Below are 55,653 nucleotides of genomic sequence, written 5' to 3'. Positions count from 1 at the left end.
AGGACCAGCATCATGGGCGTCACGCTCGCCAAGGGAGGCAATGTCTCCCTCTCCAAGGCCGCACCCAACCTCACACATGTGATGATCGGGCTCGGCTGGGACGCGCGCTCCACCACCGGAGCCGACTTCGACCTCGACGCCAGCGCTCTGCTGTGCAATTCCGGCCGGGTGCTCGGCGACGAGTGGTTCATCTTCTACAACCAGCTCAAGAGCCCGGACGGCTCCGTGGAGCACACCGGTGACAACCTCACGGGTGAGGGCGAGGGCGACGACGAGTCGATCCTGATCGACCTCTCCAAGGTGCCGGCCAACGTCGACAAGATCGTGTTCCCTGTCTCCATCCACGACGCCGACAACCGCGGCCAGACCTTCGGCCAGGTCAGCAACGCGTTCATCCGTGTGGTCAACCAGGCCGACGGCCAGGAGCTCGCCCGCTACGACCTCTCCGAGGACGCCTCCACCGAAACGGCGATGATCTTCGGCGAGGTCTACCGCTACAACCAGGAATGGAAGTTCAGAGCGGTCGGACAGGGGTACGCGTCTGGTCTGCGGGGCATCGCGCTCGACTTCGGAGTCAATGTTTCCTAGGGCCGCCCGAGTCAGCCGAAGCGGCGGCCCTTTAGACTTCGTGGTCAACGGTAGGTAAAGCCGAGTACGGCGCGGGGGAGACCCGTACACACACGATGATTGGGTAGCCAGTGCTTCTGAAAACCTTCGGCTGGTCTTTTGCGGTCACCGCGATCGGCCTGGTCGCAGGCGTGATCTACGGGGGGTGGGAAGCCTTTGGCATCGTGGCGATCCTGGCCGTCCTGGAGATCTCGCTGTCCTTCGACAACGCGGTGGTCAACGCCGGAATCCTGAAGAAGATGAATGCCTTCTGGCAAAAGATCTTCCTCACGGTCGGCGTGCTGATCGCCGTCTTCGGCATGCGACTGGTCTTCCCCGTCGTGATCGTGGCAGTCACCGCCAAGAAGAGCCCCTGGGACGCGGTCAACCTCGCGCTGACCGACAAGGACCAGTACCAGCAGCTGGTGACCGACGCTCACCCGGCGATCGCCGCCTTCGGCGGCATGTTCCTGTTGATGATCTTCCTCGACTTCATCTTCGAGGAGCGCGACATCCAGTGGCTGCGCTGGATCGAGCGCCCGCTCGCCAAGCTCGGCAAGGTCGACATGCTGTCGGTCTGCATCGCCCTGGTCGCCCTGCTGATCACCTCCATGACCTTCGCGGTCCACGCCCACCAGCACGGCGGCGCGCACGTCGACAAGGCGCAGACGGTGCTGATCTCCGGCATCGCGGGCCTGATCACGTACATGGTCGTCGGCGGGCTCTCCGGCTACTTCGAGGACAGACTCGAGGAAGACGAGGAGCGGGAGCACGAGGAAGAGGAGGAGGCCGAGCGGTCCGGCAAGAAGAAGCCGGCCGTAGTCCTCGCCGGCCAGGCCGCGTTCTTCATGTTCCTCTACCTGGAAGTGCTGGACGCGTCCTTCTCCTTCGACGGTGTCATCGGCGCCTTCGCCATCACCAACGACATCGTGCTGATGGCGCTCGGCCTCGGCATCGGCGCCATGTACGTCCGCTCGCTCACCGTCTACCTGGTCCGACAGGGCACCCTCGACGACTACGTCTACCTCGAGCACGGCGCGCACTACGCCATCGGTGCCCTCGCCGTGCTCCTCCTGGTCACCATCCAGTACCAGATCAACGAGGTCATCACCGGCCTCGTCGGCGTCATCCTGATCGGCTGGTCCTTCTGGTCCTCGGTGCGCCGCAACAAGGCGCTCGCGCAGGCCGAGGGAAAAGCGGCGGCCTCGGACGAGAAAGCTGAAGTCTCGTCCGGGGTCTGACATCCACGGACTCAGGGGTTGACACCCCTCCGGCCGAGGAACGCTCTGAACGGGGCGGCCGTCGAGGACGAGTCCTCACGGCCGCCCCGCCGTATATCGAGGCAACGTGGGGGCGGGACAACGGAATGGGCTTCTGGGACGACCTGTGGCGCGGACGCTCGACGGACTTCGATTCCGGCAGCGCGGCCACCAACGCGATCGCACTGACCAGGCGGAGCCACACGGTCTCGCTCACCAAGCAGGGCGCGGCCACCGGCAACCTGCGCATCAACCTGTCCTGGCGGATGCGCACCTCCGACATCGGCGGCGGCCAGCAGCGCGGCAGCCTGCTGCGTCACCCCCTCAAGACCTTCAAACCGGACGTGGTCCAGGCGCACACCCAGAGCATGGTGAACGTCGACCTCGACCTCGGCGTCATGTACGAGCTCGCGGACGGCTCCAAGGGCGTGGTGCAGCCCCTGGGCAACTTCCTCGGCGACATCAACGACCCGCCGTACGTGAAGCTCAGCGGTGACGACCGGTTCGGCTCGGGGTCCGGCGAGACGGCCTATGTCAACCTCGACCACCGCGACGACATCAAACGGCTGCTGGTCTTCGTCTACATCTACGACCAGACCCCCGCCTTCGACCGTACGCACGCCATCATCACGCTCTACCCGAGCAACGGCCCCCGGATCGAGATCGGCCTCGACGAACGGCATCCGCAGGCCCGCTCCTGCGCGGTCGTGATGATCGAGAACAACAAGGGCGAGATCACCGTGCGCCGCGAGGTGAAGTTCGTGTACGGGTTCCAGGCGGAGCTGGACCGGCTGTACGGGTGGGGTTTGCAGTGGGGGCGGGGGTACAAGTCGAAGGCCGAGCGTTAACGCTGCCGCTGGGCTGGACCGGTTCGTCCAAGAGCTCGGGTTCGTCCGGTGGGGTGGCGGCCGCTGGTCCGTTGTGGCTGGGCGCGCCCACGCGGCGGAGCCGCATATGTCACAGCCCCGCGCCCCTTTCGGGGCGCTGCCCCCTAACGGCCGATGAATTGTGGGCCCTGCGGCGGCAGTCTGAAATCCGGGTCGGGGAGTGAGCCGACCGCCTGGGGGAAGCCGTAGGCCGGCTGGACCGCGGGGGCCGTCTGGGGCTGTGGATAGCCGTACGCGGGCCGGCTCGTCGGCTGGGGGTAGCCGTAGGCGGGCTGCACGGGGGCCGTCTGCGCGGGCTGTGGGTAGCCGTACGCGGGCTGCTGGGGCACCGGGGCGGCCTGCTCGGGCGGCAGCGGCACCGAGGTCTCCGGCGAGCCCACAGGGGCGGCCCAGCCGGCGGCGTCGGGTACCGGCTCGGGCACGGGCCCGGCGGACTCCGGCTCCGACTCGTCCACCGTGATCCCGAAGTCCGAGGCGAGCCCCTCCAGACCGTTCGGATAGCCCTCGCCGAGCGCCCGGAACTTCCAGCCCTGACCGCGCCGGTACAGCTCGCCGCAGATCAGCGCCGTCTCCATACCGGTCTCCGGCTTGATGTCGAAGTACGCCAGCGGTTCACCGTCCGCGCCCGACGCGTCGTACAGCAGGATGCGCAGGGAACGTACGTTGTCGAAGGTGACGCCGTCCGCCGATGCGACCAGCAGAATCTGTCCGACACCGGACTCGACACCCGCCAGATCCGTCTGGATCGTGTCGGTGAGGCCCTCGGTGACGCGCTTCTTGCCGAGTCGCCAGACCTTGCCCGAGGGATGGCGTGGCTGATTGTAGAAGACGAAGTCCTCGTCGGATCGCACACGACCGTCGGGGCCGAGGAGCAGCGCCGAGACATCGACATCGGGAACACCCTGCCCGGGCGTCCACCGCAGCACGGCACGTACCGCCGTGGCGTCCAGCGGGACGTTCGACCCCTTCAGCATCGCGTGCGTCATGCGATCATCCTGCCCTCTCGGTCCTGGTCACGACAACGCGGGGGTAAGGATTCCCGGTCGGGATGTGCGGGCAACCGACATGGCCGGGTTACCAGAACTTCACGCCCGGCGGGAACGACTGACATGGATTTGTACGTACTATTACCGGCCACATCATGTAGGGCCGCCTAGCCGTCACGGGGGAGTTTCATGCGTCATTTCGGGCACATCGCCCCTGAAGAGCGGCAGCGTCTCTTCTACCGGGAGCCGTGCGTCTTCACCGCCGAGTCGCCCGCCCGCGTGCTCGCGGCGGCCCTCGGAGCCACCCTGTACAGCCCCGCGACCAGACCCCAGCTCGCCGACGACGTCATCAAGCAGGCCGGGCGCGGCGTGGTCTCCATGGTGCTGTGCCTGGAGGACTCGATCGACGACGCCGAGGTGGTGGGCGCCGAGGAGAACCTGGTCCAGCAGTTCACCGACCTGGCCGGCCGGCCGGAAGGCGACGGGCTTCCGCTGCTCTTCGTACGGGTCCGCGAGCCCGAGCAGATCCCGGACCTCGTCCAGCGGCTCGGCGCGTCGGTGCGGCTGCTGTCCGGATTCGTACTGCCGAAGTTCACGGAGGAGCGGGGCGTTCCGTTCATGGAGGCGCTCACCGCGGCCGAGTCCGCGAGCGGGCGCCGGCTGTTCGCCATGCCGGTCCTGGAGTCGCCCGGGCTGCTGTACCTGGAGAGCCGCCGGGAGACCCTGGAGGGCATCTCCCGGGTCGTCGACAAGTACCGCGACCGCGTCCTCGCGCTGCGCCTGGGCGTCACCGACTTCTGCTCGGCGTACGGGCTGCGCAGGGCGCCCGACATGACCGCGTACGACGTCCAGATCGTCGCCTCCGTGATCGCCGACGTGGTGAACATGCTGGGACGCGTCGACGGCACCGGGTTCACGGTGACCGGGCCGGTGTGGGAGTACTTCCGGGTCCAGGAGCGCATGTTCAAGCCGCTGCTGCGCCGCAGCCCCTTCGAGGAGGGCGAGGTCGAGGAGCTGCGCGAGACGCTCATAGAGCACGACATGGACGGGCTGCTGCGCGAGATCGCCCTCGACCGGGCCAACGGTCTGCTCGGCAAGACCTGCATCCACCCCTCGCACGTGCCGGCGGTGCACGCGCTGTCGGTCGTCAGCCATGAGGAGTACAGCGACGCGCAGGACATCCTGAAGCCCGAGCGCGGCGGCGGGGGTGTGCTGCGGTCGGCGTACACGAACAAGATGAACGAGGTGAAGCCGCACCGCGCCTGGGCCGAGCGCACCCTCCAGCGCGCCGAGGTGTTCGGCGTGGCGAACGAGGACATCGGCTTCGTGGAGCTGCTCGCGGCCGGCCTGCCGACCTGAACCGGACCGGCCCGACCAACCGACCAACCGACCTACCGATCGACCAACAAGGAATCGATGAAGAACGTGGTGTGGACGGGGACCTGGGTCGCCGAGCGGCTGGGCGTCGAACTCGTCGGTGACGAGAAGCTGAGCGACCTGCTGGGGCTCGCGCTGCGGCGCAACCCCCGGCGGGCGCATCTGCTCGTCTCGAACGTGCTCGGCAAGCACGTCCCGCAGTCGCCGTCCGTGGTCTACGGATACGGGTTCGCGCTCGGCCGCCGGGTACGGGAGCTGCTCGGTACCGAGGACGCCCGCGCCGCCGTCGTCCTCGGCTACGCGGAGACGGCCACCGGGCTCGGCCACTCCGTCGCCGACGGCGTCGGCCTCGCGCCCTACCTCCACTCGACCCGCCGCCCCGTCCCGGGCGTCGACCCGGCGGGCGGCTTCGAGGAGTCCCACTCCCACGCCACGTCCCACCTCCTCCTCCCGGAGAACCCCGACCTGCTCGCGGGTTCGGGCCCCCTGGTCCTCGTCGACGACGAGTTCTCCACCGGCAACACGGTCCTCAACACCATCCGCGACCTCCACGCCCGCCATCCCCGCGAGCGGTATGTCGTCGTGGCGCTGGTCGACATGCGCTCGGCCGCGGACCTGGGCCGCCTGGAGGCGTTCGCGACGGAGATCGGCGCGCGGGTGGACCTGGTCGCCGCGGCAACCGGCACCGTGAAATTCCCGGAGGGCGTACTGGAGAAGGGCCAGGCGCTGGTCGCGGAGTACGAGACCCACGCCGCCACCGAGCCCGCTCACCCCCGTCGGGGACGCCCCGGCACCACCCGCGTCGAGCTCGGCTGGCCCCGGGGCGTTCCCGACGGGGGGCGGCACGGGTTCGCGCCCGAGCATCGAATACGGCTGCACGCGGCGCTGCCCGCCATGGCCGCGCGGATCGCCGACGCGTTGCCGGGCGGGGCGCGACGGGTGCTCGTGCTCGGCTTCGAGGAGTTGATGTACGCGCCATTGCGGCTGGCCAGGGAGCTGGAGCAGGTGGTGTCCGCCGAGGTGCGGTACTCCACGACCACCCGGTCCCCGGTGCTCGCCCTCGACGACCCCGGTTACGCCATCCGGACGCGCCTCGTCTTCCCGGCCCATGACGACCCTGCCGACGGCCCGGGCGAACGGTACGCCTACAACGTCGCGGGCGCCGGGTTCGACGCCGTCGTGGCCGTGGTCGACTCCGCCGCCGACACGCCCGAACTGCATGCCCCCGACGGTCTGCTGGCCCGGCTCGCGGAGCACACCCCGAGCGTCCTGCTCGCCGTCGTCCCGTCGTACGTCCCCGCACGGCCGTCCACCGAAAGGCCCTCCATGCTCCCCGAGCCCCTCCGCGGCCCCGCCTTCTCCTCGTACGCGCCCGACGAGGTCGGCTGGCTGCTGCAGGACCTGTCGGACGTGACGCTGGAGGCGCCGACCGAGGAGCGCGAGGAGGCGATCCAGAGCGGCGGCGCCCACTACGCGGAGTCGCTGCCGGTCGAGTACCAGCCGAGCCCCCAGTACCAGGAGCTGTTCCAGACGGCCCTGGGCACCTCGGCCGCCCGGATCGCCCAGGCCGTCGGCGCCGTCACCGAGCTGGTGCTCGCCACACGCTCCCCGCGCCCCGTACTCGTCTCGCTGGCCCGCGCCGGCACCCCCGTCGGCGTCCTGATGCGCCGCTGGGCCCAGCACCGGCACGGCCTCGACCTGCCGCACTACGCCGTCTCCATCGTCCGCGGCCGCGGCATCGACGACAACGCGCTGCGCTGGCTGGCCGCCCACCACGACCCCGCCGACGTCGTGTTCGTCGACGGCTGGACCGGCAAGGGCGCCATCACCCGCGAACTCACCGAGGCCATCCGGGAGTTCGAGTCCGCCGAGGGCATCACCGGCTTCGACCCGGAGATCGCGGTCCTCGCCGACCCGGGCTCGTGCGTACGGACGTACGGCACCCGCGAGGACTTCCTCATCCCCTCCGCCTGCCTCAATTCGACGGTCTCCGGCCTGATCTCGCGTACGGTGCTGCGCTCGGACCTGGTCGGCGAGTACGACTTCCACGGCGCGAAGTTCTACCGCGAGCTCGCCGGCTCCGACGTCTCCGTCGACTTCCTGGACGCCGTCGCCGCCCACTTCCCCGACGTTGCCGACGCGGCGTGCGCCGAGGCCAAGGAGCTGCTCGCCGCCGACCGCACCCCCACCTGGGAGGGCTGGGCGGCCGTCGAGCGGATCAGCGAGGAGTACGAGATCCACGACGTGAACCTCGTCAAGCCGGGCGTCGGCGAGACCACCCGCGTCCTGCTGCGCCGCGTCCCCTGGAAGATCCTCGCGCGCGCCGGAGCGGGCGCCGACCTCGACCACGTACGCCTGCTGGCCGAGCAGCGCGGGGTGCCCGTCGAGGAGGTCGACGAACTCCCCTACACCTGCGTGGGGTTGATCCACCCGAAGTACACGCGCGGCGCGACCGGTGCCGACGGCAAGGCGGTGACCGTCTGATGTCCACGCCCAAGGTGCTCGTCGCCAGCGATCTCGACCGTACGCTGATCTACTCCTCCGCCGCCCTCGCGCTGACCATGCCGGACGCGCGGGCGCCCCGGCTGCTCTGCGTCGAGGTGCACGAGGCCAAGCCGCTGTCGTACATGACCGAGACGGCCGCCGCGCTGCTCACCGAACTCGGCGACAGCGCGCATTTCGTGCCCACCACGACCCGCACCCGTAAGCAGTACCAGCGCATCAACCTGCCGGGCCCCGCCCCCACGTACGCGATCTGTGCCAACGGCGGGCACCTGCTCGTGGACGGCGTCTCCGACCCCGACTGGCACGCGGCCGTGACGGCGCGGCTCGCCACCGAGTGCGCGCCGCTGGCCGAGGTGCGGGACCACCTGGCGGCCACCGCAGACCCGGCCTGGGTCCGCAAGCACCGGGTCGCCGAGGACCTCTTCGCGTATCTGGTGGTGGAGCGCGAGCTGCTGCCCGAGGAGTGGGTGAAGGAACTCGCCGTCTGGGCGGAGAACCGCGGCTGGACGGTGTCGCTGCAGGGGCGCAAGATCTACGCCGTGCCGAAGCCGCTGACCAAGAGCGCGGCCATGCGTGAGGTGGCCCGCCGCACCGGCGCGCTCCTGACCCTGGCGGCCGGGGACTCCCTCCTCGACGCCGACCTGCTGCTGGCCGCCGACCGCGGCTGGCGCCCCGGCCACGGGGAACTGGCCGAAACCGACTGGACGGCACCCGCGATCACCGCCCTCCCGGAGCGGGGGGTGGCGGCGGGGGAGCGGATCCTGCGGGAGTTCGTACGCGCCTGCGGCCGCCCGGACCCGGCCTGAGCGAGGGCCGTGCTCGGTCCGGGCGGGGCCCCTGCGCGGCCTGTACGGGGGACTTGTCCCGTCTGAGTGGCGGATTTGTCCGGTCTGTGTGGGGCGTGGGCGACGGGAAGCTGAAGACCTGCTGAAAAATCCTGGCCGATCAGCCGCAGCAGCCCCCGCCGCAACACCCGCCTCCGCCCCCTCCGGCCGGGCGCGGCGCGGGCGCGGACGCCGAGCCGCCGGTGGCGACGGCGACCGTCGACAGGAGTTTCACCGTGTCGTCGTGCCCGGCGGGGCAGGCCGCGGGGGCGGCGGATTCCGCCATCGGGCGGCTCAGTTCGAATGTGTCGCCGCAGGTCCGGCAGCGGTACTCGTAGCGAGGCATACGCACAGGTTAGCGGGCGGGTGCCGACGACCGAAGTGTTCCGTGCCTCGCGACCCAGCACGCCAAGAAGGCCGGGCGCATCTCGGACCAGCGGTTCGACCTCGGCGGCTACCAGATCTACACGACTCGGCGTACTACGCGTACCGCACCTGATCACTGCTTAGGGGTCCTTCGCCCCGGGGTCCATGGCCTTGGGTGTCGGCGCGGCCTTGTGACTCTGCTGCAGGGCCGCTGCCGTGGCCGACTCCTGCAGCGCCCGGATCCGCTCCTCCCGTTCCACCTGCTCAGGATGACGGGCTCTGTAGTACGGGTTGTCGTGCGGCAGGGCCGAGCCGACCCTCCCGTACATCCCGAAGAACATCAGCAGGACGCCCACCACAAAGCTGAACAGCACGTTCTGGATGTGGAAGGCGAGGAAGTTGTAGCCGGTGTCCAGCAGCGACAGGTTCAGGAAGCCGCTGACGATGAACAGGACGCCGAAGACCATGTTGAGGGTCGAGGCGAAGTTCCCGCCGATCACCATGCCCACGAACAGCAGCAGCCCGACGCAGATCGACAGCACGCTGAGCGAGCCGTTGGTGTTCAGTCCTACGACCGTGTCTCCGTGGGTGGTGAAGAAGCCGACCTTGTTGGTCAGACCCAGGATGCCGAAGGCGAGCAGTGCGAGGCCCATCAGGCCCGCGCCGATCCGGTAGAACTTGCTCAGCCGGTGATCGACGGGCAGATGCTCATCGAGGTTGATGCGCCTTCTGGACCCCGGGTGAAGTACGTGCGTGGCCATATCCGCCTCCCTCTGCAGCTAGCGGAGGCCGTACGTACCTCCCAGCATCCGCCAGGGAGCTCAGGATCGCCAATACGGAAGGGGCGGACCCGGTCAGGCGGGGCCGCCGCGCTCCTCGCGGATCTGCGAGACCACCCGGGCCGCCGTCGCCCGTACCGCCTCCGTCTCGGTCAGGAAGTGCCAGTAGTCGGGGTGGCGCCCCTCCAGCGAGGCGACGGCACGCTCCAGACGGGCGACGGAGTCGTCCAGCGGGCGGGCGTGCCGCGGGTCGGGGGTGTTGCGGCCCGCCATGGCCAGGCGCTGGGCGTCACGGATGGCGAACCGGGTGCGGTCGATCTCCTGCTGTGGATCCTTGGCCACGGCGTTCAGCCGCCGCAGCCGGTCGCCGGCCGCCGACACGGCCTCGTCGGTCCTGTTCAGCAGCGCCCGCACGGTGGACAGCAGCGAGGTGGCGTCCGGCCAGCGCTGCGCGTCGCGCGCGGCCTGCGCTTCCTTCAGCTTCAGCTCGGCCTGCCGTACGTTCTCCGCGGCCTGCTCCGGTACGTGCTGCAGGTCCTGCCAGCACGCGGCCGCGAACCGGCGCCGCAGCTCGCTGAGCACCGGCTCCACCTGCCCGGCGCGGGTGGTCAGCGCCTCGGCGCGGGTACGCAGCGACACCAGCCGGTGGTCGATCTCGGCAGCCCGCTCGGGCAGCCGCTCGGCCTCCGCGCGCACCGCGCCGGCCTCCCGCGAGACCCGCTCGGCGCGCTCCAGCGTCTCCGGTACGCCATGCTGTCCGGCCCCTTGGTTGAGCTTGGTCAGCTCGGGCCCGAGCGCGGCCAGCCGGGCGGCGAGATCATCGGCCCTGAGCCCTGTCTCTCGTACGCCATCAAGGGCGTTCGAGGCGGCGAGCAGGGCCTGCCGGGCGCGCTCGACGGCGGGGGCGAGCCGGGCCAGCTGCGTCTCGGCCTTGCTGAGCAGCGGCGAGAGACCCTGCGTGAACCGGTCCAGATCCTGTTTGACCCGCCCCAGCTCGTCCTTGGCGGCGGTGAGCTCGGCGCGGGCGCGCGCGGCGACCGACGCCTCCAGCTCGTCCCGGTCGAGATCGTGGGCGTCGACGGCCTCGATGTACTTCTGACTGGCCTCGTCGATGCGCCGCCCCAGCGCCTCGAAGTCGGAGACGGCGCGGCGGGCGGCGGGGGAGTCGTCGACGGCGGTGATGGTCTCGATCGAGATCCGCAGATCGCGCTGGGCGGTGTCCAGCTCGTAGAAGGCGGCCGCGGCGGCGTCCTTCGCGGCCTGCGCCTCGGCCCGCTGACTCTCGGCCCGCCCGCCGAACCACCGCCGGGTGCCGCCGCCCGCGAAGGCGGCGGGCAGCGCGAGGGCGGCGACGAGGGGGAGGGCGAGGAGGACCAGGACGTCCCGGTACGGGCGGGGCCGACGAGGTGCCGACTGCCGAAGTCGCTGTTGCCGCAGTTGTTGTCGTACTGGCTGTTGCAGTCGCTGTCGCTGCGCCCAGGGCACAAATGACACATCTGGTGTGTGCGGCTCTGAAGGTGTCGCCGTCACATCCCTCTCCCGTGCTGTCATCCGTCTTGCCCGGTGTCATTCTCCCACCGGTTAAGGACGAACACACGGGTCGGTCAGTTCGCGCTTCGTACTGTGATGCTTCCGTCGTTTGCGCGGGCGGACACCATGTGGGGTTCGACGGGGGATCCGGGCGACTCCCGGACCGGAGGTGGAGTTGACCCCCGCCCCGTTCGCCGGATACGGGTTTGCGGGGCATCCCCCCGGGCAATGTAGGCTGTCGACTCGTCCTGGGCGCGTAGCTCAGCGGTAGAGCGCCGCCCTTACAAGGCGGATGTCGGCGGTTCGAAACCGTCCGCGCCCACCAGTCTCAGGACGCGAGAAAGGCCCAGGTCGGCCGGGGTGAACCCGGGACCTGGGCCTTGATCTTTCTCGGCCGCAGGGTGGCGCCGTTCCACTCACATGCCGACCCGCTTGCCGCGCAACCGGTCAGGTCGTTACTTGCCACCGTGGTCCTCACCCGTGGGGACGGTCGTTGATGCACGGTTCGCTGCGGGCTGCGACTCGGTGGCGTCCGTCGGAGGAACCCAGGCACAGGCGAGGGATCCGCCGATCAGGCCGGAAACCAACCCGATGAAGAGGCCCCCGAAATTGGCGACGGGAAACGAGATGAGGGCGAGCAGAATGACCGTGATCCCCGCGAACACGCGCGCCTGCTGGTGGAACAGGAGGGAGATGGCCAGGACCACGAGCAGAACCCCGATGATCAGCGACCCCGCGCCGGCCGAGGTCGACAGTGCCAGTGGGATGGCGCCGAACTTCAAGTGCACGTACGGGAAGTAAAGGATGGGCAAGCCCGCCGCGAAGGTGAACAGTCCTGCCCAGAAGGGGCGTTCATCCCGCCAGGTCCTGAATCTCCGTCTGGCGTCGGTGGCAGCGACGCGCAAGTTCCGGTGTCTGCCGAACAGTTCGAAGAACACGTGGGCTTTCCCTGATGTGTGGCGGGCGGGAGTGCGCGGCGAGCGGGCGCGGAAGGCGCGTGCTCCGTGCCGATGGGTCAGAAGCATTCGTGGTGGCCCTGCTTGAGCCGCACATCGAGGTCCGGAACGTTGAACGTGGCGGCCGAGACCGCGACCGTGGTGAAGTGCACGTCGCTCAGGGAGACCGAATCCGCCTGCTGAGCAAAGCCGTTGGGATCGAAGAACCGGGATTTCCTGTCCCCCGGACTGATCGGACCCTTGCTGACCGATCCCGCCGCCACACCGATGTCGAGGTCGTCGAAATTCGCCTGTGTGCTTGACAACGATGTCGCGTCGAGGAACAAGTTCTTCGCCTCGACCCGGCGCCGTTCGCCGCCGGTGACCTTCAGCGTGTACGGGCCCAGGACCGGGATCGAGACCACCACGGACTGGCACAGCCCGCTGATCTCCGCATGGCTGGCCCCGGTGACCACGACCGGCACGAGGTCGCCCTTCCTGGTCACGTCCACCATGCTGTATTGGCTCAGACCACGGACGTCCAGAGTGTCCAGGGCCACCTGGAACTTCTGGCCGGAGATGAAGAACGACGCGGCCAGTACTCCTTGCGCCATGCCGATACCGAGGGCCGCGGCGGCTGCGACACTCGGGACGAGAACGGCGGCGAAGCGCTTCCAGGAGGTCCTGCCGGCGCGGTGCAGCATCCCGTCTCCTCCGGTCATGAAGTGGGCCCGCCGATGCCGGGCAGGGGTGGGCGACGCCCCTCTCTCTAGTGGCGGATCCTAGGCTTCCCGGTGCGGCAGCCGACGGCACGCCAGGTCGGCCAGACGGGTGATGTGGTTTCCGTTGCGGCATCCGGATGACACGCGGTGCGGTGACGCGGTCGATGTCTGCGATCTGCCGACAATCGCCGGGTGGACGCACCTCGGGTTTCTGCGGCGGAGGACTCCACGGCGGGCGCCGACGAAGACGAGCCCGGTTCTGCCGGCCGCCGCGTACTCGGCCAGGTGGTGCGCCGGCTGCGGCATTAGGCGGGCGTACCGATCGGGATGATCTGGAAGCGCCCCTCGCAGGCCTGTAGGTCCGGGAGAGGAGCGAGCGTGAGCGGGTGGGAGTCCCCCGGGATCCAGATTCGGGCGCCGTAAGGGGGTTCCCAGTGTGTGGGCGCGTAGCAGTTGGGTCCGAGCTCCAGGGTCCACAGCAGGCCGTAGGAGGTCTTCCCTCCTGGCGTGAGCAGGACCAGTGTGGGTGCCGGTCCGGTGGTGCGGGTGACTGTCACGGGCCTGGGGTCTGTCGTGTTCACGGGCTTGCCGCAGTGCGGGGCAGAGTCTCCGGCGCCGCAGGCCAGAATCGCGTCGTCGCCGTAAACGGTCAGCCCGGCCCAGCCGCGAAGCGAGCAGGTGCTACGTGAGCTGTTGCGCAGCACGATCTGCGTGGCGAAATCGCCGACCCTGCCGCCGTCCGGCCGGTCGGACCGCCCCGCCGAGACCACCAGGTCCGCTGAGCGGCACCCTCGTACAGCGGTCGTCCGCGGTCGCGTCGGGGTCGACAGTTTCGGTGCGGGCTTCGCCCTGTTCGAGGGCGAGGTGGCCGCAGCGCTTACCGCCGCCTCCCGAATCGCCGGGGACGCAGTCGGCGTCGGCGCGGGCTCCGCGCTGTTCGAGGGCGAGGTGGCCGCACCACTCACTCCCGTCTCCGGCGCTCCTTGCTCGTACGCCGGATCCGCCGAACACCCCACCACGAGGCCCAGCAGCATCCCGGCCACCAGCGCCCGCCCCCACACGTTGCCCATCTGGGGAAACTAACGACGGGCCATTCGACGCCAGGCCGATGAGTATCTTGTTCACCGAATGTTTCATACGTCGGCCATGCAGGTTGTCTGACGGATCGGCGGTGGCCCTCGGGTGAGCCGGGTGGTGCGGCGGCTGTACGGCTGGCCGATGGTGGGAGTCTCGCCAGTGCCGGCCTGGACAACCTGCACGGTTCAGTTGCGCTGTGTCAGAAGACCGGGGCGTTCATCCAGGCCTATACGCAGGACCGCGCCGTCGTCGCCTCCGTCTGCGTCTGCGTCTGCCGGGATGTGGAGCGAGGCAGGATTCTGATCCTTCCTCCCTGCGGTGTCCGTCAGGAGCGGCTCGCGCTTCGGGGGCCGGCAGTGGAGGTCGCCGTCCCACAGGAAGGCGATCCGACCCGGTGGGAGGCGCGGACCCTGGCAGAGGTGAATCCCTACTACGGGGGGCGGCAATTCGCCGACGGGCAGTGGCCCTCCGCGGTGCAGCACGCCGAGCAGGACGAACCGAACTCCCCAGGAGCCATGTGCGGCCTGCCAGAGTGCCGGGGTGCCAGGGGTGTACGTCCGGATCGGGAGCTTTGCCGGGCCCGGCAAATTCGTTGGTCCCCCTTGCCGACGTTGGCCATACTGCCGCTATGGATCCCGTGACTCTGGAGACCGCGCGACTCCTGCTCAGGCCGTTCGCCCTCTCTGACGCGGACGCGGTGTACGCGGCCTGCCAGGATGCGGACATCCAGTACTACACGCCCGCGCCCACGCCGTTCCGGCGCGAGGACGCCGAGAAGTACGTCGCGGAGACCGCGCCCCGGGGCTGGGCCACGGACCACGACCACATTCTCGGTGCCTTCCGTTCGGACAATGGCGCCCTGGTCGGTTCATTCTGTTTGACCGAGCTCTCCCGGGGCGTCTACGAACTCGGCTACTGGGCAGCCAAGGAGCAGCGCAGCCGGGGGTACTCCGCGGAAGCCGCCCGGGCGCTGTGCGACTGGGGCTTCACCACACTCGAGGCACACCGGATCGAGTGGTGGGCGATGGCCGGGAACGTAGCCTCCGGTGCACTCGCCGAGAAGCTCGGCTTCACCGTCGAGGGAACCCTGCGCAACCGCACCATGGTCAACGGCGAACCGCACGACTGGTGGGTAGGCGGACTTCTGAAGCCCTGACACGGCCCCTGGGCCCCCGGCCGATCACGGACGCTGTGGGCGAATCCTGGTCGGCGTGGTGGGCGGTCTGGCCGGTGACCCCAGGGCCACGGTGTATGACCCGGAGAATGTGACACTTGCGCGGCGAGTGTCACATTCCCGCGGCCGACTACCCGGCCGCACCGGATTCGCCCACAGCGTCCGATCACGGTCGGGGGCCTTTGGCATGTGCGTCCGTGTCCGTGTCCGAGTCCGTGTCGGTGTTCGAGTCCGTGACCGCGTCGAAATGCGGCCAGCCGTCCACTTCGATCTCCTGCTCGGACGCGCGGAGGGCCAGGACGGGTTCGGCGGCGTCGAGGAGGCGGCGGACCGTTCCGGGCTCATAGAGGTTGAGGTAGCTGCGGTCCGGGAGACGCACCAAGGCCCCGGAGTCGACGTACGAGTTCGAGACGATCCGGAGTCGGCTCGGGCGGAAGACCAGGGCCAGTCGGCGCCGCGTGCCCTCGGGACAGAGGGAGAGAGTGAGGCGGCAGAGGGCGTAGTCGGGCTTCACCTGCTGCCGGAGGGCCCAGTACCAGGTGGTGTCGCCTGCGACGAGGCGTCGGAGACGTCGGTCGTTCTTCACCGCGGCACCGTAAGCGGTGGGCTTGGTGCGGCGCGTGCGCTTTTCCGCCGGGACCCGGTCATTCCTCGGCGAAGACGAGGTCTTCGATCGGGCGGGTCATGCGAACGGTTTTGCCGGTGACTTCGATGACGTGGTGCAGGCCGGTGATCGTCGCCCTGGTGGTCGTCCTGTCCTTGGCCCACACGCCGAGGCCGGCCGCCCTGGCCTGCTGCGCCACGGTGGTCAACTCGGTGCGCAGGTCGGGGAAGAGGTCCGAGTAGAAGGTCGGGAAGACCAGGCCGAACGAGAGCAGGTGGTGGTTGGCGGTGGTTTGGAGCAGCGGTACGTCTACGGTGATCCAGTCGCCGCTCTTCGTGCCTGCCGGTGGTGCGCCTCGGCCGGCCAGTGCCACGCAGCGGCTGTGTACGTCGATCGCGCCGGCCAGGATGAAACCCGGCACGCTCTCCGGAGTGCTGGCGGTGACCTTCTCGCCGGAGTGCTGGACGGTGGTGAAACCGAGCCGGCTCAGCAGCTCGTCCCTGGCGGCGTGGGCCCCGAGGTCCAGTGGCTGGTGCACCTCGTGCGGGCCCGCGCCCAGGTAGTGGGTCTCCAGCGCGTCGATCGCGTCCAGCCGCAGGTTGGCGCCGCCGCGGCTGTTCCGGTGCTGCTTGTCGATCTTGTGCGAGCCCGGAATCTCGTACCAGAAGGCCGCGTCGTGGGGTCGAAGCGGATGGTGTCGCCGTCCGGTTGCCCGTTCAGGATCCGGTAGTCACCCTCGATGAGCAGCATGGGCATGAGTACATCCGCGTGAACGCCGGTGACTCATTGTCGCCGCGCGGCCGGCCCCTGCGCACCCGAAACGACTCGGCTTTATGACGCGTATGACGAGTGTTCTGCGACGGATGTTCTATGGCGGGTCTTCGTGGGCGTGCTTCAGCCTTGCGCGGGCCTCGACCGTGTCCGGCGGCGCGACATCCGACCAGAAGCGGTGGCAGGTGACGAAGACGGCGAGTTCGCGCTCGCGTTGGCGGAGCTTCTCGACCTCGGCCTGTTCGTCGGGCGTCCAGCCGGGGGAGGCGGGGCGCTCCACCTTGCGCCAGCCCTTGTCGTCGCTGAAACCGTCCAGGGGCTCCACCGACCAGGGGAGCCGCTTGAGCAGGGCCAGGAGCTCCGCCCGGACCTGGTGCAGCTCCTCCTGGCCGGCCAGGAGGTCACTCGGGAAGTCATAGGTCGCAGCCACGCGGCAATGGTACGCCTGTTCGAATTTAGGGTGCGAGTTCCTTTGGGGACTTCACGCGAACGGGTGTGACTGAGCACGCAGCAGGTCAGATGCCACCTTTACGGGCTCTGTCGGCTCCCAATATTATTCAGTTCATACTGTGCAGTTTTGACTGGACAGTCTGAACTGAAGGTTCTAGCGTGAAGGCATGGACGACAACAGCGACGGCACCGGCGTCACCGAAGGCATCTCCGGATCCGCCGCCCGCGCCGCGCGGGATCTGCGGGTCGCGTTCAGCCGGCTGCGGCGGCGGATCAGGGAGGTCGCCGAGACGGAGGGCGAGGCGCAGGACCTCACGCCCTCCCAGGTGTCCGCGCTCACGCTGGTGAGCAAGAGCGGGGCCGCCACGGCCAGCGGGCTGGCGGCCTCCGAGGGGGTTCGCCCGCAGTCGATGGCGGCCACCCTCGCCGCGCTCGACCAGTACGGGCTGATCGAGCGCAACCCCGACCCCGGGGACGGCCGACGTCAGCTCGTCACGCTCACCGACGCCGGGCGCGAGCGCGTCGAGGGCACTCGGCAGGCGCGTGTGGAGTGGCTGGCCCGGGCTTTCCAGGACCGTTGCACCGAGGCCGAGCGGCAGACCGTCATCGAGGCGATGGCCGTACTGGAACGGCTCACCCGGCCGTGATATCCAAACTCGCCCGCTCCGACCGGCCGTCGCGCCCCCGTCCCACCGATTCCTTCGACCGGCGGCTGATCGCCCCCATGGTCCTGGGTTCCGTACTGAACCCGGTCAACTCCTCCATGATCGCGGTGGCGTTGGTGCCGATCGGGGCCGCGCTCGGGGCGCCGCCCTCGGAGACGGCCTGGCTGGTCACCGGGCTCTACCTGGCCACCGCCGTGGGCCAGCCCGTCATCGGGCGGCTCGTGGACACGTACGGACCCCGTCGGCTCTACCTCATCGGGACGGCGCTCGTGGGGATCGCCGGACTGCTCGGCGCCCTCGCTCCGAACCTCGGCGCGCTGGTCGCCGCCCGGGTGCTGCTCGGATTCGGCACCTCGGCCGCGTACCCGGCCTCGATGAGCCTCACCCGCAGCGAAGCCGAGCGCACCGGGCGGGACAGCCCGGCCGGAGTGCTGACCGCGCTGGCCGTCTCCGCCCAGACCGTCGCCGTCGTCGGCCCCACCCTGGGCGGACTGCTGATCGGCGTGGGCGGCTGGCGCACCATCTTCCTCGTCAACGTGCCGCTGTCGCTGGCCTGTCTGGTCCTCGGCGCGCTACGACTGCCGAAGGGTCCGGGCACGCCGAGGGAGGAGCGGAGCGTCGATCTCCTCGGCATGGCGCTGTTCACCGGCCTGCTCGTCGCCCTCATGCTCTTCCTGATGAAGCCGCGGGCCGACCACTGGTACCTGCCCGTACTCGCCGCCGTCGTCGCGACCGGCTTCGCCCTGCGGGAAGTGCGGGTCGCTGAGCCGTTCATCGATCTGCGGGTGCTCGGCGGCAACGTACCCATGCTGGCCACGTTCCTGCGCCAACTCCTCAGCTACACCACGGCGTACGCGTTCCTGTACGGCTTCACTCAGTGGCTGGAGGAGGGACGGGAGCTGTCCGCGGCGGCCGCCGGGCTCGTACTGCTGCCGCTGTCGCTCAGCGGGCTGGCCGTCTCCGCCCTCACCGGGCGCCACGAGGCGATCCGGGGCAAGCTCGTCGTGGGCGGTCTGGCCCAGATCGCCGGGTGTGCGGCGCTGTTGGGTGTGCACTCCGGCAGCGCGATCTGGCTGCTCGGTGCCGTCGGGATCGTCATGGGCGTCCCGCAGGGCCTCAACGGCCTCGCCAACCAGAACGCCCTCTACCGGCAGGCCGACCCCGCCCGCATGGGCTCCGCGGCCGGACTGCTGCGCACCTTCATGTACCTCGGCGCGATGGTCGCCTCCGCCGCCGACGCGGCCTTCTTCGCCCATGGCGCCGACACCGGGGGCCTGCACGACCTGGGCCTCTTCATGCTCGCCGGAGCCGTGCTGCTCCTGGCGGTGACCCTGCTCGACCGATCCCTGCGCGCCCCCGCGCCCCCAACCCCCCGAAAGGCCTGACCATGGCTGTCACCACGCTCGACCCGAACACCGCGCTCGTCCTCATCGACCTGCAGAACGGCATCGTCGGGAACCCGGGACTCGCCCCCTACCCCGGCGCCGAGGTCGTGGAGCGGGCGGGGCAACTCGCCGACGCCTTCCGCGGCCAGGGCCTCCCGGTCGTCCTCGTCCGGGTCACCGCCGCCGCCGACGGCGCGGACGGCGTGCGGGGCCGTATCGACGGCCCCGCTCGTGCCCCCCGCGTCTGGCCGGAGGGCTGGGACATTCTCGTCGACGCGCTCACCGGTCACCCGGAGGACATCGTCGTCACCAAGCGGAACTGGGGCGCGTTCTACGGCACCGACCTCGATCTGCACCTGCGCCGCCGCGGGATCACCCAGATCGTGCTGGCCGGCGTCGCCACCAGCATCGGCGTCGAGTCCAGCGCCCGCGCCGCCCACGAACACGGCTACCACGTCACCCTGGCCACCGACGCCATGTCCGACATCGACGACGAGACCCACCGCAACAGCGTCGAGCGGATCTTCCCCCGCCTCGGCGAGACCGGTACGACGGGGGAGATCCTGGAACTGCTGGCCAAGACCCACGGCTGAGCCATGCCCTGGTCAGTAGCCACGCCCCGGGGCACTGGCCACGCCCGGGTCAGTAGCCGTGCCTCGGGGCGGTGGCGGTACCCGGGCGGTGGCGGTGCCCGGGTCAGTGGCGGTGCTTGACCGCCAACTCCCGCACCAGCCCGCGCGCCACCGGCACGGCCACCCCGTGCCGGTCCGCGGCGCGCAGCAACGCGCCGCCGATCGCGTCGAGTTCGAGCGGCAGACCCGCCTCGGCGTCGCGCTGCATGGAGGACTTGGTGTCGGGCGGGAAGGCGTCGTATCGGGCGAGGGCCCGCGCCGGGTCCGCCGGGGCGCCGCACGCCCGGCTGACGGCGGCCGTCTCCGCCACCAGGGCCGTCAACTCCTCGCGGTGGCCCGTGCGGACCTCACCCAGGGGCACCCCGTAACGGGTCGTCAGCAACGCGAACGGAGCGAGGAACGACATCTTCGCCCACAGCGTCGCTGCCTCGTCGTCCAGGACGCGGACGGCAGGGCCGGCCGCCGTCAGCACCCCGGCGAGCGCGTCCAGCCGCCCGCGCGACACGCTCTCGCCGGTCAGGTCGATCTCGGCGAAGGGGCTGCCGTGTTCGATCACCCCGGGGGCGGTCCGGGTCGACTCGACGCGGATGACGGCGGGGGCCACGCGGGCCGTGCCGTAGTGGGCGCGCAGGGCCGCCGGGTGTTCGACGCCGTTCAGGAAGGGGACCAGCAGGCCCTCGCCGAGCGCTTCCGGCCGTACCCGCTCCAGGGCCGCGTCGAGCGCCGTGTGCTTCACCGCGATCAGACAGGCGTCGACCGGTTCGCGCAGCTCCGTGTCCGCCTCCACGGCCGCCGTGAAGTCCCCGAACCGGCCGCTGTGGACGCGCATGCCGTCCGTGCGCAGCGCCCGCGCCGTCTCGTCCCCGGCCAGGCATATCACGCGGTGTCCGGCCCGGGCCACCAGTGCCGCCAGCAGTCCGCCGACGCCGCCCGGGCCCAGTACCGCCACGGTCGACCGTTCCTTCAACTGGTCATTGGTCATGGGCTCATTGGTCGTGTGGTCATTGGTCATGACTGTTCGATCCTCTCGTCGGTCGGCCCCGGAAGGTGGCCGCCTCGACGTAGATCATCCCCGCTACGAGAGCCGTACCGACGCCCCGGGCTCCAACAGGTGCAGCCGGTCCGTGAGTCCGGCCTCCGCGAAGGCCTTCGTCAGCGTGGCGCCGTCCTGCGTGAAGTGGCCCCAGTGCTCGAAGTGCAGCGGTACGACGTGCCGGGCGCCGAGGATCTCGGCGGCCCGCGCGGCGGCCTCGCTGGTCAGGGTCAGCGGGGCGTCCGGCACGAGCGGGGTACGGGCCGCGCCCGCGAACAGTACGGCCACGTCGAAGGGCCCCTCCCGCTCGGCGATCTCACGGACCACGTCCAGTGAGGCGTTGTCCCCGCTGACGTACACCTTGGGCAGCCCCTCGCCGGACAGCACGAAACCGGTCACCTCGCCCACGATCGGCTCCGAGCCCTCGGGCCCGTGCAGCGCGGGCACGGCGCTCACGTGGAGCGCGCCGCCGCCGTCCGGGCGCGGCAGGTCGACGTGCTCCCAGGCGGGCAGGGCCCGAACCGGCGCGCCGATACGGTCGTACGCCGATGCCGTGGACAGCGTCAGGGGCGCACCGGCGAGGTAGGTCCGTCCGGCCGCGTCGAGGTTGTCCGGGTGCTGGTCGTGCGAGAGCAGTACGGCGTCGACCGCGCCGAGCTCCGCCGCCGTGAGCGCCGGTCCGGCGGTCTTCACCAGCTTCCGGGTGCCGATCGGGTACTCGCCGGGAGCGTCGAAGGTCGGGTCGGTGAGCAACCGGACGCCGCCGAGCTCGACGACGGCCGTGGGGCCGCCGACGTACGTGATCTCCACAGGGGTCATGCTCTGCACAAGAGGGGTGGGATCAGGGCTATTCCCTGTCCACCACCTCGACGTACGCGCGAGACTGGACCCATGTGCCGCAGCATCAAGACACTTCGCCCGCCCGCGCTCCCCGAAGAGGCCACCGAGGACGAGATCCGCGCCGCCGCCCTCCAGTACGTCCGCAAGGTCTCCGGCTTCCGCGCCCCGGCCGCCCACAACCGCGAGGTGTTCGACCACGCGGTCGAGGCGATCGCGGCGGCCACGGCCGAGTTGCTGGGCGGCCTGGAGGTACGCGGGGCCACTCAGCCCCAGCGCGCCGGATAACCCCGGAAAACCGTCGATCAGCCCGCGTGGGTCAGACGCCCGTGCCCGATTCCTGCGCAACCGGAACCGCAACCGCAGCTGGAACCGTAACTGGAACCGGCCGTCGCATCATGTACGCCGCCCCCGCGCCCGCGCCGAACAGCGCCAGGAACGAGACCCCGGTGGCGAGCCAGGTCGTGCCCAGCCACTGGCCGCCGAAGTAGCCGAGGGCGACGCTGTACGCGGCCCAGGCCAGGCCCGCCACGATGGACCACGGCAGGAACTCGCGGACCCGGCGGTGGGCGGCACCGGCGCCGAGCGAGACGACCGAGCGTCCGGCGGGCGCGAAGCGGGCGAGGACGACCAGGGCGCCGCCGGCACCGCCGCCGCGCGCGAGGACCGCGCCGAGACGTTCCTGCGCGCTGGACAGCCGGCGCGAGCGGGCTATGGCGCGGTCCAGACGTTCACCGCCGCGCCAGGCCAGCCGGTACGCCACCAGGTCGCCCAGGACCGAGGCGGCGGCCGCGGAGAGGATGAGCGCCATGATGTCGGGCACGGCGTGCGCGACGGCCCCCGCGGAACCGGCCGCCGCGGCCGTGGCCGCCGTGATGACCAGGACGCCGCTCGGCAGCACCGGCAGGAAGACGTCCAGCAGGACCGAGACGGACACCGCCGCGTAGATCCATGGGCCGCCCGTCAGCGACCCCACACTCTCCAACACCGAAAACTCCCCTGTACTCCCCCGTGGGCACGACCTCGCCGCTACTTGCGGGGGAGCGGCAGGCGGCCTGTGACAGCCATACAGCGTACGCGGCGGGTGTGACAGGAGGGTCACTGGGGGTTCATGGGGCGCCGCGATGGGGGGGCGGGTCAGGCCGTGAAGGGCTCCGAGGCCCGCTTGTCCTCGTCTGTTCTCGTTCGCCGCGGCCGTACGCCAGGCGAAGGACAGGCTAATCAATACTTGCAAGTTCAACATTTGGCCATGAGGCGGGTTCCGTTCGCCCTTCCGTTTCGGCCGTTGTCGCACGTAGCGCGGCTCGCGCCACCGCGTCGGCGTCCGAAAGCGTGACCGAATCCACGCCCGGTCGGGCCCCGGCCGCGGTCACCCAGTGCACGCCCTCCGTGGGGACTCCGAAGGCGAACCGCCGTACGTGTGGCCGACCTTGACGGTCCATCAGACGGTACGGGCGCGGTGTTACGTCCAGCCCTCCGGTTTCGTAACCGTCGCTCGTGTGCGGGCGGCAGTGGCCCGTCTTCAGCAGCCGGGCGAGGAGCTCGTCGGACGTCCGCCTGAGGTCCGTTTCCGGCAGCCGCGCCTCTATCAGCGTCGTCGCGCGTACGGTCGAGCCCGGCACGTCGGGGGAGTGCGCCACCCATGCCCCGTCCTCGGCCCGCACCTCCAGCCGGGGGCCCAGCACGTCCAGGACGCCCGCCTCGATCAGCGCGGTCATCTCCTCGACGCGGCGGCGGGGCGGCCCGATGGAGAGGAAGGCGTTGAGCGGCGTGTACCAGCGGTCCAGGTGCTCCCGGCGTGAGCCGCCCGGCAGACCGCCGTGGTCGACGATCCGCCGCACTTCGTTGCGCAGGTCGCGCAGCACGTCCAGGGCGGCCTTCAGGGGGCCCTCGACGTTACCGAGCGCGGCCTGCTCGGCGTCCTCGCGCAGATGCGCCAGCAGCCAGCCGCGCCAGGCGCCGGGCGTGGAGAAGGTGCGCCCGGCGTACGGGCGTGAAACGCGGTCCCAGCACCAGCGGTCGGCCTGCGGGATTCCGAACGCGTCGAGTATCTCCGCCTCTTGGGCGCTGCGGTGCGGGGCAGCGAGGAAACGATCCCTGAACTCCGGGAGGTTCGGGCGCTCCAGCAGCCCGGCGCGCACACCCTCGTAATAGACCGTCTCCACCTCCTTCGCGATCAGGGGCCATATCTCGCCCAGGAAGTCCGGCGCCTCCCCGGAGTCGGCGCGTTTGCGGAAACCCGCGATGACCTCGTCGGTGAGGACGAGGGGGGTGTGGCGGCCGTACGGACCCTTCGCGTTGTCGCCGCGGGCCTGGTACGGGACGCCGCGGCGGGAGCCGGCGTACAGGCGGGGCTCGCGGCCGGAGGGCAGGTAGCGCAGGCCCTCGGCGGTGCGGGTGAAACGGCCGCCGCGGCCGGTCGTCAGCAGGGCCATGTGGTCGAAGAAGTTGAGGCCGAGGCCGCGCAGCAGGACCGGTTCGCCGGGGGCCGGGACGGAGAGGTCGACGTCGGCCGGGTTGGCGGGCGGGATGTGGCGCAGGCCGTGCCGTTCGGCGTACGCCGTGAGGTCGCGTTGCGCGCGGTCCGCGGCCACCGGCAGATGGCCCTGTGCGAGAACGACCGCGGACAGTTCCGGCAGGGTGCGCCCGTCGTCGAGGGTGAGGGTCTGGCGGCCGTCGGGGGCGTCGTCGAGCCGTATCGCGCGCGCCGTGTGCACCTCGACGCGGACCCCGGGCGACGCCCCGCGCACCACCTCGGCGAACACCCACTCCAGGTAGCGGCCGTAGTGGGCACGGGTCGGATAGTCGTCCGGGCCCAGCTCGCCGCCCGCCCACGCGTGCAGGCTCGGCCCGGGGCGGATGGGGCCCGAGCAGTCCACGCTGTCGTCGGTGAAGAGGGTCACCTGCGAGGCCACGGTGTTCATCAGCAGGTGCGGCGACTGCGCGGTGCGCCACACGCGGCCGGGGCCGGGCGGCGACGGGTCGACCACGTGAACCGTCAGCCGCGCCCCGGGCGGGAGCAGTTCCGGCGCGGAGGCGCACAGGCGTTCAAGAACGCTGGTGCCCCGCGGTCCCGCGCCGACGACGGCGAGGGATACATCGACGGCATGGAGGGTCCCGGACGGCGCGGCGCTCACTGCAGACAAAGGTGTGACTCCCGGGCGTGGGGGGCGCATGACGGCGAACCGCCTGCTGGGCGGCCCACGGAGGGCCCCCGGGAAGCGGACGGTCCGCCTCATCATGCCGTCGGAGGGAACGGGAGCCGAGCCCCGGACGGCCGGATCGCCGCCCGTTGTGGGATGCGTCACGCGTATCTCGGGCGTATCTCACGCTGCTCTCGCGAGGCTCTCACACGGCTTTCACACCTGCTCCACACGCAGCCCGCGAGCACCGCGGGCGACGCGCGTGACAACCCTATCCACCGTATACAAGGGGTACTTGGGGACGGCCGCGGACGCTCATGAACCGAGCTCGGACTCCATGACCGTCCGCAGCCGGGCGGCGCCCCCGCCCTTCTCCTGCCGCGCCTGTTCCAGCCGCAGCCGGGCCGAACGCCCGTGCAGGGTCAGGGTCATGAGCTGGTTGCCGAACCAAGGCCCGCCCGTTCTGCGCCAGTCGACAGGTGGGCGGGCGAACTTGCCGTGCCGGGCGAAGCGGCGTCCGATCGCCCGGCCCACCCCGCTCCACCCGAAACGGAAGCCGAGCCGGATGGACAGCGGGATGGAGTTGTGGACGGGGGAGCAGGTCAGCTGCAGGACGCGGGCCTCGGGGGAGCCGGAAGGGGAGCCGGAAGGCCACTCCGGCTCGGCGACATAGGCGTGATGCACATCCCCGGACAGCACGAGCACGGTCGCCGGCGCGCCCGGTCCCGAACCGGCCTCGGCGATCAGCTCCGCCAGAGCCGTGAAGGAGGCGGGGAAGGCCGACCAGTGCTCCAGGTCGGCCCGGCGGCGCAGTTTCTCCCCGAACCGGGCCCAGCGCGCGCCCCGTTCACCCCGGCACAGCGCCGCGTTCCAGGCCTCGGCGTCGTGCACGAGGTGGGGGAGCAGCCAGGGCAGTGAGGTGCCGATCAGGAGATGGTCGCAGGAGCCCGGCGTGTCCAGCGCCTGATCGCGCAGCCACCGCGCCTCGCCCGGGTCCAGCATTGCCCGGTCGTCCTCGGCCAGCACGCGGGCCGCCCGGGTGTCCACCATCAGCAGCCGTACGCGGCCGAAGTCGCGGCGGTAGCTCCAGCGGACGGAGGCCGGGTCGGCGTCGGACTGGGCGGCGAAGGCGCGCAAGACGTCGGTGCCGTCGGGGGTTTCGCGGACGGCGGCGTAGAGGAGGTCGTCGGCGAGTTCGCGCGGTGAGAGGTTGCCGAGGTGCTGGTGGACCCAGTACGACATCAGGCCGCTCAGCAGCCGCTCGCGCCACCACACCGTGGCCCGCATGTCGGCGAGCCAGGCTGCGCTGGTGTTCCAGTCGTCGATGACGTCGTGGTCGTCGAAGATCATGCAGCTGGGGACGGTGGACAGCAGCCAGCGGACTTCCGGGTCGAGCCAGGATTCGCAGTAGAGGCGGGTGTACTCCTCGTAGTCCGCGACCTGGTCGCCCGGGGGGTCCGCGAGGTTGCGGCGGGCGGCGAGCCAGGTGCGCGTGGCTTTCGAGACCTCGTCCGCGTAGACCTGGTCGCCCAACAGGAGCAGGACATCCGGGCGTTCGCTCTCGGGGGCGGCCGCTGTCCGGGCGGCCAGGGTGTCCAGGGCGTCCGGCCCGGCCGGGTCCTTCTCGTCCGCGGGAGGCGCGGCCCAGCGGCAGGAGCCGAAGGTGACGCGGACGGCGCCCTGCCCGTCCGGGGTGCGCACGACCGAGGGCGGGAACGGGGAGTCGGGCAGCGGCCAGACGCCGACGCCGTCCAGGAACACCTCGTACGACGAGGCCGTGCCCGGCGTCAGACCGCTCACCGGCACCAACGCGTAGTGGTGTCCGGCGACTTGGAAGGTGCGGGCCGAGCCGTGGGCGCCGCCCGCGCAGCGCACCTCGGCCGTGCAGGGACGGCTCGCCTCGACCCAGAAGGTCGCGGACGAGCCGTCGACGTACCTCAGCAGCGGTCCCAGGCGCAGCTCCGCCATGGCGATCACCCTCCTCCGTCGCCCCGTACGGTACGGAACGACGGAGGAGAGCGGGGAGGTTCCTGCGGATCAGCAGCCGGCCAGGTAGTTCGTCAGCGCGGTGCGCTCGGCGGAGTCGACCGAGAGGTTGTAGTAGTACTTCACCTGGACCCAGGCGCGGACGTACGTGCACCGGTAGGAGGTGAGCGGCGGCATCCACTCGGCCGGGTCCTGGTCGCTCTTCTGCTGGTTCACGTTGTCCGTGACGGCGAGGAGCTGCGGGCGGGTCACGTCGTTGGCGAAGGCCTGGCGCTGGGCGGTGGTCCAGTTCCGGGCGCCGGAGTCCCAGGCCTCGGCCAGCGGGACGAGGTGTTATCCGTACCTTGTTTTTGGTGCCGCTGACGGCGCTGACATGAGCGGTGTGCCCCGTGTCTTCTCTGTGGGCGTTGCGTTATCCGGTACAGCGGTGAGGTGCCGCTGACGGTGATGACGGAGGGGCACGGTGGCCAGTACGCAGCGGGTGGCCATGGGCGAAGGCGTGACGTGGACGGTCCTTGGCGAGGACTTCCGAGTCGCGGAGCCGGTCGAGCAGTACCTGGAGTACCTGAGATCGAGGGACTGCTCGCCCAACACCCTCAAGAGCTACGCACGGGGGCTCGCCCTGTGGTGGACCTTCCTGGAGCGGAGGACGCAGGCGTGGGACGCGGTCGGTGTGACTGAACTCGGCACGTTCGTGGGCCAGTTGCGTCGAGGGAGCGTGGCTGAGGATGTCGTCTTGCTCCACGAGGAGGCGAGAGCGGCGGACGCGACTGTGGCGAGCCGGGCGCGTGCGGTCATGGGGTTCTACCGGTATCACGCCGCGCGCGGTGTCGAGGTCGCGGGCCAGCTGTACGAGACGGTGCGGGCCAGACCGGGCAGCTATCTGCCGTTCCTGGAGCACGTGGCGCGCAGGACCGGGCGGCGTTCGAGCGTGGTCAAGGTCCGGGTACGGGCGAAACCCGTGCCGGTGCTGCTGCCCGACCAGATGGCGTCGATTCGGGAAGCGGAGGCGTCCTGGGACGTGGCGGGCGCGGTTTGGTCGGGTGAGTTGCGGTATCGCCTGCTGTGGACCCTGCTGGAGGAGACCGGGTTGCGGCTCGGCGAGGCGCTCGGCCTGCGGCACCGGGACTGGAAGACCGGCACGGGCACGACTGCGCAGGTCGAGGTAGTGCACCGGGAGGACCACCCGCACGGTCTGCGGGCCAAGAGCGGCCACCGTCGCGTCTTCATCGGCTCCGAGCTGGACCGCCTGTACGGGGACTGGGTCTGGGCGCTGTGCGAGGCCGGCGCCGACGTCGAACTGGACGACTGGGACAACGCGTACATTTTCTGCAACCTGCACCGTGGACGCCGGTTCGCCCCGCTCCGGGCGGAGAGCGTCTACAAGCACCTGTCGGCGAGGAAGAGGGGCGTACCCGGCCTGCCGCCGGAGATGACCCCGCACTGGTACCGGCACACCCACGCCACCGCCCTGCTGCTGTCCGGCGTGCCGATGCACGTGGTCAGCCGGAGACTCGGCCACGCGGATATCCAGACCACGATCAACACGTACGCCCATGTGACCGAGGACGCCGAGCTGCGCGCGTGCGCGGACTGGCAGAAGATCACGCAAGCCTGGGGGAGCCGTCATGAAGGCTGAGCCGACCGTCCATGTCGTGGCCGACGCGGGGACGGTACCGTCCCCGCGCACCCCGGAACGCAAGCGGCAGGACAAACGCGATCCGCGCCTGTCCGTAGCCCGGCTCTTCAGCGAGGAGAAGGCAAGACAGCTGTGGGACAGCCTGCCGGACGAACACCGGCAGGACCACTTCGACTCGACCAACATGCCGGACGACTACGGCCGAGCCTTCCGTAAGCAGACCATCAACCGAGAGAAGGGCTGGTACACCCAGGCGATCAGCTTCCAGGGTCTGCCCGAGCCCATGGTCTGGGAGCTGGCCTGGTGCATCCATCAGCAAGTGGCCGAGGGATACGCGATCACCACCGCGCGGCTCCAAGAACTCAGGCGGGGCCTGGTCCTCGCGATCGAGCACGGCGGACCGCAGGCACGGTCCGCGAGGTCGCTGACAGTGCTCTCCCACGAGGAGTGGGCGCGCGAGGTGCAGCGTGCGGTCATGCGGACCGATCCGTCGCGGAACAGGAAGCTCGCCACGCATGTGCTGCACAGCGTCAAGCACCTGCAGGACCGGCTGGCCCACGCTTACCACGACGGCGAGTGGTGGCGGCTGGACGTGTGGAACCCCGGTCTGGACCGGCGCATCCCGCAACGCGAACACGAGCCCCACGGCCGGGCCGTGGCCAACTTCAGCCAGCTCACGAGCGACTGGTTCCGGGAGGCCGCGAAGTGGTGGCTGTCGGTGCAGTTGTCGACGGAGCGGTACGTGTGGTCGTCGGTGAAGAGCCGCCTCGACCATTTGAAGTGGTTCCAGTGGTATATCGACCAGGCCGGTTGCTCCGGCCCCCAGCTCGCGGACTCTCCCGAACAACTTCGGCCCTGGCTACGTGGATTCGTGGACTCCCTCAACAGCCATACGGCGATGACCGGGCCGAACAAGGGCGGCCGGCTGTCCAAGAACTGCCGGCGCAGCACGCTGGTGACCGTCGAGGCGTTCTACCGCTGGATGTACGACAACCGCGCGGAGGCGGTCGCGGTCCTCGGTGACCGACGCTGGGGCGCGCTCGGCCTGCACCACTCCGTGCTCTTCCGGCTGGAGGACAAGCCGCGGCTCACCAATCAGCCGCCGGACGACATGGCCCTGGAGGACGAGGTGATCAGCAAGATCGCCGCAGGCTCCGGAGTGCTCGCGGCCCCCAAGTCCGAGGGCGGGATCGATGACCGGCAGGCCTTCCACGCGCTCATGCTGCTGATCCGGACGGGCCGACGCATGAACGAGGTCCTGATGATGGACTTCGAACCGCTGCTACCGCTTTTGACGACAAGTAAACAGCAGGACAAGGAGCCGGACGGCTTCGTGGCCCGGCTTGCCTATCAGCAGACGAAGATCACGGGCGGGGATCCGCCGACGATCCCGGTCGACCAGGAGATCGTCGACATCATCCGCCTCCAGCAGGAGTGGGTCCGTGAGTTCATCGCAGCCCAAGGCGCCCCAGCCGGAATGAACCCGCGCTATCTCTTCCTCCAGACCAAGAACAACCCGCTCGGGAGGAGGCCGTACGCCTCGGCGACGTTCCACAGCCGACTCGGCGCGCTGACCGGAAAGCTGGCCATCACCGACAGCGTCGGCCGCCCCGTCAAGGTTTCCAAGACGCACACCTTCCGGCACACCCGGGCCACTGACTTGATCAACGCCGGGGTCCCGATTCACGTCGTCATGCGCTACCTCGGACACGTCACACCGGCCATGACCATGCACTACGCCAAGACTCTGGCGGTCACGGCCGAGCGTGAGTTCCTCCGCTACAAGAAGGTGACGGCCGACGGCCGGACCGCCGAGGTGAACCCCAGCGACCTCTATGACCTCCTCCACCTGGACCAACGCGCCGACCGCGTGCTGCCCAACGGCTGGTGCATGCTGCCGCCCAGGCAGGTCTGCTCCAAGGGCAACGCCTGCCTGACCTGCGACAAGTTCGTCACCGACGCCAGCCATCGTGACGAACTCGAGCACCAGCTCGGACAGTCCGAAGCGCTGATCGCCCGCCGCCAGGCGCAGTTCACCGCCCGCCACGGCGAGCCTATGGGCGAGGACAACATCTGGCTTTCCGGCCGCCTCGCCGAAACCCGCGCCCTGAGCAAGGTCCTCGTCGCCCTCGACCAGGTCAGCGTCCATGAGGACGGACATCTGAGGGCGGTTCGCGGGGCAGGCGCGGCCGACCGCCCCGAATCACCTTCCACCCAGCAGCAGGAGCCGACCGCATGACGCAGCTGCCCGAACACCTCCGTCAGGCTACCCGTGCGCGTACCGAGGAAGCCGAGAAACGTGCCCGCACCGCCCTCGCCGAACTGGTCAAGGCGGGCAAGCCGGTCAGCTTCACCGCTGTGGCCCGCCAGGCCGGGGTGAGTACCGACTTCCTCTACCGCAGTCCCGAACTGCGCACCCGCATCGAACGGCACCGAGCCAAGGGCGGTCCGGTCTCAGCGGCGTCTACGGAGCCGTCAGGTGACTCGTCGACCTCAGCCGCCGTAAGGGCGCTGAGCGCCCGCCTCACCCGACAGCAGCAGGCTCACCACGCAGAGGTCGAGAGGCTGCGAAAGACCTTGGAGGTCACGCAAGGCGAGAACCTTGCCCTGCGACGGCGTCTGGCTCAGTACGAGGCGGACTGAACTCCGAGCGGAGCCGTGGCACGATCCGAGCCCGTGGCGCAATATGCGCCGCAAGGACGACCTGCACCACGTCGCCGCGGCTCCAGCTGTGACCGGATCGGTCCGTACTAGGACCTGATGAGGCCTGTCGCCACTCCGGCTGCGCTGGTCAGGCTTGGCGGCATGACCCGAGCACTGATCGTCATCGATGTCCAGGAATCCTTCCGCGCCCGCCCACTGTGGGAGACCATCTCCAACCCGAAGATCGCCGACCAGGTGGACCGGCTGGTCCGGCTCGCCCGCCAGGCCGGTGACCTGGTGGTGTGGGTGCTGCATTCCGAGCCCGGCAGCGGCGATGTCTTCGACCCCGCCCTCGGCCATGTCCGGCTGATGGAGGAGTTGGAGCGCCGGGACACGGAACCACTGATCCACAAGACCTCGCACAATGCTTTCACTACCACCAACCTGCAGCAACTCCTCACAGAGCGCGGTATCCACGAGCTCACTGTCTGCGGCATCCGCACCGAGCAGTGTGTGGAGACCACCACCCGCGTCGCGAGCGACTTCGGCTATCTGGTCACCTTCGTCATCGACGCCACCGCGACCAACCCCATCCCGCATCGTGACGCTCCCGCCGACCAGAGCATCGCCGAACTGCTGTCGGACCCCCGCACCCTGACCGCCGAGGAGATCATCAGGCGCACTGAGTACGCCCTTGCCGGACGCTTTGCCACCATCGCCACTGTCGGGCAACTGGAGGCTGCGGCCGGGCCTCGGGCATGATGACCGGATCGTGAGCCACATCGCCTTCCTCCTGGTGCCCGGACTCCATCTGCTAGACCTGGCAGGCCCCGCGCAGGTCTTTTCCACGGCCGCCGACTTCGGGCACCCCTACACACTCAGCTACATCGCCGAGCAGCCGCTGATTCCCACGGCTCAGGGCCTGCCCTTGGTGGCCCGGCTCGACTGGCCCGAGCTCGGCCCCGAGGACCTGATCCTGGTGCCCGGCTGGCGGGCGCTCGCCCTGGCCGGCAGTCCTGTCATCGGTGCAGCCTCCCTGCAGTCCCTGCGGGACCACCACGCCAGGGGAGGCACCGTTGCCAGCGTCTGCGCTGGAGCCGAGGCGCTCGGCCGAGCCGGCCTGCTCGACGGCCGCCGCTGTACCACCCACCACGATGTGCAGGATGAGCTCGCACACCGCTACCCCAGGGCGGTGGTCATCCGCGATGTCCTGTACACCGCCGACGACCGGGTGGTCACCTCGGCCGGCATCGCCAGCGGCATCGACCTGGCCCTTCACCTGATCGCCACCCGGCACGGCCCCGCCGTCGCCGCCCAGGTGGCCCGGGACATGGTCGTCTACGCGCGGCGCAACGGCCACGAACCGCAGGCCAGCGCCATGCTCCGGTACCGATCCCATCTCGACGACACCGTGCACCGCGCCCAGGACCTTCTCGACGCCTGCTTTGACCAGCCGTTGCCCCTGCCAGCCCTGGCCGCGGCCGTGGGCGTGAGCGAACGCACCCTCACCCGACTCTTCACCCGTGCCACCGGCGGCCTCACCCCGCTGCGCTATCAGCAAACCCTCCGCCTCGAACGCGCCGAGCACCTCATCAGCCACGGCGCCACGGTCGATGCCGCCGCCCGCGCGGTCGGCTTCGAGGACCCCCGCATGCTGCGCCGCCTGCGAGCCCGCGAGATCTGACCGCGAGCCGCGTCGATGTCATGCCGTCGACGCTCTGATCTCTTATTTCAATGAGATCAATCTGTCGCAGCTACGGATACGAGGTGGTCGATGTCCACGTCGGAAGCGGCGGTCCAGGTGGCGCCGTCGTACGGGGAGTACCAGCTGCCACTGGTGGCGGTGCAGGCGGAGTTGGTGACGACGTTCGTACCGTCCCGCATGAGGATGTACTCACGGGTGTTGCACGTGCCGGTGATGGTGATCCAGGTGGGGAACAGATCACGGCTGTAGCCGGTCCTGACCTCGGTCGCGGTGGTGAGCGAGGCGAGGTACGTGCGGGCGGTGGCGGCGCTGACCCGGCCTTGGGGACCAATGGAACAGCCAGTATCGGTGAGATTGATCTTGGTCGGCTCGCCGTGATCTTCTAGCACAAGTAATCTGTCGCGTGCGGGCGTTCGCCGAAAAATCCTCGGTCATTCGCTCCGGGTGGTTACGTCCGCCGTATGCCGGTGGAGTTTTTAACTGATGAGCAGGCTGAGGCGTACGGGAAGTTCGCCGAGGAGCCGACGCGGCCCGAACTGGAGCGGTTCTTCTTCCTGGATGACGTGGACCGGGATCTGATCGCGTTGCGGCGTACGCCGCACCATCAGCTCGGATTCGCGCTTCAGATGTGCACGGTGCGGTATGTGGGTCTGTTCCTGGGTGAGGACCCGCTGGATGTGCCGTGGTCGGTGGTGGAGCCAGCGGCGACCGGTTCGAACCCACCGTCCGCTGGATGACGGGCACCACGGGTCGGCAGGCCGGCCCCGACGGCGTGGCCGAGTCCTCCCGCGGCTCCTACCGTGCCGTGCTCAGCCGCCCGGCCGCCCGGCATCTGCTCGCGGCGGCGGGACTGGCGCGGCTGTCCATGGGCATGGTGGGGCTTGCGCTGGTGCTCTCGGTCCGCGCGGCCACGGGGTCGTTCGCCGTGGCCGGCTTCGCCGCGGGTGCCTTCGCCCTCACCGCGGGGCTGTTCGCCGCGCCGCGCGGACGGCTGGTCGACCGCAGAGGGCACCGTATAGGACTGCGGCTCCTGGGTGCCGGGTACGGCTTGACAGGCTGCGCCCTCCTGCTGCTCGTCAGCACCGTCCGGGTGCCGGCCGTGTTGATCGCCGCCTCGGGGGCGCTGGGCGCCGCCGCTCCGCCGATCTCCGCCGCGACCAGGGCGGCCTGGGTCGATATGATCGGCCGTGGGCCGCTCCTGTCGACGGCCCTGTCGCTCGACACGGTGACCGAAGAGTTGTTGTCGCTTGTGGGACCGGCCTCCTCCGGGCTGCTCGCTGCGGCGAGTAGCCCGGTGATCGCCCTAGCCACCGCGCTCGGCCTGGACTTGGCCGCCGTGGGACTGTTCCCCGGCCGGGCACCGGGCGCCGCGGCCTCTCCCGGCGCGGTCCGGCGCGGGATGCCGCGGTCGCAGGGGTCGCTGCGGGTGCTGACCGCTGTGGGCCCCGTACTCGTCCCCTTGCTGGCGGTGGGCATTGGCTTCGGCACCCTCGACGTGGCGATCCCAGCCTTGGCGCTGCGGCACGGCGGCACCGCGTCGGCGGGATGGATGCTGGCGCTCCTTCCGGCCGGCAGCACGCTCGGCGGTCTCGCCTACGGGCGCCGCGCCTGGTCGTCCCCGCCGATCCGGCGCTACCGGTGGCTGTGCCTCGCGCTGGCGGCCGGCTTCGCTCCACTGCCGCTCGTCGCGGCGCACGCATCGCTGTGGCCGCTGCTTCTCGTCGCGGGTCTGGCCACCGCACCACTGGTCGTCACGTGCTTTCTGCTGGTGGACGAGGCGACCCCGGACGTCCACCGAACGGAAGCGGCCACCTGGGTGAGCACCTTCAACAACACCGGAACGGCTGCGGGATCCGCCTTGTGCGGTGCACTGGTCGCCGATCTCCCTCTGACGGTGGTCTTCACGCTCCCGGCCATCGCGGCGATGGCCGGGACATTCGGGTTGGTGCACCGCAGCCTGCTGGCACGGGGCGCTCCGTAGGGGCGCACGGTAGCTTTCAGGGCTTCGTGACCGCGGTCTTCTTGGGACGGCTCCCCAATGCGCGTACACAGCCCGAAATGCCACCGGCCGCCCTCTGAACGACAATCAGCTCAGAGTGTTCCGCCGACCACTGACAGTCCACCCAGACCGAATCGGCCGGATTCCCGAATCCGGGCCGGAAGTTCGACGAGCGGAGCGTCAAGGCCATGGGTTCAACGCGACATAACTCTCACAAACGTTCCTTTGCCGGAGCAAGATCAAGAACGGGCTGCCGGGGCCCAGTCGATCTTGGATCGATTCTCAGAACACGTTCTCACGTAAAGAGGCGAGTCGCCCCCTTCTGAGAAATGTTTGTGACAAGATCCGGGGCCATGACGGACCCTCAAGAGCCTTCCCCGTCCGACGCGGACGAAGTCGAGCGCCATCCCTGCCCCCGCTGCGGCGCCGAGCCCGGTTCGCCGTGCCGCTCGCGCGGCGGCGCCGTCGCTGGCACCTACCACACCGGCCGCTTCACGAAGGTGCCCCGGCTCGCCAAGCTCCTGCGCGTGCCGACTCCGGCCGACCGGGGCCCGGGGCAGTCATGGCGGCCCGGCACCCCGCCCCCGGCGCCCATCGACCCGGACACCCCGGGCGCGGACATCCGCATCGGGTACGCGAGATGCTCGCACCTGAGCCAAGAGCTCCAGTCCCAGCTCGATGCGCTGGCCAAGCACGGCATCCCGAGGGACAAAATCTTCAGCGAGAAGATCAGCACCCGGGTGCGGGTGCGCCCGCAGTTCGAGGCCGCGCTCAAGGCCGCCCGTGAGATCAAGGCCCACGCCCCGCACTGCCGGGTCATCGTCACGGTGTACGAGATGAAGCGACTGGGACGCGATGCCGCCGAGCTCACAGCCCTTGCCGACCACCTAACCGCCCACGGCCTGGTGCTGGAGATGCTCGCCGGTCCCCTCCAGGGGATGTACGACCCCAGCGGGGCGGGGCGGCTGCTGTTCGCGTTCTTCGCGGCGATGGCGGAGACCGAGCGGGAGAACATCCGCGAGTCGACGCTGGAGGGGCTCGACGCCGCGGCCCGCAAGGGAAAGCACGGTGGCCGGCCCCAGGTCATAACCGACGACATGCTGCACACTGTGCTCCGCCGCCGCGCGCTGGGCGAGTCCGCCGAGCAGATCCGCCCCGATCTGTGGATCGCCAGCGGCAAGCGCAAGGGCCAGAACCCCAGCCTCGCGAGCATCTACCGGGCGCTCGCCGAGCACGAGAAGGCCCAGACGTACCCCGAGGCCATCGAGGCGGCGCACGCCGACTTCGCCGCCCTGCAAACCGAGGGCCAGGGCGACGACATTCCGCAGCCTCGCCACCACGCCCCCGCTGTAAACCTGTAAACCCGCTGGTCAACGGCGCGATGGCGGGGCGATGATGACCGCCACACACCCGCACGAGAAGAAGAGGACCGGCGCCCATGGCTCTGCCCAACCTGACCCCGGCCCAGAAGGCCGAGGCGCTGAAGAAGGCGGCCGCAGTTCGCCGCGAGCGCGGGGAACTGCTGGCTCAGTTCAAGGCCGGAGAGCTGGCGTTGACAGTCCTGCTGGAGCGCGAGGACTCGGTGGTCGGCAAGGTCCGCGTACGCCGCCTCCTCGAATCGCTCCCCGGCATCGGCTCGGTCCGCGCCGGCCAACTGCTCTCGGACCTTGGCATCTCCGAGAGCCGCCGCGTCCAGGGGCTCGGTCCCGCCCAGCGCGCCCGGTCTCGCGCAGTTCCCGCACCAGAACTGACCCGGCAGGACCTCGGCGATCAACCGCCGGGGTCCTCTGCCGTTCAGGATTCAGACCGCCGGGTGTCAGGCCCTACGCTGTCGGCCGTGGCAGATATCAGGAACACGGCGGCCTTCAAGGCGCTGGCTGCACAGACCGAGGCCGAACTTCTCACGCGCGGCCTGGACGTGGTCCCCGTGACGGTGCACAACGTGCTCGCCCACGCCGTCGCGACTGTGGCGGACCGCCTGGACATCCAGCCCCGCTCGGCCCTTCGCTACATCGAGCCCTCGACGATCGCCGACCAGATCGCCAAGGCCGGCGACCCGGCCGCCGAGGGCGCGCACGACGTCCACGGCGTACGGCCCGTGCGCATCGACGAGCGCACCGTTCCCATGCCCCGCTGGGTGTGCACGCGCCCGCTGATGGCCCTGGCCCAGGCCGCCAAGTACGCCACCACCAACGGCGATTCGCGCACCAAACAGCACGCCATCGACCTGATCTGCGAAATCGGCGCCGCCATCGCGGAGCTGGAAAGCGGCCTCGCCCCCGTCCCGGCCGGGGTTCTCGACGAGAACGTACAGATCCTGGAGCGTGTCGCACAGAAGATCGAGAAGGAAGGGCGGAGTGTCTGCCCGTGCGGCGAGGACTACGGCCAGGCCCGCGCCGACGCCGCGGTCCCCGCCGTCATGCGCGAGGACGCCGACCTCGTGCGTACCGTGCGGGCCAGCATCGACCGCTGACGCTCTACGCGCCCGACTGTTGGCCGAGTAGCGCCGCCAGGCCCAGTTCCGCTTCTGAGGCGGCCATCACCGTGTCGATGGTGCCCTGGGCCAACTCGTCGGCGAGGGCGAGTACCTGCTTGTTCAGCTCCCGCAACTCGGCCAGCTGATCGTTCAGGATCTGTAGCTTCTGGCGCCGCGACGGGCTGAGGTCCGGGAGCTGGCCCCACTTCTCCGCCTGCTCCTCGAACAGGGTCAGGTCACCGGCCTGGTCGGTGTAGACCCGTTTCACCCGCGCCACGTCCGTGTCGGCGAGGACATGCGGCTTGGTCCGGGCCTCCGCCAACGCCTCGGCGTTCTCCTTCACATCGGCCAGCCACCGCCTGGTGTGGTCGATGAAGAACTCCAGCTTGCTGGTGTGCCAGATCCGCTCGGGCATCGCGCGATCCCTCTCGTACGACAAGTAGACCCGGCGACCCTAGCCCCCACGTCACAGCCCACCACCGGGCTTCCTCATAAAGCCCCACGAACGTGCGTCGGGACCCACTACGCAACCAAGATCAATCTCACCGATACTGGCTGTTCCATTGGTCCCCAAGGCCGTGACCGGGGTGGGCAGCGCGGCGGAGGCGGTCGGGCCGTTGAATATCCCGACCATGGCTATCAGGCCGGTGAAGGCTGCGAGTACGCTCAGCCGTCGACGCGCGTAGACCTTTGGCATGCGAACTCCCTTGAAGTGGGGGGACGTTGGGGCGAGCGGGCTCATGCTTGCGGTGGCGCATTTCCGGAAGGTGTGAGTCAGGTAAGAAGCTAGCGACGTGCTCATGACATGCCAGGTGTCGGGTGCAACCGGTATGGCCCTCCCGGGCTGATTTCGTCATCGCGTACGATGGATGGCGCAGAAGGGGAGTAGCTCTTCGCCGGACCGTCGACATACTGCTCAGCTCGTCTGAGCCGGCGCCCGGAGGCAGACCATCACGGTCGGCCGGCGAGACCTTCGGCAGAGCAGTGCACTTGTCCGTACGTATGTCTTCGTGCGGGCGCCGATGTGTGCTGCCGTGCCGAGGTGTCGCGTCGCAGTCACAGCACTCTCGGTGGGGCAGCCCCGACCGATTGAGGAATTTTGATCAGCATCAGCGTGATGGCGCTCGTCTTCGGCGTCGTCTTCCTTGCCGAGCTGCCGGACAAGACGGCGCTCGCCGGGCTCGTCCTCGGCACCCGCTACCGCGCCTCGTACGTCTTCGCGGGCGTCGCCGCCGCCTTCGCCCTGCATGTCGCGCTAGCCGTCGCGGCCGGCAGTGTGCTGACCCTGCTGCCGCAGCAGATCGTGCACGCGCTCACGGGCGTGCTGTTCCTCGCCGGTGCCGCCGTGCTGCTCCTGAAGAAGGACGAGGGTGAGGAGGAGATCCGCAAGCCCGAGAACCAGAGCTTCTGGAAGGTCTCGGGGGCGGGCTTCATGCTCATCCTGGTCGCCGAGTTCGGCGACCTCACGCAGATCATGACGGCGAACCTCGCGGCGCGTTACGACGACCCGCTCTCCGTCGGCCTCGGTGCGGTGCTCGCGCTGTGGGCGGTGGCCGGGCTCGGCATCGTCGGTGGGAAGGCGCTGATGAAGAGGGTGCCGCTGGAGCTGATCACCAAGGTCGCCGCGGTCTTGATGCTGGTGCTCGGGGCGTGGAGTCTGTACGAGGCGGTGGCGGGCTGAGGGTTCGACCGGGATCTCGGCCGAGTGCTCGACGAAGGCGTCGACCGAGTGCTCGATCGAGGGCTCGGCGGAGGGCTTCGCCGGAAGGGCCTGGTCGGAAGCGGTGGCGCCGGGCCCCCTCATTTTGTATCGTAGAGAAACAAAGTGGCTCCCGCCCGCACTCCCTGACCGGCGGGCGGGGCCGCCTTGTCCCCCGGGGACCCGGCGCTGATCCACTGGAGGCCCCCGGCCCCTTCCCGCGCGCCCTGGAGCCTGCCGATGACGGCCACCACCGTTCTGACCGCCCGCGCCCTCCTGCTCGACATGGACGGCACCCTCGTCAACTCGGACGCCGTCGTCGAGCGCTGCTGGCGCCGCTGGGCCGACCGGCACGGGCTGGACGGGGACGAGGTCATGAAGGTCGTCCACGGTCGCCAGGGTTACGCCTCCATGGCCGTGCTGCTGCCGAACCGGCCCATGGAGCAGAACTACGCCGACAACGCGCGCATGCTCGCCGAGGAGACCGCCGACATGGACGGCGTCGTCGCGGTTCCGGGCGCCCCGGAGTTCCTGGCCTCGCTCGCCGGGCTGCCGCATGCCCTCGTGACCTCGGCGGACGTGGCGCTGTCCAGCGCGCGGATGGCTGCCGCCGGGCTCGAACTGCCCGACGTCCGTGTCACCGCGGAGTCCGTCGGAGCGAGCAAGCCGGACCCGGAGGGTTTTCTGAAGGGCGCCGCCGAGTTGGGCATCGCGCCTGAGGACTGCGTCGTCTTCGAGGACTCGGGTGCCGGGATCTCGGCCGGGCGCGCTGCCGGGATGCGGGTGGTCGGGGTGGGGCCCCGGGCCGTTTTCCACCGCCCGGACGTCTTCGTTCGTGACCTGACGCAGGTACGGGTGGAGTCCGCGGGGGACGGGACGATACGCCTGCACATCGGCTGACCGCTTCGGCCTGAACGGCCCCGCCCTCGATCGCCGGACGGGCCGGGAGTCTTTCCGGACGGGCCGGGAGTCTTCAGGGGTGGGCTGGGAGTCCTTAGGGGCGCGGGGAACTGCGCGATCAGCCCCCGTCCACCCGCAGCGAAAGAACCTTCGGGCAGGGTGCGGGGGCGGAGCCCCGCGGGGGGTTCGGGATACTGTTGGCGAATTCCGTCGACGGCGTGGGCGACCGGCCGTCGGCACCAGGTCCCCTGTATGTGGCCGCGGGAATGTGACACTTTCCGTGCGAGTGTCACATTCCCGCGGCCGGCACCCCACCCGTGGCGGAGCGGATTCGCCAACAGCGTCGGGGTTCGGGGGCGGACAACCTCGCGCACGCCCCGGCCCCGCGTATGCCCTACGGCTCCCTCGTCTCCCCCTCCAGGCTCGCCCGCGTCGCCGCCCCGTACACCCCCGCCTCGTCCCCCGTGATGCCACGGGCCCACTGGTAGCGGCGTACGGCGTCCTCGACCTGGCTGGAGTACGTGCCGTCGGTGTTGCCCGTGTAGAGGGACAACTGGCTCAGGCGCAGCTGGAGTTCGGTTACCTCGGGCCCCTTGTCGCCGGGCCGCAGTGTCTGGGCGCGGCCTCCGCCCGAGGAGCCCTGGCTCGGCGCCAACGAGGCGGTGGCCGTGGTGGGCGTGGGCGACTGCGACGGGCCCGCCGACTGCGACTGCGACGGCGTCGCCGATGCGCTGGGGCTCGATGACACGGAGGGCGACGGGGACGTGCTCGGCGACGGGACCGGAGCGGCCTGCGCCGGCGCGGATGCCGTGGGTGACGACGACAGCGGCGCCGATTCCGAGTCCGATGACGGCGGCGTGGCCGAGGCGGACGTCGAGGACGGTTCCGGCACGCTCGCCCGTACGTCGTCCGGCAGCGCCCCGTTCCGTGCGGGAGTGTCGTACGAGAACAGCCCGCTCGCGAACCCGGCCGCCGCCACGACGGCCACGGCGGCACCGGAGACGGCCAGCAGAGCCGTACGCCACCGACGCCGGGGCGGCTCCTCCGGGGGCGGGCCGTGCGCCGGGTCCGGCTCCGGGAAGTCGTGCTCCGCCAGGAAGCCGCGCACAGCGGTCTCCGGCGGCACCGCATTGAGCCGCATGGTGGGCGCGGAGGCGTCGGCGGAGGTGTAGGTGGAGGTGTCGTGGGAGGGCTCGCCCCCCGTTAACGCATTCCCCGTCCCCAGCTCCACATAAGGACGTATGCGCAACGGGTCGAAGTCCTCCGCCGCGGCCGCCTCCGCGGTGCGGGCCTCGCGCAGGGCCTCCGAGGCGCGTTGGGTACAGGCGCAGGACGGGGTGCCGTCCGGCGTTCGAGGCGCGGCGCACTCGGGGCAGATGTGCCCGTTCGGTTCAGTCACGTGTTGGGTCCCTCCCCCTGCGACTCCCCCTGAGAACTCCCGAGGTCCCCCTGAGAACTCCCGACGCTACTCAGATCCGTCACACAATCTCCCAGGAGCCCCCGGAATCCCACCCTCCGCACCCGTCGCAGCATTCAACAGGCCATAACCAGCCATACCGATAACCATGGAGGGTGACCGAGACCCCAGGGGTTCATGGGAGGTCCGTATGACGGGCGAGATACCCGGCGATGTGCACGACCCGGACGCGCCGCGGGACGGCCCTCCGCGCGGTGTGAACAAGTCGGCCGAACGGAGGCGCTCGGCGGCCGCCGCCGACGCCCGGGAGTCGGTGCACGGCAGCGTCGTCATCTCGATCGGCGCGCTGCTGCTCGGCATGCTGCTGGCCGCCCTCGACCAGACGATCGTGTCGACCGCGCTGCCCACCATCGTCAGTGACCTGGGAGGGCTGGAACACCTCTCCTGGGTGGTCACGGCCTACCTGCTCGCATCGACCGCGGCGACCCCGCTGTGGGGCAAACTCGGCGACCAGTACGGCCGGAAGAAGCTGTTCCAGGCCGCGATCGTGATTTTTCTCATCGGGTCCGCGCTGTGTGGAATGGCGCAGAACATGGGTGAGCTGATCGGCTTCCGCGCCCTGCAGGGCCTCGGTGGCGGTGGGCTCATGGTGCTGTCGATGGCGATCGTCGGTGACATCGTCCCGCCGCGCGAACGGGGGAAGTACCAGGGGCTGTTCGGCGCCGTCTTCGGTACGGCCAGCGTGCTCGGGCCGCTGCTCGGCGGGCTTTTCACCGAGCACCTCAGCTGGCGCTGGGTCTTCTACGTCAACCTGCCGGTCGGCGTGGTCGCGCTCGCCGTGATCGCGACGGTCCTGCACATCCCCAGGAAGTCCGCCGAGCACGTCATCGACTACCTCGGCACGTTCCTCATCGCCTCGGTCGCCACCTGTCTGGTTCTCGTCGCCTCACTCGGCGGCACCACCTGGGGGTGGAGCTCGCCGCAGATCATCGGCCTCGCGGTCCTCGGTGTCCTCCTCGCCGTGGCCTTTGTCGCGGTGGAGCAGCGGGCGGCCGAACCCGTCCTCCCCCTCAAACTCTTCCGCATCCGCACCTTCACCCTCTCCGCCGTCATCAGCTTCGTCGTCGGCTTCGCGATGTTCGGCGCGATGACCTACCTGCCGACTTTCCTCCAGGTCGTCCAGAGAGTGAGCCCCACCCTGTCCGGCGTGCACATGCTGCCCATGGTGTTCGGGCTGCTGTTCTCCTCGACCGTCTCCGGGCAGATCGTCAGCCGTACCGGCCGCTGGAAGGTCTTCCCCATCGCGGGCACCGGCGTCACGACGATCGGTCTGCTCCTGCTCCACCAGCTCGACGAGCACAGCAGCACCGGCGAGATGAGCGTGTACTTCCTCGTCTTCGGCCTGGGCCTCGGCCTGGTCATGCAGGTGCTGGTCCTGATCGTGCAGAACGCGGTCTCGTACGAGGATCTGGGCGTCGCCACCTCCGGCGCGACCTTCTTCCGCTCCATCGGCGCCTCGTTCGGCGTGGCGATCTTCGGCACGGTCTTCGCGAGCGGCCTCGGCAGCAAGCTCACGGACGCGCTGAGTGGACAGCGACTCCCCGCCGGCATCACCCCGAACAGCCTCAAGGCCGCCCCGAAGGGCATCGCCGGCCTGCCGTCCGCGCTCCGCCAGCCCGTCCTGCACGCGTACGCCTCGTCCATCACCGACGTGTTCCTGTACGCCGCCCCGGTCGCCCTGCTCGGCTTCGTGCTGGCCTGGTTCCTGCACGAGGACAAGCTGCGCGGGTCGGTCACGGCGCCGGACATCACCGAGACGCTCGCCACCAACCCCGTACAGCGGTCGTCGTACGACGAGGCGTGCCGCGCGCTGTCCGTGCTCGGCACCCGGGAGGGGCGGCGGGAGATCTATCAGAAGATCACCGAGCGGGCCGGGTACGACCTGCTGCCCGCCGCGAGCTGGCTGCTGCTGCGGATCAAGAAGTACGGCTGGGCCGAGCCCGCCCAGCTCGCCGAGCGCAGCACCGTACCGCTGCCCGTCGTGCTCGCCGCGGCCCGGCAGCTGGAGGAGCGCCGCCTCGCCGCCCGCGAGGGGCTCGACCTCGTTCTCACCGACCAGGGCCGCGAGGTCGCCGAGAAACTGGCCAAGGCCCGTGAGGAGTCCTTCGCGGGTCTGCTCGGCGACTGGTGGGGCCCGGACCGTCCGACCGACCTGATGAAACTGGTCGAGGAACTGAACGCCGAACTGTGCGGCTCCGACGCGGAGCGCCCGCACGGCGGCTCGATGCCGCGTTCACCGCGCACACCGGCGTGACCCTCCCACCGACCTTCAGACCTTCAGAGCGTCAGCTTCTTCGTGAACCAGTGGTCGGCGTAGACGTCGTCGTTGTGTGCTTCGGTCTCCTCGTAACCGTGCCGCGCGTACAGGGCGCGCGCCTCCACCAGATCGCCGCGGGTGTCGAGGATCAGCCGCTCGGCGCCCAGCCCGCGCGCCGCCTCCTCGGCCGCCGCGAGCAGCAGTGGTGCGCCGCCCCTGCCGCGCAGCTCCTCGCGTACGAACACCCGCTTCAGCTCCCCCGTCGTGGCGTCGAGCATCCGCACCCCGGCCATGCCCCCGGGTTCGCCGCCGTGGCGCGCGACCAGCAGCACTCCGCCGGGCGCCTGGAACTCGGCACCCGTGGTTGCCGCGATCTCCCGCTCCAGCTCCTCGGGGTCGGTGGCGTGCCCCTCGTGCAGCAGGTACCAGCGGTCGCTGACCTCCGTGTAGTACGCGCGCCACAGCGCGGCGGCGACCGGGGAGTCGAAGGGTTCGGGGGCCATGGTCCAGGTCATGGTGGTCATTCTCGGGAGGTACCGCCCCCGGTCCGCAAACGCATTACGAGAGACTGCGGGTGAGGACGAGTCCGCGACGAGTCCGCGGCGGGTTCGTTTTGGCGCGGGCTTCCGGACAACCTGGTCCGAGAACCGGCCCGCGCGGTGACGGCGACGGTGCGTTGCCGTCGTACGACGAGTGCGACAAGTACGAGTTGCGGTCGCAGCGCGCGGTCGGTGGGTTCGTGGACGGTCCGCGCGCGGCGTGAAGGCCGCGTCCCGGACCATGTCCCGGGGCGCGGCCTCATGCGTCAACGAGGTCACCCGGCCCGGCGCTCGCGCCACTCCCGGACGATCTCGTCCACGTCGTACGGCTTGAGGCCGAGGGGAGGCCCCGGCGGCGGCTTGAACATGACCTCGCGGATCTTGGCGTTGATGTCCTCGACGATCCGTCGCACGACCCGCTCCGAGGGGGCCGCGGCCGCCGCCACGAGCGCGTCCTCGGCCTCCTTGCGCAGGGCCAGGGTCGGTGGCAGGACGGACAGCCCCTCGCGGGCCATCTTCCGTTTGATCCACCACATTTCGTCGTACGACGTGTCGGTCACGTCGGGCATCGGCTTGCCCGCGCCGGGGAGGTCCGCGAACTCGCCGCGCGCCTCCGCCTCGCGGATCTGTTTGTCGACCCAGGACTCGAAGCTGACGCCGGGTGGCTTGCGCTCGGTCATGTGTCCATTGTGCCGGAGGACGCCCGATCGGACGATTGGGCGATTTATCATGCGGCGGCGGTGCGTCAACGACCACCGGCACCAGGACAATTGAACTGTTGGAACGTGAAGGAGCGCACGTGCTCGAACTCACCATGGCCTCGGTCACCGGGGCGGACGCGGGTGCGACGGCCGGAATGCTGATGGCCGACGCGCCGAGCGACCCCGGGACCATGCTGCGGGTGGGCCGGGACCGGGCCGTGTGCCGGCTCGCGACGCCCGACGACTGGCTGTTCGTCTCCCGGGTTCATCTGGAGTTCCTGTGCGGCCCGGACGGCTCCTGGCAGGTCACGTGGCTGCGTGGGTCCCGCCCGGAGCCCTCCTCCGAGGTACGGCTGACGCTGGCCGGGCTGCCGACCCAGGCGATCCCGTACGGCGGGACGGCGAAGCTCCCCGCGGGTGGCTCCGGGGAGATCGTCATCCTCGACCGTACCGGCCCGCACAGCGTCAACGTGGGCTTCTACCACGAGGCTTGAGCACCCCGAGGCTTGAGCACCCCGAGGTCCGTGCACCCTGAGGCCTGAGTCCTCCGAGGGGAAGATTCAGGCCAGCACGCGCGCCAGCGCGAACCCGTCGTACCCCTTGCTGCCCACCGTCTGGATCGCCGTACCGCTCAACTTCGGGTGGCTGGAGATCAGTTCGAGCGCCGCCCGGGTGCCCCGTACGCTCGGGTCGGCGCTGCCCGCGTCGGTGACCCCGCCGCCGCGCACCACGTTGTCGACGACGATCAGGGAGCCGGGGCGAGTGAGCTTGAGGGCCCACTCGACGTAGTGCGGGTTGTTCACCTTGTCCGCGTCGATGAAAACGAAGTCGAACGGCTCCGGGTTCTCCTCGGCCAGCTTCGGGAGCGACTCCAGTGCGGGGCCGACCCGCACCTCGGAGATCTTGTCGAGGCCCGCGCGGGCGAGGTTGCGGCGGGCGACCTCGGCGTGCGTGGCGTCGTACTCGAAGGTGATCAGCCGGCCGTCGGCGGGGAGCGCGCGGCCCAGCCAGATCGTGCTGTAGCCGCCGAGCGTGCCGATCTCCAGGATGCGGCGGGCGCCCTGGATCTGGGCGAGGAGCTGGAGCAGCTTGCCCTGGTTGGGCGCGACGTTGATCTGCGGCAACCCGGCCGCGTCGCTGTCGCGCAGCGCCGCGGTCAAGGTCTCGTCGGAGGGGGAGAGGAGGGTGGTGAAGTAGTCGTCCACGTCGTTCCAGAGCTGCGACTCGCTCATACACCATGCCTTTCGTATGCCTAGTTAGATGCCCTAACTAGTCCCGCAGGTGAATCTAGTCCAATCGGGCCCCCGGTTTCCATGGTTGCCGTTTCAGCGCGCCGCGGGCTCGACGGCGGGAGCGGAACCCGGCAGCGGGCGTAGGTAACTCGATGTGTGGTGCACATAAATGTGCCGGTTCCGAGGCCTGTCTGTGGGCCGTGTCGCGAACGAAAGGGGGGAGCCGAACCGGTCGCGCACTATCGTCATCCGGACAAAAAGCGGGAGGCCGTCAGGTGAAGAGAGGGTTGCCTGCGTCTCTCGATCGGGGCGTGCGAGCCTCGTAGGGTCAGGACGGAGTCCGGCCGCACGGGACGCACGGGACACGCGGGATGAACGGGACGTACAGGACGCACGGGATGAACGGGGCGGGAGGGTCGGCGGGGCGTGGCGAACGTTGAGCACGGCGGGAGAGCGGGTAATGCCTTCGGGGCCGGGGCGGCGGAATCGGCGAAGGCACGGCTGCGCGCGATCCGCATCGGGTTATGGCTGATCGCCGCGGTCCTCACGGTACGGCAGGTCGCCGTCGTCCTGAGCGCCCCGAAAGGGGAGCGGCTGACAGACCTGGAGACCTGGGTCGGACCGAACGGCGTCCTGCATGTGAAGGGGTCGCTGTACGACTCGACGCAGTTCACCGGCACCCCCTTCGGGGGACTCGTCCTCAAGCCCCTGACCCGCGCGGCCGAGCAGGCGCTCGGCTGGGGCTGGATCTTCGGCAGTCTGTCGCTGGTCGTCGCGCTCGGCCTGGTCGCGGCGCGCGCTCTGCCACAGCCCGTGAGCCGGCGTACGTCGCTGCTCGCCGCGCCCGTCGCGATCAGCCTGCTGATGCTGTCGCTGCCGGTGCGCAACGCCCTCCACCTCGGCCAGACCAGCATCATCCCGGTCCTGCTCGTCCTGCTCGGCTGCTTCGCGGTGCGCGGCGAGCGTGCGAGTGGCGTCCTGATCGGGGTCGGCGCCGCCCTGCAGCCCACCGTGCTGCTCTTCGCGCCGCTGCTCTGGTTCACCGGGCGCCGCCGCGCCGCCGGGTCCACCGGGATCACCTTCGCCGGCCTCACCGCGCTCGCCTGGGCCGCGATGCCGCACGACTCGAACACGTACTGGGTGCACCACCTGGCGGGCGTCGGCCTCGGCCGGGACGCCGACGACCTCTCCAACCAGTCCCTGCACGGCGCGCTGCTGCGGCTCGGTCTCAACGGCCCGCTGGAGATCGCCCTGTTCCTGCTGCTCGGCGCGGGCGTCGCGGTCCTCGGTCTGCGCCGCGCCATCCGTTACGCACGGGACGGGCAGCTCCTCCTGGCCGTGGCGATCACCGGCTGTGTCGCCGTCGCCGTCTCGCCCACGAGCTGGCAGCACCAGTTGCTGTGGGTGCTGCTCGCGCTGGTCGGCCGGGTCGGCAAGAAGACCTCGGACCGCTCCATGTGGCCCGTCGCCGTCATCCTCGTCATGTCGCTGCCCGCGAAGATGATGCTGCCGAACATGGCGATGCTGTACCCGCTGCGCGACAACGTGGTGCTGCTCGTCGCGCTCGCCGCCGCCACCCTCGTCCCGTTCCTCTCCCGCACCTCGGAGTACTACCGGGCGCCGATCCCCACCGAGTACGCGCCGCACGCTGCGACGCTCCCTCAGAGCCCTGAAGGCCTGGGAGGTACCCCCAGGAAACGAGTGCCGCTGCTCCCGTTCCTGGGCCGCGTCCTCACCCGCCCGAACCTGCTGCTCGAACTGCTCCTGATCCGCGTCGGCTACTCCACCTACCAGCAGGTCAGGCTCGCCACGGCGGGCGGCACCAACGCGGGCGGCCGGGTCACCGCCGAACACCACGGCGAGCAGGTCCTCTCCATCGAGCGGTTTCTGCACATCGACATCGAGCACTGGGCCAACCACGCCGTGGTCAAGGTCGGCTGGCTGCGGGACTTCTTCGACTTCTACTACCTGTCGTTCCACTTCGTCGTCCCGCTCACCGTCCTCGGTGTGCTCTATGCCCGCCGCCCCGGTGACTACCGCTGGGCGCGCTCGGCGCTCGGCTTCACCACGCTGGTCGCACTGGTCGGCTTCTGGCTCTTCCCGCTCGCCCCGCCGCGTCTGATGCCGGGCCTTGGGGTCATCGACACCGTGTACGGCGTGCAGGACTTCTCCAAGCCGGACTACGGCACGCTGACCGCGCTGACCAACCAGTACGCGGCGATGCCCTCGCTGCACTTCGGCTGGTCCCTGTGGTGCGGCCTGGTCATCGCGATCCTGGCGCCCAAGTGGTGGATGAAGGCGCTCGGCCTGCTGTACCCGCTGTGCACGGTCTCCGCGATCGTGGCGACCGGCAACCACTGGGTCCTGGACGCGGTGGGCGGAGCGGCCGTCGTCAGCGCGGGCTTCGGCCTGACCTACCTCCTCCAGGGCCCGCGGCCGAGGCTGTTGGCGAAGCCCGTGGAGGTCAGTACGAAGGAGCCGGTCCCGGCGGCGGAGCGTACTCCGAGCTGATCCGGTGGGCGCCCGGATCGGTCACCGTCAGCCGCGTGAACTCGCCGTCCGCACGGGGGGCCGGTCTCGGGGGAGGCAGGGGCGGGGCGTAGGGGGATGCCCCTGCCTCCCCCGGGACGGGCCGACGGGCACCGGGAGGCCGTCGGCCCGAGTGAGGGGTACGGTCAACCGGCGTTGACCTGGAGTTCCTTGACGCCGTTGATCCAGGCGGAGCGCAGTCGGCGCGGGTCGCCGACCAGGGTGAGGTTGGGCATCGCGTCGGCGATCGCGTTGAAGATGAGGTCGATCTCGAGGACGGCGAGGGACTTGCCGAGGCAGTAGTGGGGGCCTCCGCCGCCGAAGCCGAGGTGGGGGTTGGGGTCGCGGGTGATGTCGAAGGTGTCCGGGTTCTCGAAGACCTCGGGGTCGTGGTTGGCGGAGGCGTAGAAGATGCCGATCCGGTCGCCCTTCTTGATCTGCTTGCCGCCGAGTGCGGTGTCCTGGGTGGCGGTGCGCTGGAAGGAGACGACCGGGGTCGCCCACCGCACGATCTCCTCGGCGGTGGTCGCCGGGCGGGTGCTCTTGTACAGCTCCCACTGCTCGGGGTGGGTGAGGAAGGCGTGCATGCCGTGGGTGATGGCGTTGCGGGTGGTCTCGTTGCCCGCGACGGACAGCATCAGCACGAAGAAGCCGAACTCGTCGGAACCGAGGTTGCCCTCGTCCTCGGCCGCCACCAGCGTGCTGACGATGTCCTTGGCCGGGCACTGCTTGCGCTCGGCGGCCATGTTCATGGCGTACGAGATGAGCTCGGCGGCCGACTGGGCGCCGACCTCCTCGGTGATGGCGTACTCCGGGTCGTCGTACGCGATCATCTTGTTGGACCACTCGAAGATCTTGATGCGGTCGTCCTGGGGGACGCCGATCAGCTCGGCTATCGCCTGCAGGGGCAGTTCGCAGGCCACCTCGGTGACGAAGTCGAAGGGTCCCGAGTGGGCGCGGGCGCCCTCGACGATCGCATGGGCGCGGGACCGCAGCCGCTCCTCCAGCGCCCGGATGGCCCGTGGCGTGAACCCGCGCTGCACGATCTGGCGGACGCGGGTGTGCTCGGGCGGGTCCATGTTGAGCAGGATCAGCCGCTGCGCGTCGATCGCGTCGCGCTGCATGTGCTCGTGGAAGCGGATGATCGCGGTGTTGAGGTAGGAGGAGTAGATCTCCGGGTGCGTGGAGACGTACTTGACGTCCGCGTGCCGGGTGACCGCCCAGTAGCCCTCGTCCTGGAAGCCGGCCAGGCCGGCCGGCTGGGGGATCCAGCGGACCGGTTCGGCCCGGCGCAGTTCGGCGAACTCCGGCAGGGGCACGCGGTGGTGCAGCAGATCGGGGTCGGTGAAGTCGAACCCGTCGGGCAGCGCGGGACAGGGCATCGGCGACCACCCACCATTCTGACGGTTCATCAGGAAACGCGAATTGCCGTGAAGGTAGTAACGGGTTCTACAACTCGCAAGGGGTGTGGCGAGTCGAATTACGTGCGGAGTCCGTGCCCATCCCGTGCGGATCGCCGCTTCATTGCTACTTCCGGGAGTGCACGACCCTTGCGGCGCGAGGGCTTGGCTCCGCAGACTGCAGACAGAACTAGTACACGTTCTAGTTCGGCGCGGTGGGTGGGCCGGGACGCCCCGCGCTGCGCGGGTCAGCAGGGCCTGGCCGTAGGGCAGGCCTGAGGAGAGGACGAGCCCCCATGGCCGCGGAACCCGTGATCGTCGAAGCCGTACGCACCCCCATCGGCAAGCGCGGCGGCGCGCTCGCCAACCTCCACCCCGCCTATCTCCTGGGCGAGACCTACCGCGAACTCCTCGGCCGCACCGGCATCCACGCCGACTGCGTCGAGCAGATCGTCGGCGGCACGGTGACGCACGCCGGCGAACAGTCCATGAACCCCGCCCGCACGGCCTGGCTCGCCATGGGCCTGCCGTACGAGACGGCGGCCACGACGGTCGACTGCCAGTGCGGCTCCTCGCAACAGGCCTCGCACATGGTTGCCAACATGATCGCGGCGGGTGTCATCGATATGGGGATCAGCTGTGGCGTCGAGGCGATGTCGCGGGTGCCGCTGGGCTCGGGTTCCAAGCACGGGCCGGGGAAGCCGTTCCCGGACGAGTGGAACGTCGACCTGCCCAATCAGTTCGAGGCGGCGGAGCGCATCGCCCGCCATCGCGGGCTGACGCGCGAGAACGTCGACTCGCTCGGGCTGGTCTCGCAGGAGCGGGCCGCGATCGCCTGGTCGGAGGAACGGTTCAAGCGCGAGACATTCGCCGTCCAGGTGCCGACGACGGAGGACGAACAGCGCGCCGGGCAGGGCATGTGGCGGCTCGTCGACCGCGACGAGGGGCCGCGCGACACATCGATGGAGGCGCTGGCCGGCCTGAAACCGGTGATGCCGACGGCCGTCCATACGGCGGGCAACTCGTCCCAGATCTCGGACGGGGCCGCCGCGATCCTCTGGGCGTCCAAGCGGATGGCGCGTGCGCTGAAGCTGCGCCCGAGGGCGCGGATCGTGGCCCAGGCGCTGGTCGGCTCGGACCCGCACTTCCACCTGGACGGGCCGATCGATGCCACGCGCGCCGTTCTGGGGAAGGCCGGGATGTCCCTGAAGGACATCGACCTTGTCGAGATCAACGAGGCGTTCGCGGCAGTGGTGTTGAGCTGGGCTCAGGTCTTCGAACAGGACCTGGAGAAGGTGAACGTGAATGGCGGGGCGATTGCCCTCGGGCACCCCGTCGGGGCGACGGGGGCCCGGCTCATCACGACCGCGCTGCACGAACTGGAGCGGCGGGACAAGGAGTTCGCGCTGATCACGATGTGCGCGGGCGGGGGGCTTGCCACCGGGACGATCATCCAGCGGTTGTAGCGCTCCACTCACGGACGGTTCCCATCAACTGACGTGCACGCCCGTCGAGTTGTCGCCGGAGGCGGAGGGTGGGCGCGCGCTCGTCCTGCTGGGCGCGGTGGTCGACAAGTGGGGTGTGGCACCGGCGCCCGGGGGTGGCAGGACGGTGTGGTTCGAGTGCCGACCGGCTCGGCCGTAGGGCCAAACCCAGGTGGCGGTGAATCACTCATGGTGATGATGATCGCGCGGGGGAACCCGTACGTCCGTTTTCGTCCCCTGATGATGAGGCTCACATCCGAGTCGCACGGCCGCATCCCGGCCCCGGGGTTGTACGTCCCCGGGGCCGTCGTGCGGCCCGAAGGAAGGGGAGCAACGGCAGTGAGCGATGAGAAGGCGGCCCGCGAGGAGCAGTACGTCGGTTCGATCGGGCTGATGACCCCGCTGGACCAGCCGAAGCCGCCACCGGCCCCGGAGCCGGACGAGACGTGGTACATCGGCCGTCACCTCAACCCTGATGAGGAGGGGCAGGAAGACTACGTGCCGGTCTACGACGGCACCGCCTGGGTGTACTACGGCAAGGGCCACCGCGGTGTGGAGCGGCCGGTGCTGATGGCCGACGGCTTCAATGTGGGGCCCAGCAGCCTGAACGAGCTCTACCACGGCTTCGAGCGGGGCGAGTACCCGCTGATGAGCCAGTTGCACGAGCGCGGGCGGGACGCGGTCATCTTCGGCTACGGGGAGCGCTCCGCGTCGATCCTCGACAACGCCGGGTACGTGATCGAGGCGATCACGAAGCTGATTGACGAGCGCAGGGGCAGTGAACCGCTGGTGGTCGGCGGGTTCAGCATGGGCGGCCTGGTCACCCGCTACGCCCTGGCGCGCATGGAGACCCAGAAGATGGACCACCAGACCGGGACGTACTTCTCCTACGACAGCCCCCACCGCGGCGCGTGGGTGCCGATCGGCCTGCAGGCGTTCGCGCACTACATGAAGCGCGTCAACCCGCTCAACAGCGCGCTGTCGGCCCAGATCAACAGCCCGGCCTCCCGCGAGCTGATGTGGCGGCACATCGAGACGGTGGACGGCACTCCCGGGCAGGACAAGGCCCGCACCGAGTTCCTCGCGGCCCTGGAGCGCGTCGGCAACTGGCCGATGCGACCGCGGAAGCTCGGCGTCGCCAACGGCACCGGAAACGGCCAGGGCACGGGAATCGAGCCAGGCGCGGAAGCGTTCCGCTCCACCGGGCTGCTGTTCCCCGGAACCACCGTCTACACCCAGTCCGAGGGTGATGACGCCCTGGTCGCCGAACTGAAAGCGACCTTCGGGAAGAACGAGACGATCACCACCGACGGACTGCCGGAGATCGACGGTGCTCCCGGCGGCACTCTGGCGTCCTTCGCCATTGCCGCCAACGTCCTCAACAAGCTGCCCTTCGGCAGCGCCGTGGCCCCGGTCCCCGCGATCTGCTTCGTGCCCTCGGTCAGCGCGGTGGCCGTCCGCGACCTGGACACCACCGCCCTGCTGACCACCGACATCAGCGCCCTCGACCCGGGCGAGAGCGAACTCGACGAGTTCCTGTGCGCCTCGCAGAACGAGGACCACACAAAGATCACCGAGGAGCTGTGCGACTGGCTCCTCGACCAGCTGTAGCCCAGCCCGCTCGGGGGTCGACCGGGCGAGGCGCTTGAAGGCCCCGGGCTCCGTGACGGAGTCCGGGGCCGGTCCGGGGCCGGACCCGCGGGGCGCGGCATCACCGGGTCTTCGAGGGTGAGCGGTGCACGGAGGCGCGCTGCCCCGACACCCGGGCGCGGGGAATGTGACACCTCGGCGAGAACTGTCACATTCTCGCAGCAAGGGCAGTCCGTGAGGGCGTTTCATCGGAAGGGGTCGGCGCGTCCGGTATCCCCTGGACACTGCCTGCGACACCCGTATCTCCCGGACACTGCCTGCGACGCCCGCTGGATCACCTTCTCGGGGGCGGGACACCGTTACTCCCGCCCCGACGCCGCCACCGCCAGCACGCCCGCCAGCAGCGCCGCGATCAGCAGCGGGATGCCCAGGCCATGGTTGATCACCAGCCACGCGCCGAGCGCGGCGCCCACCAGCATCGCGATCACGGCGGCAGTGCGGCGCGGGGAGCGGTGGCCCGAGCCGTCGCCGGCTGCGGAGTCGGAGGCCAGGCCCGTCAGGGTCATCGTCAGGACGGTGGTCGTCAGGTCGGGCACCCCCAGCTTCCGTACCGTCGCGTTGCGCAGGCCCATGGCGAAGGCGGTGAGGGCGATCAGGGTGTACACGGTCGCGGTGGCGCCCGGTGCCGCGAAGGCGACCGCCGCCGACACGCCCACGAACACCGCCTCCGCGGCGAGCGTGATCCGCGCCCAGGTCCGCCGCGAACCACCGCCGAACCGCCCCGCGATCCGGCCCCCGGCGATGGCGCCCACCAGGAAGAACGCCAGCGACGTCGAGGTGTGCGGGATCGAGAAGCCGGGGGCGCCGGCCGCGGCGAAGCCGAGTACCACCACGTTGCCGGTCATGTTCGCCGTGAAGACATGTCCGAGTCCGAGATAGCTCACCGCGTCGATCAGCCCGCTGACCACGGTCAGGGACAGCAGCACCACCACCAGGCGCAGTCCGCGCGCCTCGGGGTCCTGCGTCTTCTCCGTCTCGGCGCTCATACGGCCTCCGGTCAGCGGGACGGGCCCGGTGTACCTAAGCCCACCACGGACACGGGGGAAGCATATGAAACACGGACCAGTCGGCGTGGGTGGCGGGGGCTCGCCGGAGCGGCGGCTCTGCTGCTCGCCGGACTCGCGGCGGCGCCGGTCGCCGCGGCCGGAGGGCGGACGCGGCGCGGCGAGCTCGTAACGGGGGGGCATGGCGAAGGCGGCGGCCCCGGGGATCGGGGGTCGCCGCCTTCGCGTCTGCGGGTGCTGTGGGGCGCCGGTCGTCACCGGGCCGCCGGTCAGTACCAGTGGTTGGTCTGCCAGAAGTTCCAGGCGGCGGCCGGGCTGCCGTAGCGGGAGTTCATGTAGTCCAGGCCCCACTTGATCTGGGTGGCCGGGTTCGTCTTCCAGTCGGAGCCGGCGGTCGACATCTTCGAGCCGGGCAGGGCCTGGACCAGGCCGTAGGCACCGGAGGAGGAGTTCGTGGCGCCGGGGTTCCAGCCGCTCTCGTGCTCGACGATCTTGCTGAAGGCACTGAACTGCGCTGCGTCCGGGATCATCTGGTGCGCGATCGTCTGAGCGGAGGAGGCCTGGGTGGTGGCGGCCTGGGCGGGGGCCGCGGCCAGGACCATGCCGGTGGTGGCGGCAGCCACGGCGGCGGTGGCGAGGACCTTCTTCGGGGAGGCGATGCGGCGGATGAAGGAGACGGACACGCGGAGAACCTTTCTTCGGAAACAGGGCGATCGCTGCATGCCTGACCCACACGATGTGTGGAGGAGGCGTACGTAAGCGCCGCGGCCCGGGTGGGCTCGTGGCGCCTGGCGACTGCTCCAGAGAAACAGGCTTGAAACCCGTCCGCAATGACCCCTTTTACTAGTGGTGGTCGCATCCGAGTAGAAAGTGCCTTATGTGATCTGGGTCTCAAACCCCAGGTCAGAGGGGTTGACGACGAGTGCATGTCACGCCTTTGGATCTACGATCGCGCTTCGTATGTGACGTAGGTCCTGTGGGCTGCCTCACCGTGAGGTTTGCGGACGGTGCGCGACCGCCCACGGAGTGCGGCCGGGTGGTGTGACGGGGGCCGCAGATCACCGGGGTTCGAATGTGACCGGGGTCTCGAAGGCGGCCCGGCGCGTCGCCCGGCGGAGCGCCTTGAGGAGGGCCGTGCCGAGCGTGAGGGTCAAGGCGACGGTGACGACGGCCCGGCCCAGGTCCCAGCCGAGGGACGTGGCCAGGCAGTAGGCGAGGAAACGGGTCAGGTTGGCGGAGACGGCGGCGTGCGGGTCGAAGGCGATGTTCGAGGCCAGCGCGTCCATGAAGGGCCAGCCGGCCAGATTCATGACCGTGCCGTAGGCGAAGGCGGCGCAGAATCCGTACGCGGCGAGCAGGGCCAGTTCGGCGCGGCCCCGCAGCCGGCCGGGGCCCGGCAGCAGCCCGGCGCCCATCGTGAACCACCCCATGGCGAGCATCTGGAACGGCATCCACGGCCCCACGCCACCCGTGAGCAGCGCGGACGAGAACATCGTCACGGACCCGAGCACGAACCCGAACCCCGGTCCCAGCACCCGCCCGCTCAGCACCATCAGGAAGAACATCGGCTCGATCCCGGCCGTCCCGGCACCGATCGGCCGCAGCGCGGCGCCGGTCGCGGCCAGTACCCCGAGCATGGCCACCGCCTTCGGGCCGAGCCCGGACTCGGAGATCGTCGCCGCGACCACTCCGACGAGCAGCACGAGCAGCCCCGCGAACAGCCACGGCGCGTCCTGCGTATGTGTGCCGACCCCCGAGTCGGGGTCGGCGAAGAGCGGCCAGCCGA

General features: G+C 70.1%; 51 protein-coding genes, 1 tRNA gene and 4 pseudogenes (1 of these 56 cut by a window edge). 29 read left to right on the top strand and 27 right to left on the bottom strand.

Translation table 11 applies throughout. From position 1 onward, the window contains the following. Positions 1 to 12: 12 nt before the first annotated feature. From OG747_RS13230 to OG747_RS13220, 3 genes are all read left to right on the top strand, one after another. Positions 13 to 588, top strand: coding sequence for a TerD family protein (locus OG747_RS13230; protein ID WP_054230997.1), 576 nt, complete (start codon positions 13 to 15; stop codon positions 586 to 588). A gap of 110 nt (positions 589 to 698) precedes the next feature. Next, on the top strand, positions 699 to 1,847 hold the full coding sequence (locus tag OG747_RS13225) for a DUF475 domain-containing protein (RefSeq protein WP_405879518.1): 1,149 nt from the start codon (positions 699 to 701) through the stop codon (positions 1,845 to 1,847). Positions 1,848 to 1,972: 125 nt separating this feature from the next. Continuing rightward, positions 1,973 to 2,713, top strand: a complete 741-nt coding sequence (locus tag OG747_RS13220) for a Tellurium resistance (RefSeq protein ID WP_405879517.1) — start codon at positions 1,973 to 1,975, stop codon at positions 2,711 to 2,713. A gap of 143 nt (positions 2,714 to 2,856) precedes the next feature. Here the strand turns inward: OG747_RS13220 and OG747_RS13215 are convergent, their stop codons facing one another. Next, positions 2,857 to 3,738 (bottom strand): TerD family protein, encoded by an 882-nt coding sequence (locus OG747_RS13215; RefSeq protein ID WP_405879516.1) that lies wholly within the window; start codon positions 3,736 to 3,738, stop codon positions 2,857 to 2,859. Between the two features lie 189 nt (positions 3,739 to 3,927). Here OG747_RS13215 and OG747_RS13210 point away from each other — a divergent pair, with 189 nt between their 5' ends. From OG747_RS13210 to OG747_RS13200, 3 genes are read left to right on the top strand one after another with little or no spacing between them, the layout of a single operon-like run. Next, positions 3,928 to 5,097: an HpcH/HpaI aldolase/citrate lyase family protein gene (locus OG747_RS13210; RefSeq protein WP_405879515.1), complete on the top strand. Its 1,170-nt coding sequence runs from the start codon at positions 3,928 to 3,930 to the stop codon at positions 5,095 to 5,097. Positions 5,098 to 5,154: 57 nt separating this feature from the next. After that, the gene (locus OG747_RS13205; protein ID WP_405879514.1) at positions 5,155 to 7,599 is read left to right on the top strand and encodes a phosphoribosyltransferase; all 2,445 of its coding nucleotides are present in this window, start codon (positions 5,155 to 5,157) and stop codon (positions 7,597 to 7,599) included. Next, positions 7,599 to 8,426: an HAD family hydrolase gene (locus tag OG747_RS13200; protein ID WP_405879513.1), complete on the top strand. Its 828-nt coding sequence runs from the start codon at positions 7,599 to 7,601 to the stop codon at positions 8,424 to 8,426. Before OG747_RS13205 ends, OG747_RS13200 begins: the two co-directional genes overlap by 1 nt. A 139-nt stretch (positions 8,427 to 8,565) precedes the next feature. On the opposite strand, the gene OG747_RS13195 is transcribed toward OG747_RS13200, so the two are convergent. The 3 genes from OG747_RS13195 to OG747_RS13185 form a co-directional block, all read right to left on the bottom strand. After that, entirely contained in the window at positions 8,566 to 8,790 is a 225-nt protein-coding gene (locus OG747_RS13195) for a zinc ribbon domain-containing protein (protein ID WP_405879512.1), read from the bottom strand. 160 nt (positions 8,791 to 8,950) lie between these two features. Next, complete coding sequence (locus OG747_RS13190; RefSeq protein WP_405879511.1) at positions 8,951 to 9,571, bottom strand: DUF4383 domain-containing protein; 621 nt, start codon at positions 9,569 to 9,571, stop codon at positions 8,951 to 8,953. 93 nt (positions 9,572 to 9,664) lie between these two features. Beyond that, the gene (locus OG747_RS13185) at positions 9,665 to 11,119 is read right to left on the bottom strand and encodes a hypothetical protein (protein ID WP_405879510.1); all 1,455 of its coding nucleotides are present in this window, start codon (positions 11,117 to 11,119) and stop codon (positions 9,665 to 9,667) included. A 250-nt stretch (positions 11,120 to 11,369) separates the two neighbouring features. Between OG747_RS13185 and OG747_RS13180 the strand changes: the two genes are divergently transcribed. After that, a tRNA-Val gene (locus tag OG747_RS13180) sits at positions 11,370 to 11,444 on the top strand. A 130-nt stretch (positions 11,445 to 11,574) separates the two neighbouring features. Here the strand turns inward: OG747_RS13180 and OG747_RS13175 are convergent. From OG747_RS13175 to OG747_RS13165, 3 genes are all read right to left on the bottom strand, one after another. Beyond that, entirely contained in the window at positions 11,575 to 12,144 is a 570-nt protein-coding gene (locus OG747_RS13175; RefSeq protein ID WP_405879509.1) for a DUF6114 domain-containing protein, read from the bottom strand. Beyond that, a complete protein-coding gene (locus OG747_RS13170; protein WP_405879508.1) occupies positions 12,135 to 12,758 on the bottom strand; it encodes a DUF6230 family protein in 624 nt (207 codons plus the stop codon). Before OG747_RS13170 ends, OG747_RS13175 begins: the two co-directional genes overlap by 10 nt. A gap of 323 nt (positions 12,759 to 13,081) precedes the next feature. Next, positions 13,082 to 13,546, bottom strand: coding sequence for a DUF4232 domain-containing protein (locus OG747_RS13165; RefSeq protein ID WP_405885526.1), 465 nt, complete (start codon positions 13,544 to 13,546; stop codon positions 13,082 to 13,084). Between OG747_RS13165 and OG747_RS13160 the strand changes: the two genes are divergently transcribed. Beyond that, complete coding sequence (locus OG747_RS13160) at positions 13,470 to 13,859, top strand: hypothetical protein (RefSeq protein ID WP_405886092.1); 390 nt, start codon at positions 13,470 to 13,472, stop codon at positions 13,857 to 13,859. The genes OG747_RS13165 and OG747_RS13160 overlap by 77 nt on opposite strands. 622 nt (positions 13,860 to 14,481) lie before the next feature. Further along, on the top strand, positions 14,482 to 15,009 hold the full coding sequence (locus tag OG747_RS13155) for a GNAT family N-acetyltransferase (protein ID WP_405879507.1): 528 nt from the start codon (positions 14,482 to 14,484) through the stop codon (positions 15,007 to 15,009). A gap of 184 nt (positions 15,010 to 15,193) precedes the next feature. Here OG747_RS13155 and OG747_RS13150 read toward each other — a convergent pair whose 3' ends face one another. From OG747_RS13150 to OG747_RS13140, 3 genes are all read right to left on the bottom strand, one after another. Beyond that, positions 15,194 to 15,613 (bottom strand): hypothetical protein, encoded by a 420-nt coding sequence (locus tag OG747_RS13150; protein ID WP_405879506.1) that lies wholly within the window; start codon positions 15,611 to 15,613, stop codon positions 15,194 to 15,196. Positions 15,614 to 15,671: 58 nt separating this feature from the next. Then, positions 15,672 to 16,169 (bottom strand): hypothetical protein, encoded by a 498-nt coding sequence (locus tag OG747_RS13145; protein ID WP_405879505.1) that lies wholly within the window; start codon positions 16,167 to 16,169, stop codon positions 15,672 to 15,674. 330 nt (positions 16,170 to 16,499) lie between these two features. Further along, positions 16,500 to 16,832, bottom strand: coding sequence for a hypothetical protein (locus OG747_RS13140; RefSeq protein WP_405879504.1), 333 nt, complete (start codon positions 16,830 to 16,832; stop codon positions 16,500 to 16,502). 187 nt (positions 16,833 to 17,019) lie between these two features. Here OG747_RS13140 and OG747_RS13135 point away from each other — a divergent pair, with 187 nt between their 5' ends. Genes OG747_RS13135 through OG747_RS13125 form a run of 3 tightly spaced genes read left to right on the top strand, consistent with a single transcriptional unit; the run spans position 17,020 to position 19,495 of the window. Continuing rightward, positions 17,020 to 17,499 carry a MarR family winged helix-turn-helix transcriptional regulator gene (locus OG747_RS13135; RefSeq protein WP_405879503.1) on the top strand — a complete coding sequence of 160 codons (480 nt, stop codon included), beginning with the start codon at positions 17,020 to 17,022 and terminating at the stop codon, positions 17,497 to 17,499. Continuing rightward, positions 17,496 to 18,902 carry an MFS transporter gene (locus OG747_RS13130; protein ID WP_405879501.1) on the top strand — a complete coding sequence of 469 codons (1,407 nt, stop codon included), beginning with the start codon at positions 17,496 to 17,498 and terminating at the stop codon, positions 18,900 to 18,902. The genes OG747_RS13135 and OG747_RS13130 overlap by 4 nt, the downstream gene beginning before the upstream one ends. Positions 18,903 to 18,904: 2 nt before the next feature. Continuing rightward, positions 18,905 to 19,495, top strand: a complete 591-nt coding sequence (locus OG747_RS13125) for a hydrolase (RefSeq protein WP_405879500.1) — start codon at positions 18,905 to 18,907, stop codon at positions 19,493 to 19,495. 103 nt (positions 19,496 to 19,598) lie between these two features. Here OG747_RS13125 and OG747_RS13120 read toward each other — a convergent pair whose 3' ends face one another. Together OG747_RS13120 and OG747_RS13115 are read right to left on the bottom strand one after the other, a co-directional pair. Beyond that, the gene (locus tag OG747_RS13120) at positions 19,599 to 20,516 is read right to left on the bottom strand and encodes a ketopantoate reductase family protein (protein WP_405885525.1); all 918 of its coding nucleotides are present in this window, start codon (positions 20,514 to 20,516) and stop codon (positions 19,599 to 19,601) included. A 93-nt stretch (positions 20,517 to 20,609) separates the two neighbouring features. Next, the gene (locus tag OG747_RS13115) at positions 20,610 to 21,386 is read right to left on the bottom strand and encodes an MBL fold metallo-hydrolase (protein WP_405879499.1); all 777 of its coding nucleotides are present in this window, start codon (positions 21,384 to 21,386) and stop codon (positions 20,610 to 20,612) included. 72 nt (positions 21,387 to 21,458) lie between these two features. Here OG747_RS13115 and OG747_RS13110 point away from each other — a divergent pair, with 72 nt between their 5' ends. Further along, positions 21,459 to 21,692, top strand: a complete 234-nt coding sequence (locus OG747_RS13110) for a DUF2277 domain-containing protein (RefSeq protein ID WP_405879498.1) — start codon at positions 21,459 to 21,461, stop codon at positions 21,690 to 21,692. 31 nt (positions 21,693 to 21,723) lie between these two features. Here the strand turns inward: OG747_RS13110 and OG747_RS13105 are convergent, their stop codons facing one another. The 4 genes and pseudogenes from OG747_RS13105 to OG747_RS13090 all read right to left on the bottom strand — a co-directional run. After that, on the bottom strand, positions 21,724 to 22,392 hold the full coding sequence (locus tag OG747_RS13105; RefSeq protein ID WP_405879497.1) for a DedA family protein: 669 nt from the start codon (positions 22,390 to 22,392) through the stop codon (positions 21,724 to 21,726). Positions 22,393 to 22,621: 229 nt separating this feature from the next. Beyond that, on the bottom strand, positions 22,622 to 24,580 hold the full coding sequence (locus OG747_RS13100; RefSeq protein ID WP_405879496.1) for an FAD/NAD(P)-binding protein: 1,959 nt from the start codon (positions 24,578 to 24,580) through the stop codon (positions 22,622 to 22,624). A 282-nt stretch (positions 24,581 to 24,862) separates the two neighbouring features. Then, positions 24,863 to 26,515, bottom strand: a complete 1,653-nt coding sequence (locus OG747_RS13095) for an alkaline phosphatase D family protein (protein ID WP_405879495.1) — start codon at positions 26,513 to 26,515, stop codon at positions 24,863 to 24,865. Between the two features lie 69 nt (positions 26,516 to 26,584). Continuing rightward, positions 26,585 to 26,866, bottom strand: a pseudogene (locus tag OG747_RS13090) (HNH endonuclease family protein); the annotation flags it as partial. 130 nt (positions 26,867 to 26,996) lie between these two features. Here OG747_RS13090 and OG747_RS13085 point away from each other — a divergent pair. The 5 genes from OG747_RS13085 (at position 26,997) to OG747_RS13065 (ending at position 32,499) form a co-directional block, all read left to right on the top strand. Next, positions 26,997 to 28,172 (top strand): tyrosine-type recombinase/integrase, encoded by a 1,176-nt coding sequence (locus tag OG747_RS13085; RefSeq protein WP_405879494.1) that lies wholly within the window; start codon positions 26,997 to 26,999, stop codon positions 28,170 to 28,172. Continuing rightward, positions 28,162 to 30,411: a tyrosine-type recombinase/integrase gene (locus OG747_RS13080; protein WP_405879493.1), complete on the top strand. Its 2,250-nt coding sequence runs from the start codon at positions 28,162 to 28,164 to the stop codon at positions 30,409 to 30,411. The genes OG747_RS13085 and OG747_RS13080 overlap by 11 nt, the downstream gene beginning before the upstream one ends. Next, positions 30,408 to 30,815, top strand: a complete 408-nt coding sequence (locus OG747_RS13075) for a DUF6262 family protein (RefSeq protein WP_405879492.1) — start codon at positions 30,408 to 30,410, stop codon at positions 30,813 to 30,815. Before OG747_RS13080 ends, OG747_RS13075 begins: the two co-directional genes overlap by 4 nt. A gap of 162 nt (positions 30,816 to 30,977) precedes the next feature. Then, positions 30,978 to 31,577, top strand: a complete 600-nt coding sequence (locus OG747_RS13070) for an isochorismatase family protein (protein WP_405879491.1) — start codon at positions 30,978 to 30,980, stop codon at positions 31,575 to 31,577. A gap of 10 nt (positions 31,578 to 31,587) precedes the next feature. Beyond that, positions 31,588 to 32,499 (top strand): GlxA family transcriptional regulator, encoded by a 912-nt coding sequence (locus OG747_RS13065; protein WP_405879490.1) that lies wholly within the window; start codon positions 31,588 to 31,590, stop codon positions 32,497 to 32,499. A 68-nt stretch (positions 32,500 to 32,567) separates the two neighbouring features. Here the strand turns inward: OG747_RS13065 and OG747_RS13060 are convergent. After that, positions 32,568 to 32,834: pseudogene (locus OG747_RS13060) on the bottom strand (hypothetical protein); the annotation flags it as partial. Positions 32,835 to 32,981: 147 nt separating this feature from the next. On the opposite strand from OG747_RS13060, the pseudogene OG747_RS13055 reads away from it, so the two are divergent. The 4 genes and pseudogenes from OG747_RS13055 to mihF form a co-directional block, all read left to right on the top strand. Next, a pseudogene (locus OG747_RS13055) lies at positions 32,982 to 33,248 on the top strand (DUF4158 domain-containing protein); the annotation flags it as partial. A 5-nt stretch (positions 33,249 to 33,253) separates the two neighbouring features. After that, positions 33,254 to 34,501 carry an MFS transporter gene (locus tag OG747_RS13050; protein WP_405879489.1) on the top strand — a complete coding sequence of 416 codons (1,248 nt, stop codon included), beginning with the start codon at positions 33,254 to 33,256 and terminating at the stop codon, positions 34,499 to 34,501. Positions 34,502 to 34,872: 371 nt separating this feature from the next. Next, complete coding sequence (locus OG747_RS13045; RefSeq protein WP_405879488.1) at positions 34,873 to 35,880, top strand: recombinase family protein; 1,008 nt, start codon at positions 34,873 to 34,875, stop codon at positions 35,878 to 35,880. A gap of 77 nt (positions 35,881 to 35,957) precedes the next feature. Beyond that, positions 35,958 to 36,239 (top strand): annotated as a pseudogene (gene mihF, locus OG747_RS13040) (integration host factor, actinobacterial type); the annotation flags it as partial. A gap of 757 nt (positions 36,240 to 36,996) precedes the next feature. Here the strand turns inward: mihF and OG747_RS13035 are convergent. Continuing rightward, the gene (locus OG747_RS13035) at positions 36,997 to 37,410 is read right to left on the bottom strand and encodes a hypothetical protein (RefSeq protein ID WP_405879487.1); all 414 of its coding nucleotides are present in this window, start codon (positions 37,408 to 37,410) and stop codon (positions 36,997 to 36,999) included. 51 nt (positions 37,411 to 37,461) lie between these two features. After that, positions 37,462 to 37,692, bottom strand: a complete 231-nt coding sequence (locus OG747_RS13030) for a hypothetical protein (protein WP_405886090.1) — start codon at positions 37,690 to 37,692, stop codon at positions 37,462 to 37,464. A 402-nt stretch (positions 37,693 to 38,094) separates the two neighbouring features. Here OG747_RS13030 and OG747_RS13025 point away from each other — a divergent pair, with 402 nt between their 5' ends. Both OG747_RS13025 and OG747_RS13020 read left to right on the top strand, forming a co-directional pair. Then, on the top strand, positions 38,095 to 38,676 hold the full coding sequence (locus OG747_RS13025) for a TMEM165/GDT1 family protein (protein ID WP_405879486.1): 582 nt from the start codon (positions 38,095 to 38,097) through the stop codon (positions 38,674 to 38,676). A gap of 258 nt (positions 38,677 to 38,934) precedes the next feature. Beyond that, complete coding sequence (locus OG747_RS13020; protein WP_405879485.1) at positions 38,935 to 39,594, top strand: HAD family hydrolase; 660 nt, start codon at positions 38,935 to 38,937, stop codon at positions 39,592 to 39,594. Positions 39,595 to 39,988: 394 nt separating this feature from the next. Here the strand turns inward: OG747_RS13020 and OG747_RS13015 are convergent, their stop codons facing one another. Further along, positions 39,989 to 40,993, bottom strand: coding sequence for a peptidoglycan-binding protein (locus tag OG747_RS13015; RefSeq protein WP_405879484.1), 1,005 nt, complete (start codon positions 40,991 to 40,993; stop codon positions 39,989 to 39,991). 208 nt (positions 40,994 to 41,201) lie between these two features. Between OG747_RS13015 and OG747_RS13010 the strand changes: the two genes are divergently transcribed. Further along, entirely contained in the window at positions 41,202 to 43,325 is a 2,124-nt protein-coding gene (locus OG747_RS13010; RefSeq protein WP_405879483.1) for a DHA2 family efflux MFS transporter permease subunit, read from the top strand. A 23-nt stretch (positions 43,326 to 43,348) separates the two neighbouring features. On the opposite strand, the gene OG747_RS13005 is transcribed toward OG747_RS13010, so the two are convergent. Together OG747_RS13005 and OG747_RS13000 are read right to left on the bottom strand one after the other, a co-directional pair. After that, on the bottom strand, positions 43,349 to 43,852 hold the full coding sequence (locus tag OG747_RS13005) for a GNAT family N-acetyltransferase (protein ID WP_405879482.1): 504 nt from the start codon (positions 43,850 to 43,852) through the stop codon (positions 43,349 to 43,351). A gap of 290 nt (positions 43,853 to 44,142) precedes the next feature. Next, a complete protein-coding gene (locus tag OG747_RS13000) occupies positions 44,143 to 44,547 on the bottom strand; it encodes a DUF1992 domain-containing protein (protein WP_405879481.1) in 405 nt (134 codons plus the stop codon). 119 nt (positions 44,548 to 44,666) lie between these two features. On the opposite strand from OG747_RS13000, the gene OG747_RS12995 reads away from it, so the two are divergent. Next, entirely contained in the window at positions 44,667 to 45,062 is a 396-nt protein-coding gene (locus OG747_RS12995; RefSeq protein WP_405879480.1) for a hypothetical protein, read from the top strand. Between the two features lie 66 nt (positions 45,063 to 45,128). On the opposite strand, the gene OG747_RS12990 is transcribed toward OG747_RS12995, so the two are convergent. Next, positions 45,129 to 45,800, bottom strand: coding sequence for an O-methyltransferase (locus OG747_RS12990; protein WP_405879479.1), 672 nt, complete (start codon positions 45,798 to 45,800; stop codon positions 45,129 to 45,131). Positions 45,801 to 46,226: 426 nt separating this feature from the next. On the opposite strand from OG747_RS12990, the gene OG747_RS12985 reads away from it, so the two are divergent. Next, on the top strand, positions 46,227 to 48,311 hold the full coding sequence (locus OG747_RS12985; protein WP_405879478.1) for a bifunctional glycosyltransferase 87/phosphatase PAP2 family protein: 2,085 nt from the start codon (positions 46,227 to 46,229) through the stop codon (positions 48,309 to 48,311). A 164-nt stretch (positions 48,312 to 48,475) separates the two neighbouring features. Here OG747_RS12985 and OG747_RS12980 read toward each other — a convergent pair whose 3' ends face one another. After that, positions 48,476 to 49,711 (bottom strand): cytochrome P450, encoded by a 1,236-nt coding sequence (locus OG747_RS12980; protein WP_405885524.1) that lies wholly within the window; start codon positions 49,709 to 49,711, stop codon positions 48,476 to 48,478. Between the two features lie 314 nt (positions 49,712 to 50,025). Between OG747_RS12980 and OG747_RS12975 the strand changes: the two genes are divergently transcribed. After that, positions 50,026 to 51,195, top strand: coding sequence for a steroid 3-ketoacyl-CoA thiolase (locus OG747_RS12975; RefSeq protein WP_405879477.1), 1,170 nt, complete (start codon positions 50,026 to 50,028; stop codon positions 51,193 to 51,195). 357 nt (positions 51,196 to 51,552) lie between these two features. Continuing rightward, a complete protein-coding gene (locus tag OG747_RS12970) occupies positions 51,553 to 52,824 on the top strand; it encodes an esterase/lipase family protein (protein WP_405879476.1) in 1,272 nt (423 codons plus the stop codon). A gap of 338 nt (positions 52,825 to 53,162) precedes the next feature. Here OG747_RS12970 and OG747_RS12965 read toward each other — a convergent pair whose 3' ends face one another. The 3 genes from OG747_RS12965 to OG747_RS12955 all read right to left on the bottom strand — a co-directional run. Then, on the bottom strand, positions 53,163 to 53,849 hold the full coding sequence (locus tag OG747_RS12965; protein WP_405879475.1) for a YoaK family protein: 687 nt from the start codon (positions 53,847 to 53,849) through the stop codon (positions 53,163 to 53,165). Positions 53,850 to 54,136: 287 nt separating this feature from the next. Continuing rightward, positions 54,137 to 54,550: a transglycosylase SLT domain-containing protein gene (locus tag OG747_RS12960; protein WP_405879474.1), complete on the bottom strand. Its 414-nt coding sequence runs from the start codon at positions 54,548 to 54,550 to the stop codon at positions 54,137 to 54,139. 375 nt (positions 54,551 to 54,925) lie between these two features. Beyond that, on the bottom strand, positions 54,926 to 55,653 hold the 3' portion of the coding sequence (locus tag OG747_RS12955; protein ID WP_405879473.1) for an ECF transporter S component. The gene runs 148 nt beyond the window's last position; 728 of the gene's 876 nt are visible here — the last part of the coding sequence; the start codon falls outside the window, past its right edge; its stop codon occupies positions 54,926 to 54,928.

The sequence above is a fragment of the Streptomyces sp. NBC_01384 genome, from assembly GCF_045040035.1.
Taxonomy (GTDB): Bacteria; Actinomycetota; Actinomycetes; order Streptomycetales; family Streptomycetaceae; genus Streptomyces.
This window is presented reverse-complemented; position numbering and strand designations above follow the sequence as displayed.

Bases quoted from the DNA above. Each gene is read 5' to 3' on its own strand.
- OG747_RS13230 (WP_054230997.1), top strand. From the start codon at position 13: ATGGGCGTCACGCTCGCCAAGGGAGGCAATGTCTCCCTCTCCAAGGCC.
- OG747_RS13220 (WP_405879517.1), top strand. From the start codon at position 1,973: ATGGGCTTCTGGGACGACCTGTGGCGCGGACGCTCGACGGACTTCGAT.
- OG747_RS13215 (WP_405879516.1), bottom strand. From the start codon at position 3,738: ATGACGCACGCGATGCTGAAGGGGTCGAACGTCCCGCTGGACGCCACG.
- OG747_RS13210 (WP_405879515.1), top strand. From the start codon at position 3,928: ATGCGTCATTTCGGGCACATCGCCCCTGAAGAGCGGCAGCGTCTCTTC.
- OG747_RS13205 (WP_405879514.1), top strand. From the start codon at position 5,155: ATGAAGAACGTGGTGTGGACGGGGACCTGGGTCGCCGAGCGGCTGGGC.
- OG747_RS13200 (WP_405879513.1), top strand. From the start codon at position 7,599: ATGTCCACGCCCAAGGTGCTCGTCGCCAGCGATCTCGACCGTACGCTG.
- OG747_RS13195 (WP_405879512.1), bottom strand. From the start codon at position 8,790: ATGCCTCGCTACGAGTACCGCTGCCGGACCTGCGGCGACACATTCGAA.
- OG747_RS13190 (WP_405879511.1), bottom strand. From the start codon at position 9,571: ATGGCCACGCACGTACTTCACCCGGGGTCCAGAAGGCGCATCAACCTC.
- OG747_RS13175 (WP_405879509.1), bottom strand. From the start codon at position 12,144: ATGCTTCTGACCCATCGGCACGGAGCACGCGCCTTCCGCGCCCGCTCG.
- OG747_RS13170 (WP_405879508.1), bottom strand. From the start codon at position 12,758: ATGCTGCACCGCGCCGGCAGGACCTCCTGGAAGCGCTTCGCCGCCGTT.
- OG747_RS13155 (WP_405879507.1), top strand. From the start codon at position 14,482: ATGGATCCCGTGACTCTGGAGACCGCGCGACTCCTGCTCAGGCCGTTC.
- OG747_RS13135 (WP_405879503.1), top strand. From the start codon at position 17,020: ATGGACGACAACAGCGACGGCACCGGCGTCACCGAAGGCATCTCCGGA.
- OG747_RS13125 (WP_405879500.1), top strand. From the start codon at position 18,905: ATGGCTGTCACCACGCTCGACCCGAACACCGCGCTCGTCCTCATCGAC.
- OG747_RS13120 (WP_405885525.1), bottom strand. From the start codon at position 20,516: ATGACCAATGACCAGTTGAAGGAACGGTCGACCGTGGCGGTACTGGGC.
- OG747_RS13115 (WP_405879499.1), bottom strand. From the start codon at position 21,386: ATGACCCCTGTGGAGATCACGTACGTCGGCGGCCCCACGGCCGTCGTC.
- OG747_RS13110 (WP_405879498.1), top strand. From the start codon at position 21,459: ATGTGCCGCAGCATCAAGACACTTCGCCCGCCCGCGCTCCCCGAAGAG.
- OG747_RS13100 (WP_405879496.1), bottom strand. From the start codon at position 24,580: ATGCGCCCCCCACGCCCGGGAGTCACACCTTTGTCTGCAGTGAGCGCC.
- OG747_RS13095 (WP_405879495.1), bottom strand. From the start codon at position 26,515: ATGGCGGAGCTGCGCCTGGGACCGCTGCTGAGGTACGTCGACGGCTCG.
- OG747_RS13080 (WP_405879493.1), top strand. From the start codon at position 28,162: ATGAAGGCTGAGCCGACCGTCCATGTCGTGGCCGACGCGGGGACGGTA.
- OG747_RS13075 (WP_405879492.1), top strand. From the start codon at position 30,408: ATGACGCAGCTGCCCGAACACCTCCGTCAGGCTACCCGTGCGCGTACC.
- OG747_RS13070 (WP_405879491.1), top strand. From the start codon at position 30,978: ATGACCCGAGCACTGATCGTCATCGATGTCCAGGAATCCTTCCGCGCC.
- OG747_RS13050 (WP_405879489.1), top strand. From the start codon at position 33,254: ATGACGGGCACCACGGGTCGGCAGGCCGGCCCCGACGGCGTGGCCGAG.
- OG747_RS13045 (WP_405879488.1), top strand. From the start codon at position 34,873: ATGACGGACCCTCAAGAGCCTTCCCCGTCCGACGCGGACGAAGTCGAG.
- OG747_RS13035 (WP_405879487.1), bottom strand. From the start codon at position 37,410: ATGCCCGAGCGGATCTGGCACACCAGCAAGCTGGAGTTCTTCATCGAC.
- OG747_RS13030 (WP_405886090.1), bottom strand. From the start codon at position 37,692: ATGCCAAAGGTCTACGCGCGTCGACGGCTGAGCGTACTCGCAGCCTTC.
- OG747_RS13020 (WP_405879485.1), top strand. From the start codon at position 38,935: ATGACGGCCACCACCGTTCTGACCGCCCGCGCCCTCCTGCTCGACATG.
- OG747_RS13010 (WP_405879483.1), top strand. From the start codon at position 41,202: ATGACGGGCGAGATACCCGGCGATGTGCACGACCCGGACGCGCCGCGG.
- OG747_RS13005 (WP_405879482.1), bottom strand. From the start codon at position 43,852: ATGACCACCATGACCTGGACCATGGCCCCCGAACCCTTCGACTCCCCG.
- OG747_RS13000 (WP_405879481.1), bottom strand. From the start codon at position 44,547: ATGACCGAGCGCAAGCCACCCGGCGTCAGCTTCGAGTCCTGGGTCGAC.
- OG747_RS12990 (WP_405879479.1), bottom strand. From the start codon at position 45,800: ATGAGCGAGTCGCAGCTCTGGAACGACGTGGACGACTACTTCACCACC.
- OG747_RS12980 (WP_405885524.1), bottom strand. From the start codon at position 49,711: ATGCCCTGTCCCGCGCTGCCCGACGGGTTCGACTTCACCGACCCCGAT.
- OG747_RS12975 (WP_405879477.1), top strand. From the start codon at position 50,026: ATGGCCGCGGAACCCGTGATCGTCGAAGCCGTACGCACCCCCATCGGC.
- OG747_RS12965 (WP_405879475.1), bottom strand. From the start codon at position 53,849: ATGAGCGCCGAGACGGAGAAGACGCAGGACCCCGAGGCGCGCGGACTG.